Below are 54,680 nucleotides of genomic sequence, written 5' to 3' on the forward strand. Positions count from 1 at the left end.
ATGTGCGGGCCATGGTGGACATTCGCGGCATGTGTGAAGTGGCGCCGACCCCGGTCCATCTGCAGGACATCGAGCTTGAGCTGCAAGTCGAAGGCTGGCCGGCCGCTCAGCTGGCGACGCTGATGCAGCACTTGGCGGCGAGCATCGAGGCCTCGGTGGTGTGTGCGCTGATTCGCCATCGAGTGGGCTTCGAATTTCAGGTTGGAGCCCGGCCGCTGTCCGAGGAAACCCGCGAGTGCCAGCCATGCTGAGTCCGTCGAGCCTGTGTTTCGCCACCCTGGCGGTTCCCGACCTGGCGGCTGCCGAAGCCTTCTACGTGGAGGTCCTGGGGTTGCAGGTCAGCCGGCGCTTTGCCCCGACCTGCTGGATCAGCCTGGAGGTGGACGAGCAGGCCGGTGCCGGGTTCGGCCTGATCGAAGACCCGCTGATGGCGCGGCCATCGCCGGCCAGCATGCTGGACCTGATGGTGCCGGAGCTGGATGCGCTGGTTGCCCGGATGCCACCCCAGGTGATGCTCATCGAAGCGCCGGGATTGACCCCGTGGGGCAGCTACAAGGCGGTGATCGAGGACCCCTTCGGCAATCGCCTGGGCCTGGTCCAGTGCAGCCCGCAGGCCGCCGCCGAGGGCGCCGGGCAGCCGGGGAACAACGAGTGAGGAGCTGGGATGCTTAAGCAATTTGAATGCATGAATGTACAGGACTGCGTGGCCGGCGATGGCGGCTTCGTGTCCGTGGTTTCCGGGCTGCCGCGTTCCGGCACCTCGATGATGATGCGTGCCCTGGCCAGTGCCGGCCTGGCGCCGCTGACCGACAACCTGCGCCAGGGTGACGAGCGCAACCCCCATGGCTATTTCGAATGGGAAGCGGTCAAGTCGCGGGACGGTTACCTGGGCTGGATGGACCAGGCCCGCGGCCGCGCGGTCAAGCTGGTATCGCGCTTTCTCCAGCACCTGCCGGCAACCCACGGGTATCGGGTGCTGTTCATGCATCGCGATATCGACGCGGTGATCCGTTCCCAGCGAGACATGGCCGAGCACCATAGCGGCCAGGTCTGGGGAGGACAGGAAGCCGAGGACCTGGCGCGGCTGTATCGCGAGCATGTGACCCAGGTGCTGGCGTGGGTCCGCTCGCGGCCGAACATGCAGGTTCTGGAGCTGGATTATCAACGGGTATTGCAAGACCCGAACGGCGAATTCACCAGGGTCGCGGCGTTTCTCTCGCCCTTGCCCCTGCTGGTGCAGTCGATGGCGGCCACGGTGGACCGGGGGCTGAATCATCAAGCGGCGATGGAGGCTGCGACCCATGTCTGAATTGCCCATCAGTGCGGTCATCTTCGACCTCGACGGAACGCTGATCGACAGCAAGCAAGTGATTCGCGAGGCGTATCACGCAGCCCATGCCGAGGTGCTGGGGGCGGGCGTCGAGCCGCCGCCGTTCAGCGAGTACTGCAAGCACCTGGGGCGCAGCTTCGTGCAGATCATGAAGATCATGGGCCTGCCGGCGCAGATGCACCCGGTGTTCATGCGTGAAAGCAACGCGAGAATGCAGCGCATCCGCGTGTTCGAGGGCGTCGGGGCGCTGCTGGCGAGCCTGCAGGCCCGGGGCATCCCCATGGCGATCGCCACGGGCAAGGACCATGGACGAACCGTAGCCATTCTCGAGTACCTGGGGCTGCTGGGGCATTTCTCCTGCATCGTCGGCAGCGACGATGTGGCCAACCCCAAGCCGGCACCGGACATGGCACGGATGATCGTCGAACAACTGCACCTGGAACCGTCGAGCTGCCTGTTCGTGGGCGATGCACTGGCCGACCTGAAGTGCGGCCAGGCAGCGGGCATGCAGACCGCGCTGGCGCTCTGGGATCATCCTGGCGAGGAGATCCGGCGCTATCCCAGTACCTATCAACTGACTGCGCCAGGCCAGATCCTGGCCTTGCTGGAGGTGGCTCGCCATGCCGACATTACTCCTGCTTAACGGCCCCAACCTGGGCCGCCTGGGGCTGCGCGAACCGCAGGTCTATGGCACCAAGACCCTGGACCAGATCACCCGCGAGGTCACTGCGGTCGCCACCTCCCGTGGCTGGACGGTGCTGGCCCGGCAAAGCAACCACGAAGGCGAGCTGATCGATTTCATCGAAAGTCAGCACCAGGCCGAAGCGATGATCATCAACCCGGGGGCGCTGATGATGTCCGGCTGGGCCCTGCGCGATGCGTTGCAGGACTATCCGGGGCGCTGGATAGAGGTGCACATCTCCAACCTGTTTGCCCGCGAGAGCTTCCGTCACAGTTCGTTGCTGGCGCCCCTGTGCCACGGCTTCATTGCCGGCCTGGGCACCGACGGCTACGCCCTGGCTGCGGCGGCGCTGGTGGGAGCTGGCCATGAATAGTGCGACGAGGGTACCGCTGCGGGCCCAACTGATGAACGACGTGCTGGGCCTTTGCGCCGGCCTGCTGAAGGTGGCGCAGGACGAACTGAACGCCGGGCAGAACTTCTTTGCCATCGGCGGCAGCTCGCTCCAGGCCCTGCAACTGTGCGCTCTGCTCGAACAGCGGCATCCGCCATTGTGCGGCGAGGACGGCATCGACCTGACCCTGATTGTCGGCACCGCGACCCTGGGCGAGTTTGTCGACGCCTTGTTGCGCACGGCAACCAGCAGCCGTGCCGGCGCAGTCTCCGAGGGCGAGCTATGAGCCAGGCGGTGGCGACCCTGATCGAGGATTGGGAGCAACGCGGCGTGCACCTCTATGAGGACGGCGGGCGCCTGCGCTACTACTGCGGTGCAGCCGGGCTGCCGGACGACATCCGCCACTCGGTGGGCCATGAGAGGAGCCGCTTGCTGGCCTACCTGGCCCCCCCGGACCCACTGGCGTCTCACCTCGGCGGGCTGCGCCAGGCCTACTGGCTGGGGGAGCATTCGGCGTTCAGCCAGGGCAGTGCCGCCTATCTGCACCTGGTCTATGCCGGTGCGGTGCCCACGGCGGCGCAATTGCAGGCGGCACTGCCGCGCCTGCTGGCCTTGCATCCGATTCTGGCCTACACCCTGGATGCCCAGGCGCCGCGCTTCAAGCCCATGGCCGTGCCGCGGCTGGTTGTCGAGCAGCAGGCCGCCGCCAAGGGCGCGGATCCGCGGCGTTGCACGGCCCTGGCCGACAGCGCCATGCCCATTGCACCGTTGACCGCGGAGCAGCCGCTGTTTCGCCTGGTGCTGGTGGCAGGCGCCGAGGAGCGCTGCCTGCATGTGGTCTATCGGCTGGCATTGTTCGATGCTCCGGCGGTGCAGATTTTCATCGGCGACTTGCTGGCGCTGGTGGCCGGGAATGCCCCACTGGCAGCGGATGGCTATGCACCGGCCCAGGTGGCGGCGTGGAGCCGGGCGCGGCGCCTGGCAAGGTTCAAGGCCCGCGACTACTGGCAGGACAAGATTCCCCAGCTGGCAGCCGGCCCGCACCTGCCGCTGGCACGCCGCAGGCAAGCGCCCTCGGCGCCGGCGCGTTTCATCGAGCATCGGGCGCTCCTGGCGCCGGCGCTGCAGCAGGCTCTGGCGGCGGCTGCGCGGCATCACCGGGTATCGCTCAATGCCACCTTGCTGACGGTGTACCTGCAAACCCTGGCGCGCTGGTCGGGCAGGGCCACGGTGACCTGCAGCGTGATGTACAGCACCCGGACACTGCTGGGGCCGGAGTTCGCCCGCACCATCGGCAACTTTGCCGATACCCTGCTGCTCGACCTGCCATCCCAGCCCCTGGCATTCGCCGCCTGCGCCCAGCGGGTCCAGCAGGATCTGTATGCCGCCTTGCAGCACGCCGCCTACGATGGGGTGTCGGTGGTCCGAGAGTGGATCCGCGAACACGATCAGCGCCAGGACGGCACCGAGCCGCCGATGCCCTATGTGTTTTCCTCGTTGCTGGAGATGGACCTGCCGGCGCCGCCACTGCAGCAGACCGATCACGCGATGATGACGCCGCAGATCTGGATCGATGCCCAGGCCTTTGCGAGCGAGGCGGGCCTGTGCCTGTCCTGGGACGAGCGCGAGGGCCTGTTCGAGCCCGGGCTGATTGCCCAGGCCTTCGAGCATTTCCATGGGGCCCTGGAGCGTCTGGCCGGCCAGCCGGAGGCCTGGGAACTGAGCGAGCTGGCCTTGACCGCGCCGTTGCTGGCCCAGGTCGATGCCTTCAATCACACCTCGCAGCCGCTGCCGGGTCAGTCCCTGCATCAGGGTTTGTCCCGGCAGGCAGCGCTGCGTCCGGATGCGCCGGCGGTGTTGAGCGATGGCGCCAGCCTGAGCTTTGCCGAGCTGTTGCGCCTGGCCAGTCGCTTGGCCAGCCACCTGAATGAAAACGGCGTGGGCCCCAGCGACCATGTGGTGGTGCGCGGCAGTCGGGACAGCGCCAACGTCGTGGCGATCTACGCGGTGCTGATGGCCGGTGCGACCTATGTTCCGGTGAGCAAGAGCTCCCCGGTGCGCCGGGTGCACTCGATCATCAACCAGGCGGCGGCCACCACGGTGCTGGGCGACGATGCCGCGGACATCGCGGCGGTACTCGCATCACCGGTGAACTGGTCGCTCGACTACCGGCACTGGCTGGCATCGCCCGAGGCGCAGGGCCCCGGTATCGCGCCGGCCTATCCGGCGGTCGACAGCGCCCTGGCCTACCTGATGTTCACCTCCGGGACCACGGGCACGCCCAAGGGGGTGGCGATCAGTCATCGCGCGGCGTTCAATACCCTGCAGGACTGTCGCGAGCGCTTTGCCATCGACGCCCAGGACCGGCTGCTGGGGGTCAGTGAGTTCAGCTTCGACCTGTCGGTATTCGACCTGTTCATGCCGGCCCTGTGCGGCTGTGCGCTGATCCTGCCGGCCCATGGCGATCGGGCCGAGCCCCAGGCCTGGCTCGACGCGGCACGGACCCACGGTGCGAGTGTCTGGAACTCGGTCCCGGCGATCATGGAAATGGCCCTGGGCTATGCCAGGGCGGTGGGCCTGCCGACGCCGGCAGCGACCGTGCGCCTGTGGATGGCCAGCGGCGACTGGATCGCCCTGGGGTTACCCGGGCGCCTGCGGGAGCTGACGCCAGGCTCGCGTTTCGTGGCCCTGGGGGGCGCCACCGAGGCGGCCATCTGGTCCAACTGTTTCGAGGTGCAGCAAGTGGATCCGGAGTGGCCGAGCATTCCCTACGGCCGGCCCTTGAGCAACCAGCGGTTCTATATTCTCGACGCCCTGGGCCGACGCTGCCCGCCTGGGGTCAAGGGCATGCTGTACATCGCCGGCGACGGCCTGGCGGCGGGCTACATCCATGATCGCCAACGGACCGAACAGGCATTCTTCATCGAGCCCGGGCTGCAGCAGCGGGTCTACCGCACCGGTGACATGGGGCGCTTGCGGATGGACGGAGAGATCGAGTTCCTCGGCCGCGAGGACCTGCAGGTCAAGCTCAATGGCATGCGCGTGGAACTGGCGGAGATCGACGCGGTACTGGGGCGTGCGCCCGGGGTCGAGCAGGTGGCGGTGTGCGTGGATGCTGGCGGGGCCTTGTACGGATTCTTCGTCGCTGGCCAGCCGGCAGCCGATGCCGAGCAATTGCTGGCATTCGCGGCGCAGTACCTCAATCCCTACATGCTGCCGGTGCAGCTCTTCGCGCTGCCACAGATGCCGCTGACCGCCAACGGCAAGGTGGACCGGGGGGCACTGGTGGCATTGTTACCAGGCCTCTGCGAGCCCCGCGTGCCGGCGCACGACCCGGGGTTCTCAGCCCGGCAGGAGCTGCTGCTGGGTTGCGTCCAGCGGGTGCTGCCGGCCGTGCGCGGCCCGGCTGACTCATGGTTCGAGCGGGGCGCCTCGTCGCTGCACGCGGTGCATATCCTGCTGGGCTTGAACACTGAACTGGGGCTGGACCTGAGCCTGGCGGACATCTACTCCTATCCCTCGGTCAACGCCTTGCTCGGTCATGTGCAGGGCACGGGGCAGCGGCATCGCAACCGGGTGGATTTTTGCGCCGCTGCCCACGGCCAGCAACCCTTGCTGGTACTGGTGCACCCGGTGGGCGGGGCGCTGTCGTGCTACTGGCCGCTGATTCGTGCCACCCGCGAGGATTTCCAGGTGATGGGGCTGTGTGCCGACGCCGGCCAGCGTTTCGATACGCTTCAGGACCAGGCCCGGGAGTACCTGGAGCAGTTGCAGGACAGCCTGCAGGCGGCGCGTCCGGTGGTGCTCGCCGGCTGGTCGTTCGGTGGCGTGCTGGCAGTGGAGATGGCCCGCCTGCTCAGCGACCGTGGCCATCGGCAACTGGCGCTGGTGACCCTCGACGCGGGAGCGCCGCTGGACACGGTGCTGGATTTGCCACCGAGCCTGTTGCAGCAGTTGTTTCAGTACGACCTGGAGCATTGCGCCCAGATCCAGGCTGCAGGCCAGGCGGTGCCTGAGGTCTGCGAGAGTGCCACCCAGGAGCGCTTTGCCCTGTTCTGCCGGCATTATGCGGCCTTGCTCGATTATCGCTATCGACCGCTGGCTTGCCCGACCTGGCACCTGCAAGCCAGCGTCGAACGCGCGTCCAGCGGGCTGTGCCCCTTGGCCGAGCAGGCCCGGGACGCTCATTGCCTGACCCTGGCCGGTGATCACTACAGCATCCTTTCCGGGGCAGCCCTGGAGCAGATCGTGGACTGCCTGGCTGTCGCGGCGGGGCGTGATGCCTTCGCGGCGGATGGCCGGCAGGCAGGCCCATGAGCGGTCGTGACAAGAGCGGCGGGCTGCCACGGGCCGCCTCGGCAGAGGCCTCAATAATGGCTGCGGGCCATGACGGCAAGTGTCTGAAAATGCTGTTCCAGGCTGATTCTGCACTGGCGGATCGCGCCGCTTACCGGGAAAATTCGCCTTGGTTCCATGGGCGCCACCCAGGCGCCACGAACCTCATAAACAGGGTAATTAAAGGAGTGACACTGTGAAGTTTGGATACACGATTGTTTATGTCCCCGATGTCGAAGCCTCGATCCGTTTCTTCGAGGACGCCTTCGGTTTCTCCCGCCGCTTCCTCGACGAGTCCGGCGATTACGGTGAACTCGACAGTGGCGCCACGACCCTGGCCTTCGCCAGCCGTGGCCTGGCGGACTCCAATTGCGAAGGCGGCTATCAGTTCTGCAGCCCTCAGCACAAACCCCTGGGCATCGAGATTGCCCTGGTCACCGACGATGTGCCCAAGGCCCACGCCAAGGCGCTGGCCGCCGGGGCCACGGAGCATGCAGCCATACAGCAAAAGCCCTGGGGGCAGGTGGTTTCCTATGTACGGTGCCCGGCCGGAACCCTGGTCGAATTGTGCACCCCGGTGGGCCAGTGAACGCTGGGCCTGAATCCGCAGAGCGCCAGGGAGTGCCTGACCATGCGTAACACCGAGGATGCGGTCCTGGCGTTGCTCGAGGACATCGGCAGCACCCACGGCGCCTTGCTGGATATCGTCCAGCGAGTGCGTCAGGTGGTGGAGGAAACCAGCGGCACAGTCGCGGAGATGGTCAAGTACGGGGGCATCATGTTTTCCCGTGTGGCACCGTTCTGCGGGGTCTATGCCTACACCGACCATGTATCGGTGGAGTTTGGCCAGGGCTATTTGTTCGATGACCCGCACGGGGTGCTCGAAGGCACTGGGAAGTTCCGCCGGCATATAAAGTTGTTTGCTGTATCGGATGTTCAAAAGAAGCATCTTGCTGACTATGTAAGGCAAGCACTCAATCAATAGTCTTTTGAACTGAACACCTAACTAACGGTTGTTTCCTGCGGGGGATCATATCCCCCGCACGGGACTTTATTGCCCTGAAAAAACCACAGAGTGGAATGAGCACATGAGCGATGCCAGCACTTACGGCGAGACCCTGGCCGATATCTATGACGACCTGTATGGCGAGGCCCCGGCCAATGCCATCGAGGTCCTGGTGGCAATGGCGGGCACCCGCGAGCCGGTGCTGGAACTGGGCATCGGCACCGGGCGTTTTGCCCTGCCGATGCATGAGCGGGGGGTGCAGGTGCATGGCGTCGATGCCTCACCGTCGATGCTGGAGAAACTCCGGGCCAAGCCCGGTGCGGCCGGCATTCCCCTGACCGAGGCGGACTTCGCCACCCTTGAGGGGGTGGCGGGGGGGCCGTTCAGCCTGGCCTTCTGCACCTTCAGCTCATTGTTCCTGCTGCTGTCCCAGGCCGCCCAGGTCAGCTGTTTCAAGGCCACCAGCGCCTTGCTCAAGGACCATGGACGCCTGGTGATCGAGACGTTCTACCCGGACCTGTCGCGCTACGGCAAGGACCAGCCGGTCTATGTCGGCGGCCTGGAGCGCAATGAGGTGCTGCTGGAAGCCTCGCGCCTGGACGCTGTCGCGCAGCGGGTCAGCTGCCGCTTCATCCGCATGCAGGAACAGGGGATGAAAGTGATTCCGGTAGAGCTGCGCTATGCCTGGCCGGCAGAACTGGACCTGATGGCCGAACTGGCCGGCATGCGCCTGGTACAGCGCTGGTCGAACTGGGACCAGGCGCCCTTCGTCGAAGGTTCGTTCAAACATATATCGACCTATGAAAAGTTGCCCCAGGCCTGACTTTCCAGAACTTCGGAGTTGGACATGGACGTTTCCCAATCCCCACCCATTGTGATCGACGAAGGTCGTTCGGCCCATGAGTTGATGCTCGCGGGAGAGTGGTTCTGTACTCCAGACCTGGAACTTGCACGCATGCGTTTTCGCTCCCAGGCATTGCAACGGCGCTTTAACGACTGTTCCCCGCTGGCGTTCAAGGAACAGCAGGCCCTGCTGGCGAAGTTACTCAAGCGAGTGGGCAGGAACAGTTGGATAGAACCCAACTTTTATTGTGATTACGGGGTGCATATCGAGATCGGCGATGAGGTGTTCATCAACATGAACTGCACCTTCCTGGACGGCAACCGGATCCTCATCGGCGACCGCAGCTACCTCTCGCCCAACGTGCAATTGATGACCACTGCCCACCCCATGGACCCCCGGGCGCGCACGGTGCGCATCGACGGTCGCCTCAAGTGCGTGCAGCGGGCGGCGCCGATTGTGCTGGGCAACGATGTCTGGATCGGCGCCGCAGCGGTGCTGCTGGGTGGCGTGGAGGTCGGCGACGGCAGCGTCATCGGCGCCGGCAGCGTGGTGACACGCTCGATCCCGGCCGGAGTACTGGCGGCAGGCAATCCCTGCCGAATCATCCGCTCGGTGTACGAGTGAACCTACTGGATCTGTTTATGAGAGACGTGACAGTGAATATCGATGACATGGGCAATAGCGGCGCCATCGCGTCCCTCGACGAGGCGGCCGGTTGGCTTGCCCACGGACCGTTGTGTGTCTGGTTCACCGGCCTTTCGGGTGCCGGCAAGTCGACCCTGGCCAGGGCTCTGGAAGCACGGCTCGGGCAACTGGGCGCGCGCGTGCGGGTGCTGGACGGCGACGACCTGCGTGCAGGGTTGAACAGCGACCTGAAGTTCAGTGCAGCCGACCGCAAGGAAAATATCCGTCGCCTGGGGGAAGTGGCCCGGTTGTTCTACGACAGTGGCTATATCGTCCTGGTCAGTGCGATCTCGCCGTTTGTCGAGGACCGCGAGCGAGCACGGGCGTTGTTTGCCGCACCGTCGTTCATAGAAGTGCACGTCGCCACCGACCTGGCCTTGTGCGAGGCGCGCGATCCCAAGGGCTTGTACGCCAGGGCCCGCAGTGGCCAGTTGCCGGAGTTCACCGGGATTGACAGCGCCTACGAGCCACCGGTGGCCTGCGAGTGCCTGATCGAGACGGCAGGGTGCAGTGTCGACGATGGCGTCGGGCAGTTGCTGGCGGTCATTGGGCGCATCGGTGGAGGACAGCACTGATGGCCACTTCGACCTTCGAGCGCGTGCTCAAGCGTTACCGTTTCTGGTTGTTCGCCCTGGTAGTGGCGCTGGTCGCGGGGCTGTCCTGGGGGATGACCTCGATCCGCTTTGCCGCCGACTACCGGGCGTTCTTTCCCGAGGGCGAGAAAACCGTCGAGCAACTGGACGCCCTGCACCGGCAGTTCGGCAAGTCCGACACCTTGCTGTTCGTGATCAAGAACCCCAAGGGCACGGTGTTTACCCGGGAATACCTGGAGCAGTTGCATGAATTGACGCAACAGGCCTGGCACATTCCCCACGCCTACCGGGTGGACTCGGTGACCAACTTCCAGCATGTGTTCGCCGAAGGCGACACGGTGCACGTCGAAGCCCTGGTGCGCGAGCCCAGCGACCTGACGCCGGCGCACATCGAATTGATGGAGCGCCTGGGCCGCAACGACATCGAACTGGTCAAGCGCCTGGTTTCCAGCGATGGCCAGACGGTGGGCGTGCTGGTCACCCTGCAGTTTCCGCCGCAGACCCTGGACGCGGCGTTGGCGGCCACCGCCGAAGGCCAGCGCCTGCTGGATGAGTTTGCCCGCAACAACCCGCAACTGCAGGTGCACCTGACCGGCCTGGCAGCCGTGGAAGCGGCCTACCCGGCAGCGGCGCAGCAGGACATGGCGGTGCTCACCCCGCTGATGTACCTGATCATTCTCCTGGTGACCGTGCTGATGCTGCGCAGCCTCGGCGCCTTGCTGGTGGTGCTGATCGCCATCAGCATGGCCACCGCCGCGACCCTGGGTGCCAGCGGCTGGCTGGGCTTCGAGGCGACGGCGTTGACCGGGCTGCTGCCGACCATCGTCCTGGCCACCTCGGTGGCGGAGATCATGCATGTGCTGTCCGCCGCGCGGCAGATGAGCGGCGAGTACGGCAACCGCCGGGTGGACCTGGCTTGCGCGGCAATCAAGGACACCATCAAGCCCATCGCCATTGGCACGGCGACCAATGCCGTGGGCTTCTACAGCCTGGTGTTCGCTGCCTCGCCGCCCTACAAGGAGTTCGGGGTGCTGGCGGCCATCGGTGCCCTGATGGCATTGCTGGTGACCCTCTCGGTGGCCGCGGTGCTGATCCCGCTGCTGCGACTCAAGCCGCTGGAAGGGGCCGCCAGCCGGCGCTATTCGCTGTACATGGAGCCGTTGCTGCGCTACCCGAAACTGTGGCTGCTGGGGTTCGTGGTGCTGTTCGTGCTGGCCATCGAGCCGGCGCGCAACAACCTGATCAATGACCGCATCGTGGAGAACTTCGACACCAGCATCCCGGTGCGTAACGCCACCGAGTTCGCCATGGACAACCTGTCCGGGATCTATCGCCTGGAATATGTCGCCACCTCGGCCAAGGGCGATATATCCGACCCGGGCTTTCTCACCGAGTTGGATCGTTTCGCCCAGTGGCTCAGGGCCCAGCCGGAAGTCGATTCGGTCACGACCCTCGGCGATGCCTTGAAGAAGCTCAACCAGACCATGAACGGTGGGCAGGCTGACGAGTACCGCTTGCCCACTGACCCGGCGCTGGCTGCGCAGATGCTGCTGGTCTACGAGATGTCGCTGCCGTTCGGCCTCGACCTGGGCAGCCAGATCAACATCGACAAGTCTGCCACGCGCCTGGTGGTGACCCTGACCCGGCTCGACACCCAGCAGATCCGCGACATCAAGCAGCGCGCCGATGACTGGTGGCAGGCCCACGCCGATCGCTCGGCGCTGGTGCCGGGCCTGGGCACCGGCGAGGCGGTGGTGTTCGCCAACCTCACGCACATCAGCATCGAGTACATGGTCAATGGCCTGCTGTTCGAGCTGGTGACCATCACCCTGATGGTTGCGCTGTTCCTGCGCAATGCCGGCCTGGGGTTGATCAGCATCCTGCCCAACGTCTTTCCGTTCTTCATCATGTTCGGCCTCTGGGGCCTGTGGCGCGGCGAGATCAATACCGCGGCGATCAATGTCTGCGTAGTGGTCTACGGCCTGATCGTCGAGGCCACGATCCACATCATGAGCCACTACAAAGGGCTGCGCCTGGTGCAGGGCCATCCGCCACGGGAGGCGCTGCGCCTGACCTACCAGCATGTGTTGCCGTCGGTGTTCGCCAACGCAGTGATCCTGGCCTCGGGTTTCATGGTGATGACCTTGTCGCCGTTTTCGATGAACGCCGATTTCGGTTTGCTGGCGGTCATCGCGATCTTCCTCGGGCTGATCTTCGACGCGTTGTGCCTGCCCCTGGTGCTGCTGACCTTTGACCGCTTCCTGTGGGGCCGCGCCGCCACGCGACTGGCCACCCGCGAAGCCTGAACCCCGACCGAATCCAGAGAAGGAACCGACCATGAATTGCAAAGCCGTATCCAGCGCCTGCCTGTCACTCTGCGCGCTGCTGTACCAGGCCTCCTCGCTGGCCAGCCCGGAGCAGGAACTGGGGCAGCAATACGCCCATCGCTGGCGCGACAGTGACCTGGGCTACCAGGACACCAGTGCCAGGATCCGCCTGACCCTGGTGGAAAAGGAGGGCGCCAGTACCGACCGCTTCATGCGCATGAACAGCTTTGAAACCGCCAGTACGGCGGTGGGTGACAAGGTACTGCTGACTTTCGAGGCCCCGGAGAACATCAAGAATTCCCGGGTGCTGATCCATTCCAAGATCAAGGAGGGCGACCAGGTCTGGCTGTACCTGCCGGCCCTCAAGCGGGTCAAGCGGGTGGCGGCGGCCGACCGCTCCGGTTCGTTCTCGGGCAGCGAGTTTTCCTACGAGGACATCGGTTCGATGGAGGTCGGCAACTACGACTACCAGTGGTTGCGTGACGAACCCTGCGGCGAGTTCCAGTGCGCGGTGGTCAAGCAGGTGCCGCTGTATCCGTACTCGGGCTATTCGTCGATCTGGATCTGGTACAACAAGACCGACTACCGGCAGATGAAGACCGAGTACTACGACCGCAAGGGCAGCAAGTTCAAGACCCTGACCCTGGGTGACTATCAGTTGTTCCTCGGGCGCTACTGGCGCGCCCTGAACATGACCATGGTCAACCACATCACCGGTCGGCAAACCGTCCTGGTCAGTTCCGATGTGCAGTTTCGTACCGGCATCCGCGAGGACGCCTTTGAGCCGGCAAGGCTTGGAAACCTGACGCAATGATCCCAGGCACGGGCCACCGCAGGCTCCAGGCGTTGCTGCTGGGGCTGTGCTGGAGCGTCACCCAGGTGCACGCGGAGGCGGAGCAGGGGTTGTCGGCGAAGATCGCGCTCAAGCGCTACTTCTTCACCTCGTCGCCGGCCGAGGGCGTCGACGATGGGCATCTGTCCGGCACCGCGCAGTTGGGCCTGGACTACCAGTACCTGCAGAGCTGGGACAACCTGCGCCTGCGTCTGGTGGTCAACCCGCGTTATCTGGAGAGCGGGTCCAAGGACCCGCGGCCGAGTTTCTATTGGGATGAGCTGTTCGTGCTCCTGGAACAGGACAATCGCGAGCTGAAGGTGGGGCGGATCAAGGAGCACTGGGGCGTCATGGAGACCCGCCAGTTGGTGGACGTGATCAACACCTACGACAACCTCGACGGCCTGCAGCCGGAGGAAAAACTCTCGCAAAAGGCCATCAAGCTCGGCAGTACCCTGGGGCCCGGGCACCTGAGCCTGTACCTGCTCGACGGTTTCGAGCCGGTGCAGTTCTACAGTGAGCCGGCGCGGTTTGCCGCTTACCGGGTGCAGCCGCCGGCCGAGTACATCCACGGCGGCGATCCGGACTCCCTGGACCTGGCGGCGCGTTACTTCATCTCGGTGGCCGACCTGGACATCGGCCTCAGCTACTTCAAGGGCACCAATCGCTCACCGGCATTTCGCCGCGAGGGCGACAGCCTGGTGGCCCAGTACACCGAGGTCGCGCAATGGGGGCTGGATGCGATCTGGGTCAGGGAGCAGTGGCTGTACAAACTGGAGGCCCTGGACCAGCGGGTCTCGGACAGTGCCTACAACTCGCGCAAGCTGTCGGTGGGCCTGGAGTACGCCATTACCCGGGCCTGGCGCGATGCCGACCTGAGCCTGATCGGTGAATACCACCACGACCGTGACCAGCGGCTGGCGCCGGTAAGCATCTTCGATCGCAAGTTCCTGCTAGGCGCACGCCTGGAACTCAATGATGCCCATTTGTCTTCGGTGTTCCTGGGCTACACCGCGCAGGCCTCCGACCTGGGCAACAACATGCTCAGCGCCTCCCTCGACCTGGGGCTCAGCGATGCCGTGCGGGCCGGTGTCAGCGCGGTGCTGATCAACAGCTCCGCGAGCGATGTGGTCTGGGACGCGCTGGCCAGTGATTCCCACGTGGCGTTGGAGCTTTCCTATTCATTCTGATCGCGCCGGCAAACGCCGGCTCGATCCCATGCAGTCGCCTTAAGGGATAACGCCATGGATACCTTGCTACAGATCATCGGATTCGGGCCTGCGGCCCTGGGTCTGTTCATTACTGCAGACCGCAACGGCCGCTTGCGGCAAATGCTCGACTGTGGGGTGCAGGTGCATGAGCGCAGTGGCTCCCTGGAGCAGTGGGACTGCCTGAGCTACGAGATCGAAGCCAATTCGCCGATCGCCGATTTTCTTGCCGGCATCCGCCGCGACGGCGCTTTTGCCCAGTGCCTGCAGCAGCCCCAGGTACAGCGCTGGCTGCAGGCCCCGGACCAGGTGGTGCCACTGGTGCAGGTCTCGGCGTTTTTGCGCCAGTTGGCGCAGGTGATCATCGAGCTGTGTCTGGCCCACCCCAACGCGGCGGTGCATTTTGCCCACGGGGTCGAGGCAATCCGCTGCGAGGCTGGCGGTTTCACGGTCAGCGGCAGCTGGGGTAGCCGTTCCAGCCGTTACCTGGTGCTGGCCTGTGGTGCCCGGGTGCGTGACCTGCAGCACCAGCAGGGCGTGTCGACGGCCTCGACGCTGTGCTCCGACCGGGTATTGCGCGGGCAGGTCGATCCGGCGCTGCTGCAGGCCCTGGAGCAGGGCAGAGCCGTGGTCGTGCTGGGTGGCAGCCACAGCGCCTTTTCCGTGGTCGGCTATTTGCTCGAGCGCTTCGCCGGCTGGCTCGGCCCCGGCTCGATCCAGGTTCTGTGCCGCCGGCGCCCGGCGTTGTGGGCGGCCTCGACCCGAGTGGCCGCGCCATTGCGCGCCCAGGACCGGGTGGATGAGGACAGCGGCGAGGTCAACCGCTTCTGCGGCTTGCGCGGCGCGGCCCAGGACACCCTGCTGCAGATCGAGGCCGGAGCGTGGGCCAGTGTGGTGCTGCACATCGGCGCCACTGACCCGCAACCCTGGCTCGCCCGCGGCGCGCTGCTGATCAATGCCACCGGTTACCGACCCCGGGTGCCCGGGCTGCTGGATGGCCAGGGCCGCCAGCTGAGCCTCGACCAGCTCGACGGCAACCTGTGCAAGCACCCGCAGACCCACGAACTGACCGTCGGCGGCGCAGCGGTGCCCGGGCTGTTCGGCACCGGACTGGGGTTTTCCGACCGGCGCGGCGAGACCCTGGAAGTCGGAGTCAATTTCTTTCACGGCCGCTGTGCCGGGAACATTCTGCACGCCGTGCTCTGACGGCATCTCATTTCCACCAGGCCTACAGGAGGCTGCATGCCTACGCTCGTTGCAACTCGAACGGATCTACAGACAGGACTGGCGATGCTGTCCAGCGCTTTACCCGCGGATCCCGCGGCACTGGACGACCTGCTGTGCAAGCTCGCCAGCCCCCAGCGGGTCTATCAACTGTTGTCGTCGCGCCTGACGGTGCGCCAGGTGCTCTGGTGCCTGGCACAACTGCTGGCCGAGGGGCAGTTGCGCGTGGTGCCGGAGGGCTCGGCGCAGCGCTTTGTCCGCGAGGGGGCGGACGAGGTCCCGCTGCCGGGCAGCGGCCTGCATCTGGTGGGCGACGACAGCCTGCGCTTGAACCCGCACTTTCGCGAGATCCTCACCGATCTCATCAGCGACAAGCAGAGCCAGTACAGTCAATCCATCGAGACCTACGAGACCTTGATCCGCCGCTACAAGATCATGCAGAGCCTGGGTGACTTGAATCACGAGGCGCTGTTGCTGTTGGGGGACGACGCGTTGTTCTCGCTGTTTCTCGCGGTACACGGCTATCGTCGGCGGATCGTCGTGGCAGACATCGACCCGCAGTTGCTGGTGACCATTGCCCGGGTTGCGGCGCAGCAGGGTTTCAACAATATCGAAGTGGTCCATTACGATGTCTTCCAGCCCTTGCCGCAGAGCCTGGCTGGGCAATTCGACTGCTTTGCGGTCAATGGCTTCAAGGACCTGGGGGGGCTTTTGATGTTCGTCTGTCGCGCCCTGCAGTCACTCAAGGCACCGCCGGCCATGCGCAGCGGCTACCTCAATTTCGGCAGCCACGATGTGCTTTCAGTGGCACAGGTCAAGCAGGAGGCCGAGATGCATCAGGCGCTGCTGCGCTTTGGCCTGTACCTGGATTACTGCGTGCCCTGTCCCGAAACCCATGTTTGCAGTGCCTTCGAGGAGGCCTTCAGTGCCAGCGCTCGACGCCTGGCCGAGGTGCCGCTGGCGTTGCGAGTGCCGGCGTGCGAGGCCGAGCTACAGGCGTTGCACCAGGCCTTTGCGCACCTGTCCTGGGTCCAGATGCGCAACTTTCCGGACATCCAGCTCTCGCCCCTGAAGATGGGCCGCTGTCGGGTGGTGGAGCGCAATGACCGGGAGATTTCCCGGTTCCTGCGCCTGGGCCAGCTGTATGCCGGCAGCACCGCCAATGCTCGGTGAGCTGGGAAATGGACGGGTGGTGGTGCTGTCACCGCACCCGGACGATGGCGTCTGGTCCCTGGGTAGCGGCCTGGCGCGCTGGGCACCGCACCAGGACATCCAGCTGCTCAGCCTGTTTGCCGGCGACGCCGGAGCAGGGCTGATCCAGGCCCGTGCACCCGAGCAGCGCTGGCGCTGCTTTTCCACCCCTGGACAACGTCGTGCAGAGGATCGGCGCGCCGCCACGATCCTCGGCTACGGCTGCTCGAACCTGGAGGCGGCGGATGGTGCGTTGCGCCTGGACCAGGCCGGAGGCTTTGCGCACGCCAGCCTGGCGTCACTGTTTCTGGACTCCACCCCGGCATCCTGGCCGGAGCCGGAGCCGGCCCTGGTGGCTGCGCTGCAAGGGTTTCTCCGGCCGCAGGATGTGGTCTGCGCGCCGCTGGCCATCGGTGCTCACGTCGATCATTGCCTGACCCATTGCCTGGCGCGCGGGCTGACCAATCGGCTGTACTTCTACAGCGAGTTTCCCTATGCCGATCAGATGTCGCAGCAGGCGCTGGAGCGGCATGTGCAGGCCTTGGGCCTGCAGCTGCAGGCCGAGGATATCGCCTGTTCATGGCCGGCGTGGCGCGATGCTGCGTTGTGCTACCGCTCCCAGGTCGTGATGCTGTTTGCCGGCCAGAGGCGTTTTCTCCAGGCCCTGCAGCGTCACTGCCGGGTGCAGGGGGACACGGCGTTCTGCCGAATCTGGTCGACCCGGGCAATGTAGCGCTGCACCGAGCCGGTGGGCGAGAGCAGTTCATCCAGGGCCAGGGCCTCGGCAATCGGGGCCTGGGCCTGGAACAGTTGCAGGTTATGCCGGTGGTCCTCCCAGCGCTGGGGATTGTGATGGGACATGTGGTAGCCGCAGGCGCGGGGTTCCAGGCTCAGCCTGACCCCGGCCCGCCACAACCGGTAACCCAGGTCCAGGTCTTCCATGCCCCAGCGCCGGCCATAGGAGGCGTCGAACCCTCCGACCTGTCGCCAGGCGCTGCGGGACAGGGAAATATTTGCCCCGGCACAGGCCAGCCAGGGCCATTGGTTAGCCCGTGGATGTTCAGCGGCCTGCTCCAGGGGGTTGGCCAGGGTTCGCGCGCCTTGCGCTGTCCAGCGCCCGGCCAGCAGGTCTTCCACCAGGATCGGCGGGCAGCCGGCGGTGCCCAGGGCCGGATCGCTCACCGGGCCCAGGGCAATCAGCTCCCGTAGCCGGCCGTGTACCAGGCCTTCGCGTTCCTCCTGGGCCTGCAGGTGGGCCTCGAAGAAACCGTCCTGGACCAGGATGTCATCGTCAAGAAACAGCAGTACCTCGCCCCCGGCGACACTGGCCCCGAGATTTCGCGCTGCGGCGCGCCCCAGGCCCGGCGAACGGACGACCCGTGCGCCCGGCAAGGCGTCGATCAGGGCCAGTACAGCGGGTTGGGCGGCGTCGGCCACGATCACCGTCTCGAATCTGCAGCGCGTCTGCTGGCGTTGCAGGCTGGCCAGGGTCAGGCGCAGGCGTTCGGCCTTGGCATGCACCGGCATGATCACCGAAAGTTGCATCAGGCACCCTCGTCGCGCAGGCTGGCGGCGGGGCCGGCCTGGCCGGGCTGGTGATTGAGCTGGTGGTGACGCTGGGTCATCAGTACCGCGGCGACCAGGTTGCCAACCAGCATGGCTTCCACCAGGCCATTGAGGCCGCGTTGCCAGTGCAGGGTCAGCAGCCAGCCCAGGGGCACCATCAGCAGCAGGTAGGCAATGGCATGGATCAGGGTCGGCGCCAGGGCGTCTTCGCGGCCGCGCAGGGCATTGGACATGATCCCCTGCCAGGCATCCAGAGGCAGCGCCAGAGCCAACAGCAGGATGCTCGGCAGGGCCACGGCCAACAGCTGCGAGTCATGGCTGTATTGCCCCAGCAAAGGGCCCGGCAGGACCGCCAGGACCAGAGCACAGAGCGAGCTCAGGGACACCCCCAGCAGCAGGCCGGCGCGGGTTGACAGCCTGATGTCCGCCAGGTCGCGGTTGCCATGGGCCATGCCCACCTGGATCGAAGTGGCAAAGCCGATCCCCATGGGGATCATGAACAGGATCGAACGGATGTTGACCAGCACCGCGCAGGCGGCGGCGATCAGCGGCGAGGCCACGCCGGCCATGACCGCGATGAGCATGAAGGCCAGGGCCTCGATGCCGAAGCTCAAGCCACCGCCGTAACCGATGCGGCGTTGCATCTGCCATTGCGGCCAGGCCCAGGCAAAGCGCTGGTTGATCCCGAAGTCGGCCCGGTCAGCCATGATCCGGTGCACATACAGCACGATCGCCAGGGCCATCAACAGGCGGACAATGGTGGTGCACCAGGCCGAGCCCAGGGCCCCCATTTCCGGCAGGCCGAACTCGCCGTAGACCATGGCATAGCACAGCACCGCGTTGACCAGGTTGCCGCCCAGGATCACCAGGGTCGCGGGCATGGGCCGGGAGATGCCCTCGAGGAAAAACGAGTAGGCGATATAGATCAGGATCGCTGGCAACCCCAGCGCCACGATCACCATCAGTTCGGCAATGGCCGCGGCCAGTTCCGCCTGCACCCCGAACCGTGCGAGCAAGGGCAGGCTGGCGACACTGGCCAGGGCGCAGGCCAGCCCGAGGCCGATGGCCTGGACGATCCCGCGCTGGGCGGCCAGGCCGGCGGCGCGCGGGTCCTGCTGGCCGATGGCGATCGAGCCCATGACCAGGATGCCGAACAGCAACCCCGCGGCAATCAGCATGTAGGTGTCGGCAATGGCGTGGGTGATAGAGATGGCTGCCAGCGACTCGGTGGCGTAGCGCCCAACCATGATGGTGTCCACCAGGGACAGCAGCAGGAAGCCGATGCGCGACACGACAATCGGTCCTGACAGTTTGGAAAGCTGCAGCAACTTGTCTTTGAGCAATGTGGAACTGGCCATGGGAGCGGCTCCTGGCTGCGGCGTGGGGTCAGTCACCTGACCGCGCGCCGCAGGATGGCGTGAGATGGGGGTAGAGGGAGGACATCGCCGAGGCCAGCGAGCGCAGCTTGCGGTACTCGAGTTCGCGGCTCTGCGGACAAGTGCCCAGGCGGGCGATACGGCTGCCGAGGAAATCCCGGTAGGGCGCGAGGTTGTCCTCGGCGGTGAAGGCCAGTGGGGTCTGGGTGCCGTTCGCGGTCAGCATCAGGCTGGGCTGTTGAATGCGGTTCTGGCTGAAGCCGAAGGTGGTGCGCAGGCAGAGTTCGCCGGCACTGCCGTAGAGGGTGATGCGGGTTTCATCACGCTCCTGGTGGCAGGCCCAGGCGGTGCTCATGCGCACCAGCGTACCGCCCCGGGCCTGCAGGCAACTGAATGACTGCGACTCGACTTCGACGATGCCGATCTGCCCCGGGTCCTGGTCGGCGCGCCAACTGGCCTGGTGCCGACCTTCATCGGCCGTCGCCGGCACGTGGTTGCACAAGGCGGCCTCGATCAGCGGATAGTCCAGTGCGTGCAGGGCCACTTCCAGCAGGTGCCAGCCCAGGTCCGCACCCGAGCCGGCCAGTGCCTGGCGGGCCTGGGTGAACCAGGAACCCGGGCGCGGCACCCCGTGCCTGCGGCGCCAGCTGACATCGATGCAGTGCACGTTGCCCACGGCGCCCTCGGCGAGCGCCGCAACCATGGCCCGGACATCGCTGCGGTGAGCCGCCGCGGCGCTGACCAGGAGATCGGCACCGGTTTCACGGCTACGCTGGATCAGCTGCTCGGCCTCCTCGGAGGACAGGCAGGCGGGTTTTTCCAGGATCACGTGCAGGCCCTGGTCCATGGCTCTCAAGGCTTGCTGCACGTGATGCACGTTGGGCGAGCAGATCAGGGCCAGGTTGCAGCCCTGCAACGCCTGGTCGCTCATGCAGCGATGCCAGCGCGGGCCAGGCGACAGGGCTGGGAAAGCCTCGCCCGCATCGGCCTGGGGATCGATCACCGAGACAATCTGCGCGTGGTGCTGCACCAGCAGTGGTGCCCAGATGTTGCGCACCACCCAGCCAGCCCCGACGAGGGCGACGCGGGGCTTGATCATCGTTCGCCGGCCAGGTGCTGGTGGACCTTGGCGATGGCCGTGGCGATGTCCAGGGTGTCCTGTTCGTTGCCGAGCAGGGCGCGGTGGTGGATCCAGATGCCCCGCTGGGCAATGTGCTCGGTCACCGGGCAGGCGGCGATGCACTGGGCCAGGTCCTGGCGGGTGGGGGCGGGGGCCTGCCAGAAACTGGGAATGCGGTACAGCGCCTGATAGGCGCGGAACGCCGGGATGCCTTCGGCCACCAGGCAGTCCACCACCTGGTTGCGATCCAGCACGCGCTGGCCCGGGAGGTCGTTGAGGGTGAACAGGAACATGTAGTAGGGATGGGTGTGGGCGTCCCGGGTACGTACCTGCGCGCAGACCAGTCCCTGGCGGGCCAGTGTTTCGCTGAGGAGGTGGGCGTTGTGCTGGCGCACGCGAGTCTGTTGCTCCAGGCGCGAAAGCTGGGCCCCGAGCACCGCGGCGCTGAACTCGCTCAACCGGGCGTTGGTGCCCACCACGGTGTGCTGATAACTGCGATCACCCAGCGGGCGCCCGCAATTGCCGTACAGGAAGACCTTCTCGCGCAGCTCTTCATTGGGGCACAGGACCAGGCCGCCTTCACCGGCGGTCATCAGTTTGAAGTTCTGGAAGCTGAAGCAGGCCAGGGAGCCATATTCGCCAATCCCGGTGTCTGCGTGACCACGCGCGCCGTGGGCGTGGGCGGCGTCCTGGATGATCACCAATTGATGCTGGTCGGCGATTCTCGACAGGCTGAGCATGTCGCACATGTGCCCGGCCATGTGTACCGGGATGATCGCCCGGGTGCGGGGGCCGATATTGGCCAGCACGGCGGCCGGATCGATGCACAGAGTGTCGGGCAGTACATCCACGGCAATTGCCGTGGCGCCGATGCGCTGGCAAGCCATCGAGGTGGAGATGAAGGTGAAGGCCGGCACTATGACCTCGTCACCGGCACCGATGCCCGCAGCTTGCAGGGCGATTTCAATTGCTACCGTGCCGTTGCTCACGGCAAAGGCCGAATGGGCGCCGTGCAACTGCGCGAAGGCCTGCTCGAAGTCCAGGTTCTCGCGGCCTTGCATGCGCCACCACTGGCCCTGGTGCAGGCTGCGCAGCAGAGCGCTTTCTTCTTCGGCGCCAAACTGTGGCCAAGCGGGATAAGGGGTTTGTCGAACAGGGGTACCGCCATCAATAGCCAGGGTCATACATCCATTCCCTTGGAGAGGTTGCTGAATCAACAGGCAAGCAGAGTTTTACCGAGATGTTTCGGAAAGAACTCCGGTGTTTAAAGTGTTATGCCTGAAGTTGTATTTGGGTGTCGGATTTGTCGCACTGCAGGTTCTGTTGTTTCTGAGTGGTGGTTCTGTAGTTGTTACTTTCAGAACCGTCGTGAAGATAACACGGGATTAAAATCCGAATGCAAGGTTATTTTTAGCAATGCTTTGTAATATTGTGAAATACTCTCCGAGTTGCAGTTGTCGTGTTCGGGTTAATCCCTGTGTTAAAAATTCGCAAATAGCTGATTCGCTCTGAAGGCCCCGGTTTCAATGGGTTTGTGAGGGGTTGGCAGCGGGCGTGAGCGCGCTTTATAAAAATAGCTGACGTCAAGAAAGTGTCATTTCATATCTGGGATTCTCAATGTAACTCTCCTTTTTAATTAAAGGGGTTGTTTGTATCCGGCTGCCTTTTATTTGCTTTCTTGACGGGGTGGTATTCGCGACATTGCAAAGCGATTGTCACTTTGCGGTCATGTCTAAGTGTTGGTCCGGCATGCACTAAGTTTGCCGGAGTCAGGGATGATAAGAGGCTAATTGATATTATGAAGACATTAGTTGTCATTGCCGAAGGGATGGATCCGCTGGTACTGGAGTCCGAAGTTGCCAAAGGCCGGCTTCCATGGTTCTCGCAGCGCCTTGGCGCGCACTCTTATCGACATTTGAATTGTGGGCCGGTGCCGTACGAACCGAGCAATCTGGCCACCGCGTTCTCAGGGGTCAACCCGGGACGCCATGGCTGTTTTTCCTATTGGAGCGCCCACAGTTCGGGGGAAATTCCACGGATTCTCGAAACCACCGATGTCATGGCCACACGGCTGTGGGAGTGGCCGGAAATGGCCGGCCAGCGCTTTGCCGTGATCAATGTGCAGCTCACTCATCCGCCGCAGCCGCTCAATGGCACGCTGATCACCTACCCGATGCACAACTCGATGAATACCAGCCACCCGCGCAGCCTGCTGCGTGACCTGAATGCCCAGGGGGTGCGCTATGCCCATGACGTGTCGCTGTTCTACACCGGGCAGCCCTTCGACGAGTTTGCGGCCCAGGCCTTCCGGATTGCCGAGCATCAGCTCGACAGCGCCATGGCGCTTGCGCAAGAGGCGGACGTGATGATCGTCAACCTGACCCTGGCTGATCGCCTGTCCCATTTTCTGTGGTACGAAATGCTCGACCCCGAGCCCGCGCAGCGCCCGCAGATTCTGCAGGCCTATGACTTCATCGACCGTGCCTGTGAGCGTCTGCAGTCCCTGGCCCCGGAGTCGATGCTGGTGTTTTCCGAAATGGGCTTCGGCGAGCTGGCGGGGTTCTTTTCCATTGACCAGCACTTGCGGGCCGCGGGCCTGCAAGTGCTCGACGAGCAAGGGCAGGTTGATCTCCAGCGCAGCGTTGCCCTGGAGACGGTGCAAGGTTCCCATGGGGTCATGCTCTGCGCTGACCTGTGCAATGAAGGACGCGCCAGCGCCGCCCAGCGCCAGGCGGTGATGCAATGCCTGAGCGATATCCGCTTGGCCGACGGGCAACCGGCGCTGGCCAGCGTTCGCCATCGAGAGGAGGTGTACCAGGGGCCCCATACCCATCGTGCCCCGAGCCTGATCGTGACCCCGGCGGATCCCACGCGCCCGCCTTTGGGCGACCCACGCTGGGCCAATCACGTCCGACGCACCGCGCAGTCGGGATGGCATCGCGATTGCGGCTTCGTGCTGCTGGACGGGGCCAGGATCAAGGCCGCTCCGGGGCCTCTCGAGTTGCAGCAGATCGCCCCGACCATCGCCGGGCTGAGCGGTTGCCAGGCTGCTGCTCAATGTGAAATGACGAGCTTCGCATGACCCGCCCGGCGCTTGTTCGGCAGCCGTTGGCGCATGCCGTTCTCGATAACCTGGGCAAGGTCGAGGATCACCATCGCCGGTTCAGCGTGGCGGCGGGGGAGGCGGGACTCTACGGTTTTGTCGACAGTGATCTGGCGGCGCTGAAATCCATCGGCCTGGCCTCGCGTCTTCAGGAGCACGGGGAGTACTTCGACCCCGATGACCTGTACAGCCTGTCCTTGCACCTGCGCTTGCCATCGCTGCACAAATTGGCCATGCGCAGCTGGGCTGCCGCCTTTCGCCAATCCGATCGCCAGCGGCAGGTCGAACTGGTGTACGCGCTCAACGAGAAAGACCCGCCCCAGGGACCGATCCAGGTGCTGACTGCAGCAGAGCGCCTGTGTGTGCTGCAGGCACCGCAGGGCGGTGACTTCTACCGCCAAAACCTAGTCATACCGGGCCGAATATTGCTCCTGCCGAGCCCATTTCGGGAGTTGGTCGAAGAAGTCAGCGCCGACATGCAGTTCTACATGCTGCATGACGGAGTTCGTTGGGATCTTGAATTCATGAGCCGGCACAAGCTGGCCGAATGCGGTGGCTTCTCGAAATTGCTGGTCGAGCGGGCCAAGGCACTTGGCTTGCCTGCCAGGCAGGTCTTCGGCCTGCTGCTCAGTTCCCCCTATGCCACCGGCCATTACTGGGCCGAGCTGCAGATCTGTGGCGAGTGGATTGCCGTAGACCCCTTGATGATCCGCCTGCTGTCACAGCAGGCGGGGCTTTCCTGTGGTCAGTGGCCGCTGCACAGGTCGCCGCTGGGCGCTCTGTTGAGGCTATGCGTGGTCGAGACCTATGACCACAACGGAGCGCCCTGTTTGAGCTGCTTCGAAGACAAGTACTTTCGCCAGCTCCCTGTGGCGACGGCAGGAACCATGCAGTACCGGGTGTCATACAGGGTAGCGGTTCAGCTGCCTGATTAATTCGATCGCAGATAGGGAAAATCATGCTGGAACTGAATGGACGGGTGTGCCTTGTCACAGGGGCTTCAGGTGTGCTGGGCGCTGCGATATGTGAAGAGCTGGTTCGTGAAGGCGCTTGGGTCTTCGGGGTCTATCAGCACAACATCGAGCGTATGCAAGCTCTGGTCGCCGAGACCGCCGAGCTGCCTGGCACACTGACTCCGGTCGCTTGCGACCTGACTTGCGCAGAAGAAACCACAAGGATGCTGGCCACCCTGGCCGCCGATTCAAGACCGATTCACGCCCTGGTCTGTTGTGCCGCGAAGATGCTGCGCAAGTCCGCTTTGCTCAGCAATCAACTCGATGGCGATGGGCTGTTCGAGCTCAATGTCGAGTCGACGATCCGCCTGGTGCGCCAGGTGGTGCGCCCCATGCTCGGCCAGCGAGCCGGGCGCGTGGTGCTCCTGGGCTCGCTGGCTGGCGAAAGCGGGATGCCCGGGCAAAGCCTGTATGCCGCGTCCAAGGCGGCGCTGCATGGCTATGCCCGGTCGTTGGCGTTCGAGGTCGGCGGGTTCGGCATCACTGTCAATGTCGTGGCCCCGGGGGCGGTGGCCGGACCACCGACCCATTACAGTGCCGCCGAGGAGCAGCAGGTGTGCCAGCACATTGGCCTGCGACGTCTGGGGCGCCCCGAGGAAGTGGCGGCGGTGGTCGGCTTTCTTGCGTCAGCCCGGGCTTCCTATATCAACGGTGCGGTGATCGCGGTCGATGGCGGAGGGCGCTTCTGATGCATTGCGCAAGTATCGACCTGGGCGGCAGCAAAATGGCCCTTCACTTCAGCGTCGCCGGACGCGTTGTGCAGCGTGAACGCATCGAGATTCCGGCCGGCTGTGTTCCGCACAGCATCCTGGAACAGGCAGTGGTTCTGTTGGACCAGCAGATAGCGCTATACGGCCCGATCAATTGCCTGGTGATCGCCAGCGCGCCGACGATCAATGCCGACGGCACCATCATCCGCTGGCCCAATCGACCCGACTGGGAGGGCCTGGCCATCGGCCCGGCCTTTCGCATCGAAGGGGTCGAACGGGTGATCTGGTGCGATGACGGAACGGCTGCGACCTTCGGCGATGCCACGGTCATGCGGGCTTCGAACCTGGTGCATTTTTCCCTGGGGACCGGGGTTGGCGGCGGTGTGGTCTACCAAGGCCGGATGTTGCCCGATCGCGAGTTGGGACACCTGCTGGTGTGGCCCGGAGGGGCGCCCTGCAGTTGCGGGAGGGCGGGTTGCCTGCAGGCCTATGCCTCGTTCCGTTCACTGGACAAGTTTGTCGCCTCGATGGGCTTTTCCGACGAGGCCACGCTCAACCATTGGCGCCTGCGGGCGGTTCAGGCCCTGGCGCTGGCCACGGCCAACCTGGTGGAGCTGTTCCGGGTGGAAGTGATCTGCCTCGGGGGAGGCATGCTCGGGCGCTTTCCGGAAATCCCCCATCAGGTGGGCATGCTGCTGCGCGAGCCGGGCTACCTGAAACCCTCCTTGAACCCACCCCTGGTGATGCATTCCCCCCAGGGCACCGAAGCCTCGGTGCTGGGTGGGTTGTACCTGGCCCAGGCCAGCCATGAAGTGCAGAACGAGATTTGCGGAGGTGGCATCGACAATTCCAGGGTCACCATTCGCCATGTCAGCAACGGCATGAGTTTTATCTCCATGAGCCCTAAGTGAGCGGGCACATGGCAGGACACAACGGATGCATCCATCTTGAAAAAAGGGAAACGATATGATCAGGGAACCACTCCACCAGCCCAAGGGCATCAAGAACGTCCTGGCCGCTTCTGCTCGCGCCTGGCTGACGCCGAATCGCCTGGCGATGTACTTGATAGGCGTGATGATCTTTTCGCTGGGGGCGCTGTTCTTCATCGTCAGCCAATTGGGCACCGATCCATTGGATGTCTTTGTCATCGCCTTGAACAACCATCTGAAGGTAGGGCTGGGGGCCTGCTCCGCGTTGTTCTCCGTGGGCTTGTTGCTCTGGTGGGCCTTGTGGAACAAACAGTGGCCGCCGCTCAGCCCCTTTGTGACCACGACCTTGACGGGCCTGTTCATCGATCTCTGGCTGTTTCTGGAGTTTGACGGGGTGCTGGCGGCGGCCTTGGGGCCCTATGTGTTGCTCGCCATTGGCCTGGGGCTCTGTGCCTACTCTTCGGCGCTGATCATCATGAGCGGGATCGGCATCCGGGTCATCGACTTGCTGGTGATCAGCATGATGAACAAGCTCGGCTGGTCCTTTACCCTGGCGAAGATGGTGCTGGAGATTTCGGTGTTCGTCATTGGCTGGCTCATGGGCGGGCCATTCGGCATCGGCACCATCGCGTTTCTTCTGATCATTGCGCCGATGATCAAACCGTTCATGAACATGAACGAGCGTTACCTGCACATGGGCAACTATGGACTCAAGCGCCGCGATCCACACTTTGCCCCCCCGGCATCGCTGACTGGCAAGTAGGCTCAGCGCAGGTCCAAGGGTTTCATCGGCTGCTGAAGATATGTAGAGATGTTCCGATCAACTTGTCGCCAGCGGCTGGCAAGTTGAGAAGGGCGTGGATTTGGTATCGCTGGCTGCAACACGGGGAAGTCAGTCTTGCCCCGTGTTGCAGGATGAAGTGGGATCAACGGGGGGTTAACCCGTTGATCACGCGACTTTAATTAACAGAAGCGATCAATGACCCGAACTTCCGAGTTGCTGCGCAACGACTGCCATTCAGTCTTCAGGGTCTCCAGTACCCGGCCGATGAAGTCCTTGTCGGCGGCGGCTTTCTTGCCAACGTAGCCCTGGCCGCGGCGGTACATCTTCAGGCGGGCCGCCAGGTCCTGGTTGTTTTGGTCGAACTCTGTTTCATGGCTATGGGGCGACAGGCAGTCGATATGCACTTGGCCCGACTTGGCAATCCACAGGATGTGGCTGTCGTGGCTGTCTTTCTGTGCGGCGAACATACGTGCCAATTCATCAATAGTGGGTTGATTGTTAAGATTCATTTGTAGCCCCCTTGACCATTTATCGATCTGTCTAAGTTGATTCGCTAATTCATCTTGCTACTTCGGTAAGTTGAACCCTGATACCGGAAACAGGGCGACAGAGGGTGTCTGTCGGATACAGATAAGGCCCAGAGCCTGATGCGTGTAGTTGCCTTGATTAACTGCTACGCAATAGCGTCACAACGAAGAGAAGCAGCGCAAACCTGGATGAAGCTGCCGACATTCCCACCATCGGCCACAAGCATCTTGAAGAGTTTTCGCCAGCTTCCCGTCCTTTGTACTGGACGTTCATGCCAGGTCAGTTTCATCAATCTGCCTTGTGGGCAGTACACATCCGGGTCACAGCTCGGCGGTCAGACGAGCTTGCTCATAACACCTTTGCCTTGTCCCCCGATCGGGGAGACGTCTGCATCATGCAAGGCCGAAATCCTCTCGTCAACGGTTTTGTAGTGAAAATTTTCAGGCACTACATATTGTCTGACAAAAGCCGCAAAGCCATTATCCAGACACCCTTTCGCCCGCCAGGGCAGGTAGAATCGGCGCCTTGAAACAGCTCTGAGGTTGCAGTGGTGGATGTACAACAAGGCTTCGTCCTGACGCGGCACTGGCGCGACACGCCGGCGGGCACGGAAGTCGAATTCTGGCTGGCCACCGATCAGGGACCGCGCCGGATCCGCCTGCCACTGCAGACATCAGTGGCCTTTGTCCCGGCTGCCCAGCGGCCCCAGGCCGAGCGCCTGCTGGCCGATGATCCGGATGTGGAACTTCGCCCCCTGCAATTGCGCGACTTCCAGCAGCGCCCGGTGCTGGGCCTGTATTGCCCGCAGCACAACCAGTTGATACGCCTGGACAAGACCCTGCGCCGTGCCGGGGTCGAGGTGTTCGAGGCCGATATACGGCCGCCGGAACGCTACCTGATGGAGCGCTTCATCACTGCACCGGTGCGCTTCAGTGGGCAGCCTGGCGCGGACGGCCTGCTGCTGGATGCGCAGATGAAACCGGCGCCGGAATATCGACCACGCCTCAAACTGGTGTCCCTGGACATCGAGACCAGCGAGCGCGGCGAGCTGTACTCCATTGCCCTGGAAGGGTGCGGCCAGCGCCAGGTGTACATGCTGGGCAAGGCTCGGGCGCAGGACAGCGCGGTGGATTTCGACCTGGAGTTCTGCGCCAGCCGCGAGCAGTTGCTGGAGCGGCTCAACCAGTGGCTGGCGGTGCACGACCCCGACGCAATCATCGGCTGGAACCTGGTGCAGTTCGACCTGCGGGTGCTCCACGAGCATGCCCGGCGCCTGGCGGTGCCCCTGCGCCTGGGGCGCGGTGGCGCGGAGATGCAATGGCGCGAGCACGGCAGCCGCACCCATTACTTCGCATCGGCGGCGGGACGCTTGATCATCGACGGCATCGAGTCTCTGCGCTCGGCCACCTGGAGTTTTCCCTCGTTCAGCCTGGAAAACGTTGCCCAGACCCTGCTGGGGGAGGGCAAGTCGATCGACAATCCCTACCAGCGCATGGACGAGATCAACCGCATGTTCGCCGAGGACAAGCCAGCCCTGGCCCGCTACAACCTCAAGGACTGCGAGCTGGTGACGCGGATCTTCGCCAAGACCGAGCTGCTGACCTTCCTCCTGGAACGGGCCACGGTCACCGGCCTGCCCGCCGACCGCAGCGGTGGCTCGGTAGCGGCCTTCACCCATCTGTACATGCCGCTGATGCATCGCCAGGGGTTTGTCGCGCCCAACCTCGGCGAGCTGCCGCCCCAGGCCAGCCCGGGTGGCTTTGTCATGGACTCGCGGCCCGGCCTGTACGAGTCGGTGCTGGTGCTGGACTACAAGAGCCTGTACCCGTCGATCATCCGCAGTTTCCTGATCGATCCGGTGGGCCTGGTGGAGGGGCTGCGCCAGTCCGACGATGCACACTCGGTGCCGGGCTTTCGCGGCGCCCGGTTTTCCCGTACGCGGCATTGCCTGCCCTCGATCATCACCCGGGTCGCCGAAGGCCGCGAGCTGGCCAAGCGCGAACACAATGCGCCGCTGTCCCAGGCCTTGAAGATCATCATGAACGCCTTCTACGGGGTGCTCGGCTCCAGTGGCTGTCGCTTCTTCGACACGCGCCTGGCGTCGTCCATCACCCTGCGCGGCCACGAGATCATGGGCCGTACCCGACAGTTGATCGAGGCCCAGGGGCACCAAGTGATCTACGGCGACACCGACTCGACCTTCGTCTGGCTCGGCGGCGCCCATGGCGAGGAACAGGCCGCGCACATCGGCCGGGCCCTGGTGGAACAGGTCAATCAGTGGTGGAGCGAACACCTGCGGCAGGAGTACGGCCTGGAAAGCGCCCTGGAGTTGCAGTTCGAAACCCACTACAAGCGTTTCCTGATGCCCACCATCCGCGGTGCCGAGGAGGGCAGCAAGAAGCGTTACGCCGGGTTGGTGCAGCGCGCCGACGGCCGCCAGGAAATGGTCTACAAGGGCCTGGAGACGGTGCGCACCGACTGGTCGCCCCTGGCCCGGGAATTCCAGCAGGAGCTGTACCAGCGGATCTTTCATCGCCAGCCTTACCAGGACTATGTGCGTGACTACGTCGAGCGCACCCTGGCCGGGCAACTGGATGAGCTGCTGATCTACCGCAAGCGCCTGCGCCGGCCCCTGGACGACTACGAGCGCAACGTGCCGCCCCATGTGCGGGCGGCGCGCCTGGCGGACGAGTACAACCGCGAGCAGGGCCGGCCGTTGCAGTACCAGAACGGTGGCTGGATCAGCTACGTGATCACCCAGGCCGGCCCGGAGCCCCTGGAGAATCGCCGCGCGGCCATCGACTACGAACACTACTTGAGTCGGCAGCTGCAACCGGTGGCGGACGCCATCCTGCCGTTCGTGCAGGACGATTTCAGCACCCTGGTGGGTGGCCAGATGGGCTTGTTCTAAGGGCCTTCAATCCACCACGAACAGCTTGGCCCCCACGGCGCTGTAGGAGCGGTGTGGCTCGGCGTTGTCCGCTACCTGGTAGCTCATGCCCGGGGTCAGCACGAACACCCGGCCGTCTTCCAGTTCGGTGTGCAATTCGCCTTCCAGGCACAGCAGGATGTGCCCCTTGGAACACCAGTGATCGGCCAGGTAGCCGGGGGTGTACTGCACCATGCGCACGCGCATCGGGCCGAACTGGCGGGTGCGCCACAAGGCGCTGCCGCTCTCGCCGGGATGCTCGGTGGGTTCGATGCTCGACCAGTCGGTGGTGGCGAAGGGAATTTCACTGATGTGCATGGCAGGCTCTTGCAGGGGAGAGGGAGGTGTTGTGGGTCAGTCGTCCACGGCTTCACACAGGCCACTGGCACCGTGCGCGTCGGTGTACTTCACGGTCACCGATTCGTCGTCCTCGACGCTGATCAACAGGCTGATTTGCGGCGCCTTGACCTGGAAATGCCGGTCATCCACGGCGCTGTGCTTGATCTCCTTGCCGTTGATGTAGACCGGCCCGCCCTGGTCGGCGCTGACCGCCAGATTGCCCGGACAGGAAACGTTGAATAGCGGGATACCTTCGGCATGGGCCGCACCGGCGGCAATCAGCAAGGTGCCCAACAACAGGATTTTGCGCATCACCCACTCCTCTTGGAAAAGCGCCGGGCACGCTAGAGGCAGGCGCCGTCTTGTGCCCCGGATCAGTGGCTAGCCTAGCGTTTGCCGCGACCTTGCGCGAGCGGAATATTGACCCCGGGCCAGAGCGGTTTCAGGCTTTTGTAGGACAAAAAAAACCGTGGACGCACGCTTGACGAATATGTCAGGTTTCCTGGGCCTCAATGGGCGAGTGATAGGACGATCTCGCAAGCGGGGTCGTGTGTGTTCTATCAGGTTCTTTTTGTCTGGAACAAGGACGTAACAATGTCAAAGCTACTGTCAAAAGCATTCTTGGAAGCCACCGGGAACGAGATCAATCCGTTCGCTCAGGCCAGCAACGCCTACCAGCAGGTCCAGGCCTTCAGCCACTTGTACGACCGCGGCGGCAGCGAGCTGGTCAACGGCAAGCCATCCTTCACCGCTGACCAGGCGGCGGACTCGATCCTGCGCAAGGGCCTGTCCTGGCATGACCAGAACGGCGACGGCAAGATCGACCTGAGCTACAGCTTCCTCACTGCCAAACCGGCCAACTACAACCCGGCCCTGGGTAGCTTCAGCGAGTTCAGTGCACTGCAGAAGGCTCAGGCTCAACTATCGCTGCAGTCCTGGTCGGACGTGGCCAACATCACCTTCACCGAGTCCGCCAAGGGCGGTGATGGGCACCTGAGCTTCGGCAACTACAACGTCAGCACCGGCGGCGCGGCCTTTGCCTACCTGCCGTCCGGCAGCAGTTACGACGGCCAGTCCTGGTACCTGATCAACGACCAGTACCGGGTCAACGAAACCCCGGGCAACGGCAACTACGGTCGCCAGACCCTGACCCACGAGATCGGCCACAGCCTGGGCCTGTCCCACCCGGGCGTATACAACGCCGGCAGCGGCAGCCCCACCTACAACGACGTCACCTACGCCCAGGACACCCGTGGCTACAGCCTGATGAGCTACTGGAGCGAGAGCCACACCGGGCAGGACTTCAGCAAGGACGGCGGCGGCGCCTACGCCTCGGCGCCGTTGCTGGACGATATCGTCGCGGTGCAGAAGCTCTACGGCGCCAACCACGAGACTCGTGCCGACGACACCGTCTATGGCTTCAACTCCAACACCGAGCGGGATTTCTACAGCGCCCATAGCGCCTCCGACAAGCTGGTGTTCGCAGTCTGGGACGGCGGCGGCAACGATACCCTGGACTTCTCCGGCTTCACCCAGGACCAGAAGATCAACCTCAACGAGGGTGGTTTCTCTGATGTCGGCGGCCTGGTGGGCAACGTTTCCATCGCTCACGGGGTGACCGTGGAAAACGCCATCGGCGGCTCGGGCAATGACCTGCTGATCGGCAACGCGGTGGCCAACCTCCTCGAAGGCGGTGCCGGCAACGACATCATCTACGGCGGCGGTGGCGGCGACACCTTGTGGGGTGGGGCCGGGGCCGACACCTTCGTGTATGGTGCGGCGTCGGACTCGACCTTCGATGCACCGGACTGGATCATGGATTTCGTCAGTGGCGAAGACAAGATCGACCTCACCGGCATCCCGCAGTTCGCCACGGGTGGCGCGACCCTGAACTTCGTCAGCGGCTTCACCGGCCATGCGGGTGATGCGATCCTCACCTACTACGCCGAGACCAACCAGACCAGCCTGATGATCGACCTGACCGGTCATGGCGCGGTGGACTTTGCCGTGGGTACCGTTGGCCAGGCTGCGGTGACCGACATCATCGCCTGATCACCGGGCACTCCGGGAGCGGCGCGCAAGGCGTCGCTCCTCAGGCCGATCGCTTCAGTCACCGCCTCCGCCGCCGCACCCACCCCCGCCACAGCCACTGCTGTCGCCCCCGCCGCCATCACTGCCGCCGCTGCCCCCATCGCCGCCAAAGCGCGAACTGTCATTGCTGTCACTGCTACTGCTGCTGTCACTGGCGCTGGTGGAATCGCTGCCGTGCAAGTCGCTGCCGCAGTGAATCACGCTGCTGGTGCCGTTGTCCGCCACGCGGCGCAGGGACTGGCAGTCGGCGACATAGTGAAAACCCTTGGCGATCTTCAGCTTGCTGTCCAGGGCGAACAGCAGCGGCAGGCGGCTGGGACTGGCGGGGTTGATGTTTTCCTCCAGACAGGCCTGGCGCCAGACTCGGCGCAGGCCCAGGTCGCTCTGCTGCGCGGGGTTCTGGCGGAGGGACGCTGCCGGGGTGTGGTGGAGAAACTGGCCGAAGGCCTTGTCACAGAATGCCTGGTAGTCGCGGGTGTGCAGGATGAACTCGTGCCACAGATCATCCACCACCTGGGAGGGCATCGACACATAGCGCTGGCCGCTTTTCAGATAGGCCAGGAAGAACTGCCGCAACCCCTGGGCCACCAGTTGGCAGTCCTTGAGGCTCAGGTGCGGATGCTGGGTGCGCAGCGGCGCGAACAGCCGCGGCGGCAGGCTGAAATCGCGGATATGGGCTTCGCGGCGCAAGGCCACCAGGGCGGCCTGACGGCGCCAGAGCACCAGGATCAACGCCAGGGCAACCACTGCGGGAAAGATCAACAGCATGCTCGCACTCCGCCGGAAAAAGTGTCGAGACAGTGGCGCAAAGCCGGATTTTGTTCAAGCGGCGCCGGCTCTCGCCCCTTGACGGTCACCGGCAGGCCTGCAGGGCAGGGCTCCTGCGGCGGTCATCGGGGACAGGCAGGGCAAAGAGTCACGGATCGCTAGAAAGCGTTTCTATTCTGTGTGCATTGCCGGCCGGGCCAAGCGGCTGGCCAAGGATTTCACACCACACGGACGTCTTGTCATGAAACCAAGCAGCACCTCGATCGCCTGCGCTGTCAGCCTTGCCAGCCTGTGCCTGTTGTCCTCCGCCCACGCCGACCAGGGCAGTGACACGGTGGCCCGCCTGACCCAGTTGTACAACGACACCCGCCAGGATTGCGGCGGCCCGTCGAAGCCGGCCTTTCTCTGCTCCGGCGTACTGTTTCGCGCCACCTGGCCCTCCACCGACTACCAGTTCTACAGCATCAGCCCGAAAAGCCAGGCCAGCGGCGGGGTCTCGGCGTCCTACCTGCGCAAGGACTCCAAATACCGCAAGCTGGCCTACGGGCTGCAGAGCGGTTTCATCTTCGACACCATCTTCGGCAACCCCAAGGACCACCAGGATTATGCGGTGCTCTGTTCCTTTCCCATCGATGCCGCCACCGACGACCGCGGGCAGCAGGGCTGCACCGATTCGCGGCGCACCCCGGGCAATGTCGAGAAGTACTGCCACGAGATCGGCGTGACCAGTGCCGAGCAGTGGGGCGCCAACTACCGGCAGAACCGCGGCGATCACTCGCGCCAGTGCTCCTTCGATGTGCGTGACGAGCGCAACACCGCCGCCGGCCCGGCGTTCTACCAGAGCATTCGCTCCATGGCGCAAATCGCCGCGGAATCCTTCGGTACCCAGAATGAACTGCGCCTGGCCAAGTGGGAGGAAAAGCCGCCGCAGTCGCCGTCGATCCTGGCCCTGTTCTACACCGAGGATCCGGGCCTGGAGGGCGCCCGCCTGAACCAGATCCAGTGGTACAAGGCAGTGCAGCAATACCTGCCGGTGATCAACATGAAGCTGCCGCAGACCCCGGCGCAGGATGCAAGCTTCGTCTATGACAACAAGAAGCAGGTGATCTACCCCATCACCGAGAAGAACAGCTGCGAGCGCTATGTGCAGAGCGCGGTGTGGGTCGAGCGCGACGACCCGGGCTTCGGCAAGAAGGTCATGACCCTGGAAGTGACTCCTACCGATTGCGGGCGCAACGTCAAAGACAACCAGACCAACAACTTCTTCAACGAACTGGCCAGCGACCACTACCTTGATGCCCAGTGGAAGAACAACCCGGACAACCGCGACAGCAGCGTCGGCAGCATGCGCCGGCAACTGGTCTGCCACTTCAACATTGCCCGCAACAAGCCCGAGTGGAACCTCGAGCCGTCGCGGCCCTACACCTCCAACGAAGACTCCATCGCCAAGGGCTGCAACAACACCTGACCCCGCCCCTGTAGGAGCTGGCTTGCCAGCGAACAGACCCGCCAGCCTGGCGCCGCCTATGGGTACACCTTCGCCGGCAAGCCGGCTCCTACAGAACCGCGCTCGCCGGCAATCCCCTTGTAGGAGCTGGCTTGCCAGCGAACAGGCCCTCCAGCCTGGCGCCGCCTATGGGTACGCCTTCGCCGGCAAGCCGGCACCTACAAAACCGCGCCCGCCGGCAATTCCCGTGTAGGAGCTGGCTTGCCAGCGAACAGGCCCGCCAGCCTGGCGCCGCCTATGGATACGCCTTCGCCGGCAAGCCGGCTCCTACAAAACCGCGCCCGCCGGCAATCCCCCTGTAGGAGCTGGCTTGCCAGCGAACAGGCCCGCCAGCCTGGCGCCGCCTGTGGGTACGCCTTCGCCGGCAAGCCGGCTCCTACAAAACCGAGCCCGCCGGCAATCCCCCTGTAGGAGCTGGCTTGCCAGCGAACCCCCGTCAGACGTGGTCGATATCCACATCCCGCGTCTCATGCAGGCACAACAGGCCGACCACCAGGCTGACCCCGGTGATCAGCACCGGGTACCACAGGCCATAGAAGATATCGCCGGTATACACCACCAGGGCGAACGACACCGTCGGCAGGAAGCCGCCAAACCAGCCGTTGCCGATGTGGTAGGGCAGGGACATCGAGGTGTAGCGGATGCGGGTCGGGAACAGTTCCACCATCAGCGCGGCCAGCGGGCCGTAGCACATGGCGGCAATCAGGATCAGGGCAACGATCAGCGCCACCACCATGGCCTTGTTGACGTTCTGGCTGTCGGCCTGCTGCGGATAGCCGGCCAGGGTCACGGCGCCGCGCAGGGCCGCTTCATCGAAACCGTCGAGCTTCACCTCACCGACATTCACCTGCACCGGGCTGCCGGCGGGGGCGGCGACGCTGCTGTAGGGCAGGCCCTGTTTCACCAGGAAGGTCTTGACCTTGTCGCAGGGGCTGTCGAAGCGCGCCTTGCCCACCGGGTCGAACTGGAAGGTGCAGGTAGCCGGGTCGGCAATGACGCTGATGGGCGCCTGGCGGCTGGCCTGGTCGATGGCCGGGTTGGCGTAGTGGGCCAGGGCCTTGAAGATCGGGAAGTACAGCAGCGTGGCCAGCAGCAGGCCAAGCATCAGCACTGGTTTGCGCCCGATCTTGTCCGAGAGCCAGCCGAAGAAAATGAACATCGGCGCGCCAATCACCACCGCGATGATCAGCAGGCTGTTGGCCAGGGCCGGGTCCATCTTGAGGAACTGGGTGAGGAAGAACAGAACGTAGAACTGCGCGGCATAGAAGGTCACCGCCTGCCCGGCGTTGATGCTGAACAGGGCAATCAGCACCACCTTGAGGTTTTCCCATTTGCCGAAGGATTCGCTGATCGGTGCGGTGCTTGCCTTGCCTTCTTCCTTCATTTTCAGAAAGGCCGGCGACTCGTGCAGGCTCATGCGGATCCAGGTGGAAATGCCCAGCAGCACGATCGACAGCAGGAACGGCAGGCGCCAGCCCCAGACCTCGAACTGATCGCCGGTGAAGTAACGGCAGGCCAGCACCACCAGCAGCGACAGCAGCAGGCCGAGGGTCGCGGTGGACTGGATCCAGCTGGTGTGGAAACCGCGCTTGCCCTGGGGCGCATGTTCGGCGACATAGGTCGCGGCGCCGCCGTACTCACCACCCAGGGCCAGGCCCTGGAGCATGCGCAGGGCCACCAGGATGATCGGCGCGGCGATGCCGATGCTGGCGTAATTGGGCAACAGGCCCACGGCGAAAGTCGCCAGGCCCATGAGAATGATGGTGGCGAGGAAGGTGTACTTGCGCCCGATCATGTCTCCCAGGCGGCCGAACACCAGGGCGCCGAAGGGGCGCACCACAAAGCCTGCGGCAAAGGCCATCAAGGCGAAGATGAACGCGGTGGTGTCGTTGACCCCGGCGAAGAACTGCTTGCTGATCACCGCCGCCAGGGCGCCGTAGAGGAAGAAGTCGTACCACTCGAACACCGTGCCGAGGGACGAGGCGAAGATCACCTTCTGGCTGCCCTTGGCGGCGGACTCGTCCAGGGGCGCATTGAGAGGCTGAGCGTGTTCTGACATAGGGGGCTTCCTTACAGTGATTATTGTTGTTGTTCCACTGCCGGCGCCGTGACCGGTGCCGTTGTTGCAGATTCATCGCGCGCGCTGAATCTTGTTTTCCTCACCCGTAGGAGCTGGCTGGCCAGCGCAGAGGCCCTTGGGCCAGGTGCCGGCCTTGAGGACGCCTTCGCCGGCAAGCCGGCTCCTACATCAGGTGCATCTGTTGCTGTTGTCCCGTAGGAGCTGGCTTGCCAGCGAAGAGGCCCTTGGGCCAGTTGCCGGCCTTGGGGACGCCTTCGCCGGCAAGCCGGCTCCTACATCAGGTGCATCTGTTGCTGTTGTCCCGTAGGAGCTGGCTTGCCAGCGAAGAGGCCCGTGAGCCAGTTGCCGGCCTTGGGGACGCCTTCGCCGGCAAGCCGGCTCCTACATCAGGTGCATCTGTTGCTGTTGTCCCGTAGGAGCTGGCTTGCCAGCGAAGAGGCCCGTGAGCCAGGAGCCGGCCTTGGGGATGCCTTCGCCGGCAAGCGGGCTCCTACGGTCATGCCGGGGTGGCGGGTTCTCTGGTCTGGACGCTGCTCCTGGGAACGTTGGCAAGAATCAGTTCGGCGGCTTTCTCGGCGATCATCAGGGTCGGCGAGCAAGTGTTGCCGGAGGTGATGCGCGGCATGATCGAGGCGTCGGCGATGCGCAGGCCCGGAATGCCATGCACCCGCAGTTGCGCATCGACCACCGCATCGGCGTCGGCGCCCATGCGGCAGGTGCCCACCGGGTGGAAGATGGTGGTGCCGATGCGTGCGGCAGCCTCGTGCAATTGTGCATCGCTTTGCAGTTCGGGCCCGGGCAGGTACTCACTGGGCTTGAACGGCCGCAGGGCCGGGGCGTCGACGATGCGCCGGGTCAGGCGGATGGCCTCGGCGGCCACCCTCAGGTCCTCTGGATGGCTCAGGTAGTTGGGCTGGATCAGCGGCGCATCACCCGGTTCCAGCGAGCGGATTTGCACCCGGCCCCGGCTCTGCGGGCGCAGGTCGCAGACCGAGGCGGTAAAGGCCGGGAAGCTGTGCAGCGGCTCGCCGAAGCGCTCCAGGGACAGCGGCTGCACGTGGTATTCGAGGTTGGCCCGGGTCTGCTCCGGCCCCGAGCGAGCGAAGGCCCCCAACTGGCTGGGCGCCATCGACAGCGGGCCGCTGCGGTCATACAGGTAGCGCAGGCCCATGCCCATCTTGCCCCACAGGCTGCCGGCGATCTGGTTCAGCGTGCGGGCGTTTTCCAGCTTGTAGATCAGGCGCAGTTGCAGGTGATCCTGGAGGTTGCCGCCGACTCCGGGCAGGGCATGGCTGACACCAATGCCCAAGCGTTGCAGGAGTGGGGCAGGGCCGATACCGGAGCGCTGCAGGATGCTCGGCGTGCCAATCGAGCCGGCGCAGAGAATGATCTCCCGGCGCGCCTTGAAGTTCTCCAGGCGCCCCTGGCAGTGAGCGCGGACTGCCACCGCGCGGCCGTCCTCGAGGATCAGCCGCTGCACCTCGATGCCGGTCAGCACCACCAGGTTGGGGCGCTGGGCAATCGGCTTGAGAAAGGCCTTGGCGGCGTTCCAGCGCACCCCGGCCTTCTGGTTGACCTGGAAGTAGCCGCAGCCCTCGTTGTCGCCACCGTTGAAGTCATCGGTGTTGGCGATGCCGCTCTGTTCGGCGGCCGTGCGGAAGGCATCGAGGATCGGCCACGACAGGCGCTGGCGCTCCACTCGCCATTCGCCCTGGGCGCCGTGCAGTGCGCTGCCCCCGGCAAAATGGTTCTCGCTCTTCTTGAACAGCGGCAGCACATCGTTCCAGCCCCAGCCCGGGTTGCCCTCGGCGGCCCAGCCATCGTAGTCGGCGGCCTGGCCGCGCATGTAGATCATGCCGTTGATCGACGAGCAGCCCCCCAGTACCTTGCCCCGCGGGTAGCTCAGGCTGCGGCCTTGCAGGCCAGGCTCGGCCTCGGTCTTGAAGCACCAGTCGGTGCGCGGGTTGCCGATGCAGAACAGGTAGCCCACGGGAATGTGGATCCAGGGGTAGTTGTCGCGGCCGCCGGCTTCCAGCAACAGGACCCGGTGCTGGGGGTTGGCCGACAGGCGATTGGCCAGGAGGCAGCCGGCGGGGCCGGCGCCGACCACGATGTAGTCGTAGGCGTCAAAGGCAGGAAGCATCCGTAACCTCGTTTTTCGTTCTTATTGGGAGCCATCCTAGTTGTTAGCTTTCGTTAAAAGAATGTTAGTTTTTACCCACCCGCTGTGCGTTTTCTAACAGTGACGACCTGCGACATCGACAAGGAATTTGTATGTTCGACTGGAATGACCTGCGTTTTTTCCTCGAGCTGCAACGCAGCGGCCGCCTGCTCACCGCCGCGCGTCGGCTGAACACCACCCACGCCACGGTGGCCCGGCACATCGAGGCCGTGGAGAAGGCCCTGGGCACCGCGCTGTTCGTCCAGCATGCCCAGGGCTACGAGCTGACCCCGGCCGGCGAGGCGCTGCTCAAGCATGCCGAGGCCATGGAGAACGTCGCCTTGCTGGTGCAGGAGGAGATCACCCAGTCCAGCGCGCCCCTGGGCAAGATCCGCGTCGGCGTCACCGAGGGCCTGGGGGTCAAGTTCCTCGCCAGCCGCATGTATGGCCTGTTCGAACGCTATCCGGGGCTTGAAGTGGAACTGGTGGCGGTGCCGCGCTTTGTCAGCATTCTCAACCGCGAGGCAGAGATCAGCATCCACCTGGAGCGTCCCAGCGCCGACATGCTGGTGACCCGCAAGCTCACCGACTACTGCCTGGCGCTGTACGCCAGCCAGGCCTACCTGGACCGCGCGCCGCCCCTGCAGCACCGCGAAGACCTGGGCCGCCACGCCTGGATCGGCTACGTCGACGACCTGCTGTTCAGCCAGGAACTGATGTTCCTCAACAGCTTCTGTCGCAACCCCCAGGTGGTGTTCCACAGCACCAGCGTCATCGCCCAGCAGGAAGCGGCCCGCTCGGGCCTGGGGATTGCCGTGCTGCCGTGCTACATGGCCGCGGACGACCCGCAACTGGTGCCCTTGCTACCGGCCGAGCGCATCCAGCGTGCCTACTGGATCAGCACCCGCCGCGAGCTGCACAAGTCCGTGCGGCTGCGGGTGGTCTGGGATTACCTGGTGCAGTTGTGCATTCAGGAGCAGGGGCTGTTGTTGGGGCCACAGAGTGGGCTGGAGTGAGCGCACTGGTGAAGAGGCGGCAATCGCCGTAATCGTGGGCTGGCTAGCTGGCGCTGTAGCACCCGCGGCGCAAGGGCATAGAGAGGTGTGAGCCCACGGTTGCGGTTTGTTTTGAGTCGATGCGCCCGCTCGGCACGCAGATTACCTGGGCTCCAGGGTTACGCCCTTGGCAGTCAGTCACGACGGTTCAATAGGTCTCAATGAGTTTCACGCACCAACCCACTGCGCGGGTGAGTTTCTCCTGGGCATTACCTCCCAGATCTATCCATTCCAGGCCGGATTTGAGGTTGCCTAACGCCTGGCGGTTGAGGGTGCTGGTGCTGACCACGCGTGAGGCCCCGGCTTGCAGTCGGCTCAGGGCATCGAGCATCTGTGTGCGACTTTCGACGATGAGCTGTGCCTTGTCTGCGATGGACAAGGCGACCTGCCTGCATTGTTGATCATTTCTATGAATCTTGTTCCTGATCTCGCCGATCTGCGACATCAGTTTGCCCGCTCTCTTTACCTGCAGGTCATCCTGGAACGCGGCAACCGAGTTATAGGACAGTTGGCTGAATACCCTTTGGAGCTGCGCCGTGCCGGGATAACGGTCAGCGTGAAAGGTTGCCAGAGTCGTGTGGTCATCGGCAGTGCCGGCATAACGTGAGTGGATTTTTTCCAACACGCTTTCAAGCGTCAGAATGTGCTCGTCAATTTCCTTGGTGGCTTTTTTCAGTGCTGGTAGGAGATGTTCCGGACCCGCTGTCTTGACGCTTTGAAAGGCGCTGTGAAAGTCTGGCAGCTGATTGGCGATGACACGCAGTTTCTCTAACAGTGAGATCAGTTGCTCTGCACTCCAATCCCTCCCCAAGGGCAATACCACCGACTCATCGAGCCCTTTCACTAGCACACAGAGGCATGGCTGATCCTCGGGGGATATCTCGAAGAGTTCCAAGAATTCGGGGACGAATCGGGCGGTGGCCTTTGACGTGTCCCTGGCAATCCTTTGTTGTACTTTTTCCCAGTTTTGGCCCAGGTCTTGGAAAGCCTGCTCGTCTCGAAGAGCTCTTATGTCATCACCGGGGTGTTGCGCAGAGGAGAGTACTTGACCTGGAAAGGCAGCAACCTCTCCTCCAGACCGGTCGATCGCCAACGTGGTGGTGGCCTTTGGGTCTAGCAGGATAAAGCCAACTTTGCTCCCCATTGCCCTATCGACGTCATCCAGATCAGCGATCAGCTTGGTGAGCTTTTTCTGATCGGCGTTGCGCGGGGCAAGCAACACGCAGAGCAACGGTTGCTGAGTTAGGGGCTCTTGCCGGGTGTGAAACCAATCGACAAGTTCTTGTGGCGATGCGGAACTGATGAGCATTGCAATATCCCTATCAACAAAGCAGAGGTTAGCCGTGCAGCACTGACAAAGTGCCGGGCGGTGCAAGAATAGTGCATATCGACGCACGATACTGCTCTACTGAAGTCCTGTTGCTGCTTCGGATATTGTCGTCATCCCGTCACGCATCCTCTGTCTTGCGCTTGCTGATAGCCGTATTGCCCAGGCGATGTGGATGAGTTCCGACTGGGCATTCAGAGCATCGGCCCGCAATGGGCCGAGCTGCGGATTGGCGCTCCCGGCTTGATGTCGACAAAGCGCGAGCCATAGGACTGTGCATTCAGCGGTCCGCCGGCGCGGCCCATGCCCAGCCCGCCGGCGCTGCGGGTCTCGCCGTCCTGCAAGAGCGGGTCGAGGCAGGCGCGCCAGTCCACCAGGCGCAGGCTTATCGCCTGGCGCCGTTGCAGCTCACCGTCCAGCAGAGGGCTGGAGCGGTGCCACAGGTACTTGCTGAACAGCAGGGCATCGCCGGGCTCGAAGGCCTGTTCGATGCGCTGCTCCTCGAAGCAGTCGGTGAGCACCCCGGGAGTGGCGTAGGTCTGGTGCAGCAGGGCGCAGAACTCGTCGACCGATTCGCCCCGCGCCAGTTTCTGCGCCAGCAGCCGCGAGAACTGGAAATTCTCCTGGGCCGAGAACAGCGACAGCGGCACCCAGGCCATGCCACCGCCCTGGCCTTCGGGGTGGATCGGCTGCAACGGCAACCACAGGCTGAAGGCCGGGTCCTGGGGGCGGATGTAGCGAAAGTTCAGCGAGTCGTAGTGCCAGGCAAACCCCGTGCGGCCCACCCCCAGCTCGAAGCTCTGGGCCTCGCACATGATCAGCCGGCTGCCGCAGAGGAAGGTCAGCGCCTGGGCGAATGCCGGTTGCTGATAGAGGCGCTCAAGGATGCCGACCTGTCCCAGGCGGTGGGTCAGCCGAGTGAAACCGTCGCTGTGGGCCGGGGGGGGCGGGGGCGCGGCACGCAGCTGACTGTCGGCCAGCTCCCGCAACTGGTGGATGGCGCTGGGGGTCAGCAACTGGCGCAGCTTGATGTAACCGCGCGTCTTGAAATGCTCCAGGTCGTCCTGGCCCAGGCGGAGCGGATTGACCAGGGCAGGGGCGCTTTCAGGCAGGGCCGAGGGCAGGTTCACGGGCGTATTCCATTACCGGAGAAGTGAGCCTTGAGTATGGGCGACAGCGGTGGGGGTGGCAGGCTGGATTCGACCTTGGACTGTGTGTTTGCGACACCGTGAAAGCCGCGGCCTCAGTCCGGCGGCCGGGCAGACGGGCTGGCTGCGGCGCTTGGCTGCAGGGTCTCAGGCGCCAGCACCTGCTCACGTCGCTGAGGCTGTGCGGTGTGCCTGTGGCCAGCCAGCAACACGCCCATGGCCAACAGGCAGGCGCCCCCCGCGAGGGCCATGGCCAGGCGAAAACCGCTGGTCATGGCGGCGTCATAGAGTTCGCCCAGCAGTGGGCTGTCCAGGGGCAGGCGGTGTTCGGTCACCGCCTGCCGGGCCAGGTCGCTGGCACCCTGGATGCCCGCCAGGGTCGCCGATGCGCTGAGGGCCCGCACCGCCTGGGCGCTCATCAGGCTGCCGAGCAGGGCAATGCCGACACTCATGCCAGTCTGACGCAGGGCGTTCATGCTGGCCGAGGCGATCCCGGCGCGTTCCGGTGGGGCGCAGGCCATGACGGTCAGGCCAGTGGCCGGCACCGCTAGGCCCATGCCCAGGCCCAGCAGGGCGAACAGGCTGCCCACCTGCCAGTACGGCGTGTGGGCTGCGAAGCCGGCCATGGCAGCCATCGCCAGGCCCACCAGCCCATAGCCGCCGACCATCAGCCAGCGCAGTGGCAGGCGGGCGTTGAGGCGGCCGAAGAGGAGGGACACAGTCGCCATGACGATGAACTGCGGGAGCAGGCGCAAGCCGGTGTCGGCCGCAGACCAGCCCTGGATCTGCTGCAGGAAGATCGAGAAAAAGAACAGACTGCTGTAGCAGGAAAACCCGAGGATGAACGAGGCCAGGTTGGCCACCGCGAACGGCCGCTGGCGAAACAGTTCCAGGGGCACCAGCGGTCGTGACACCCGGCGTTCCACCAGGCCGAAAGCCAGCAGCCCGGCGCCGGCCAGCAGCAGCGCGAGCAGGGCCCCCGGGCTGTCGAAACCGTCCTCGCCGGCAAGGATCAGGCCATAGGTCAGGGCCGCCAGCCAGAACACGCTGAGGGCCTGGCCCAGGGGATCGAGGGCGGCGTGTTGCGGGTGCTTGCGTTCGCTGATGCCCCACAGGCCCAGGACCAGGGCCAGCAGGCCAATGGGCAGGTTGATCAGGAAGATGCTCTGCCAACCCATGGACTCCAGCAGCAGGCCGCCCAGCAGCGGGCCGAGGATCAGCGCCAGGGCGCTGAAGGCCGACCAGCCGCCGATCACGTGGGCCCGTTGCCGGGGATCGGGGAAGGCGTGGCTGAGGATCGGCATCGCTCCGGGGATCAGCAAGGCCCCGGCCAGGCCCTGCACCGCGCGCCCGGCCAGCAGCAGCGACAGGTCCTGGGCCAGGGCGCAGAGCAGCGAGCCCAGGGTGAACAGCAGCACCCCGGCCAGCCAGCCGCGCTTGTGGCCGAAGCGGTCGCCCAGGGGGCCGGCGGAGAGCATGAAGGCAGAAAGGCAGATGGCGTAGGCGTTGACCACCCATTGCAGGCCGGCCAGGTCGGTGGCCAGCGCCTGCTGCAGGGTCGGCAGGGCGACGTTGACGATGCTGATGTCCAGTGACGCGAGGAAGGTCCCCAGGTAAGCGGCGGCCACCAGGGCCGGGCGACGATAGCGTTGCATGACACGACTCCCTCGCTGGGCAGGAAAGGCAGCGGGCGGCATCAGATTAGTATTCGACTGACCGTCGGTCAATGGAAAATGATATGCTTTCTCAACTCTCTTTTCCCGGGCAATTCCCCTAGACTGTCGGCCTTTGTGCATCAGCCGGATTGCTTCATGAACGTGAAACCCTCTTCGCCCCACGAGCGCACGGCCGATCAGCCACGGCCGCGGACCAAGCCCGCCGAGGTGCGCCTGGAAGAGTTGATGGCCGCCGCCGAGGCGCTGTTCCTCAGCCAGGGCGTGGAGGCCACCACCATCAGTGAAATCGTCTCCCGGGCCGAGGTGGCCAAGGGCACCTTCTATCACTACTTCGAATCGAAGAACGACATGCTGGTGGCCCTCGGGCAGCGCTATACCCGGCACTTTCTCGAACGCCTGGAACTGGCGGTGAATGCCTGCCCCGAGGACGACTGGGAGGCGCGGATCTGCAGTTGGATCCGCGCCAGTGTCCAGGTTTACCTGGAGACCTACCGGCTGCACGACATCGTCTACCCCAGCCACCATCACCATGACCGTGGCAACCCGGAAAAAAGCGCGATCCTCCAGCAATTGCTGGGCATTCTCGAAGGTGGCCAGCAGGCGGGCACCTGGTCTCTGGCCCAGCCGGAGGTCGTGGCTTCGCTGATCTACGCCGGGGTGCATGGCGCTACCGACGATGTGATCGCCGCCGGCGAGGACGATGGCCGGGCCTTGGCCGAGGCCATTGTCCAGGCCTGCCTGCGCATGTTGGGCCTGCAGCCTTCTTGATGTTTCCACGGGTAAAAGGAACGACCCTGCGTTGAAAAAGATCAACCTCATTCTCGGCGCCGCCCTGGCGCTGTACCTGGCGTACCAGGCCTATGGCTCGTTCTACTACGGCACGCCGTATCAGGGCCGCGACTACAGCCCCGACCAAGCCTTCTACTACCAGAAGTACCGCTTGTTCAGCTGGCGCACCTGGATTCCCACCATGACCATGCCCGGCGATGGCGACAGCTCGCGCTACAGCGTTGGTGGCTACCTGCGGGTGTTCAAGGCCGACGGCACGCTGCAGGGGCAGTCCTATGACGACTGCATCGCGGTGGTGGAAGTGTTCTGGTACGACGATGCGGTGGGCGGTTTCGGCTGCAGCGAGCACTTGATAAGTCTCTCGCCGACTGCCGGCAAAAGCTGAGCCCCGTGGCGGCCGGCAAGGCGCTCAGCGCCAGATTCCCTGGGACTTGGCGAAATCCAGTTTCGGGTCCGCCACCTTGATGAAGTTCACCGCTGCCCCCGACCAGCCGCCTTCCATTTCAGCGCTGAGGTGATAGTTCAGCAGGTTGTACTGGATGCCGGTGTTCCCCAGTTGCGGGTAGCCGATGCGAGTGGTGATGGTCTGTAGCAGGCTGGAAATCAGGTACTGCAAGGGTGAGTCGCAGGCCTTGATGGCGATTCCATAGTCGAAGCCCTGATCATCCCGCTCGCGGAAGTACCCGAGAAAATCGCGCTTGCCTAGGTCGCTGTGCAGTTCCTCGTTGAAGGCCTGCCGGCTGGCTTCCAGGTCCTGGGCATTGGCCCGTGGCAGCTTCAGGGCGTTGTTGAGGTTTTTCTGGGTCACGCAGCCCTGGGTGACAATCACTTCGGGCATCAGGGTGACATCCATTTCGCCGTGGCTGTGCAGATGGTTGTGCCAACTGTTCAGGCTTGTGCGCAGGGCCTCCACGCTGTTGCCCGTATAGCCGTGGTAGCCGTAGATGTAGGTCGGTGGCAGGAGCTGGTCCCTGACGGAGAACGACTGCGTCGGCGTCAGTTCTGCGAATGATGCGCCATACACCAGGCTGCTGTAGTGATCGACAGATTCCCCCAGCAGCGAGACCTGGAGGTTGCGCACCGACTTGCCGTTTTCCAGGGCTTCGAACAGCCTCGCTTCGTTGAGCTGTGACTTGATTTCAATGGTGGCGACCACCCCTTCGATCAGGTACACGTCGGCGGATCCGAAGGTGCGCAGGATGGGGAAATCGCTGCGGTAGATGATCAGGTCGATCTGCTTGGAGATGCCGTCATAGGCATCGATGATCTGCCCCGAGCCGACGCTGACGTTGCTGGGCAGGAAGCGCTGCAGCACGTCGCGGATGAAACTCTCCCGGGCATCGCCGAGCACCGTCCTGTGGTTGGCGATGGTGCTGCTGACTTCATAGCTGCTTTCCAGGAGCTTGGCGATGGACTTGGCCCATTGGCTGATGATTGCCATGTGTTCTTCCTTGAGGGGTGAGAGAGCAGGTGGGCGCCAGAGTATCAGGGCATCAACAATTGGAAATAGCCGCTGGCCAGAGCTTCGCCGTTGACCAGCAATCGCACGCCGTGGCGCCCGGGATAGTGGCGGCGGGTGGTCAATTCGCGGATCTGCTGGCTGCGGCCAAGCTCCACCTGGGCCAGGCCTTGCAGGGTGAAGGTCTTGAGCTTGAACACCTTGCTCGCGGTGGCGCCGGAGGCCTTGACGTAGTCGATGGCGTAGTCCACCACCAGGCGCTGGGGCTCGGCGCAGGTGGAGAGCAACTGCAGCGACAGGTTCAGGCTCTGGCCCAGGTGCAGCGCCGTCGGCGTTACTTCGAAGCCCTGGACCTCGACTTCGGCCCGGCGGTCGGCGCCGATCAGCGCCAGGGCCCGGCGGTCGCCCTGCTTGATCAGGCTGCGCAGGGCATGACGGGCGATCCAGGCGCTGTGGGGCTGCTCCAGGGGCCAGCCTTCAAGACGTTCCAGGACCCACTGCGGGTGCTCTTTGGTGATGTCGTTGAGGTGGTTGGCCACCGACTTGCGCACGTACAGGCTGGGATCATTACGCAGGCGTTCGAGGATCGGCGCCGCCAGTTCCGGGTTGGCCTGCAGCCGTTCCAGGCGGAACGACCAGGGCAGGCGCGGACGGCTGCCTTCGCTGGCCAGGCGGCGTACGTGTTCATCGCTGTCCGTGGCCCACTCGTGCATCACGGCCAGCGTGCGCTGGCAGTCCTGGCGCAAGAAGTGGCGCACGGCGAATTCCGATGAACCGAAGCCGGTGAAATACTTCAGCGCCGCCATGGACAGCTCGAAGTCATGCAGGCCGTAGCTGGCCACGTAGTGGGGCAGGAAGATGCACACGAAGCGGCTGTTCAGGCGCGGCGCCAGGGCTTGCAGCAGCTCCAGGCTGGTGGGGTAGTCCAGGTCCAGCACCTGGTGCAGGCTCTCGCTGACTCGGGCCAGGCGCTGCATCAGCGACAGCTTGTCGAGGTCGTGGCCGGCCCGTTGCAGGAACTCCTGACGGTCGAAGGCCGGGTGCACCGCGTGCATGGCGTCGGCGATATGCAGCAGGCGCTGCTGGTTGAAGATTTCCTTGAGGGCGGGGGCCTGCTCTTGGGTAGAACTCATGGGGCGTATCCATTCAAAGCCGGGGGCGGCGTCCACTCTACACGCCCTCTACTGACAGAATTTGTCGGTAGCCGCTGGAGGACGTGCTGCGTCATGCAGATCGTTTTCCGGTGTTCCTGAGAGCGCCTTCGCCGGCAAGCCGGCTCCTACAGGGGACCGCACGGTCTACCTGTCTGCTGTAGGAGCTGGCTTGCCAGCGAAGGCGGCTTCAAGAGCGCTGCAATACTCGCGGTCCTCTTCGCCGGCAAGCCGGCTCCTACAGGGAACTGCAGGGTCTACCTGCCTGCTGTAGGAGCTGGCTTGCCAGCGAACGGCGTGCATCCTCAGCGCATCGGCGGCAACGGGCTCTCGACCTGTTCGTCCTGTTCGTCGGCCTCGAACAGCCGGGCCAGTTCGCTGCGGGCTTCCTGGGCGGTCTGCAGGACCTTGGCCTCATCGTCGTAGACCTTGTGCTGGGCCGCCAGCAACTGTTCGTCATGCTGGGTGAAGCGCTGGATCCGCGAATCGGCCTGGGCCTGGCTCAGACCCAGGCCGACCAGGGTGCGGCGGCTCATCTCCAGGCTCGAGTAGTAGGTTTCCCGTACCGCCTGGGCGTCCAGGTCCACCAGCCGGTGCACGTGCTGGCGGTTGCGCGCGCGGGCAATGATCTTCAGGTGCGGGTAGAGCTTGCGTACCTGCTCGGCGGTCTTGATGTTGGTCTCCGGATCGTCGGTGGCGATCACGAAGTACTCGGCCTCGCCGACCTTGGCCGCCTTGAGGATTTCCGGGCGCATCGGGTCGCCGTAGAACACCGGCATGCCGCCGAAGCTGCGGATCAGCTCGATGGTGTCCACCGAGGTGTCCAGGGCCACGAAGGGGACTTTCTGCGCCCGCAGGATCCGCGCCACGATCTGGCCCATGCGGCCCATCCCGGCAATCACCACCCGTGGGCTGTCGCTGTCGATCTTGCGGTATTCCTCGGGCATCTCCAGGGGTTTTGGCTTGGGCTTGAGCAGCCGCGAGCAAGCCAGCAACAGCAGCGGCGTCAGGGCCATGGACAGGGTGATGGTGAGCACCAGCAAGTCATGCAGGTCGGCGGCGAACAGGCCCTGGTCGCGACCGATCTTGAACACCACGAAGGCAAACTCGCCGCCCGCCGCCAGTACCACCCCCAGGCGCAGCGCGCTCTCGCGATTCAAGCTGCCGACCAGGCGCCCGACCACATACAGCAGCGGCAGCTTGAGGCCGATCAGCAACAGGGTCAGCCCCAGCACCGCCACCGGCGTGCTGAACAGCAGGCTGATATTGGCGCCCATGCCCACGCTGATGAAAAACAGCCCCAGCAACAGGCCCTTGAACGGCTCGATCTGCGCTTCCAGTTCATGGCGGTATTCGGAATCCGCCAGCAGCAGCCCGGCGAGGAACGCGCCCAGGGCCATGGACACCCCGGCCAGGTCCATCAGCCAGGCGGTGCCGATCACTACCAGCAGGGCGGTGGCGGTGGACACCTCAGGCAGCCGGGTCTTGGCGACGATGCGAAACACCGGGCGCAACAGGTAGCGGCCACCGACCACCACCACGGCGATGCTGCCCAGCACCTGCAGGCCGTGCCCCAGGTCCTGGGTGGTGCTGGTGTCGTGGTTGCCGCCGGCGAGCACCGGCACCATGGCAATCAGCGGAATGGCCGCGATGTCCTGGAACAGCAGGATGGCGAACGCCAGGCGCCCGTGGGGGCTGTTCAGTTCCTTGCGCTCGGCCAGGCTCTGCAGGCCGAAGGCGGTGGACGACAGTGCCAGCCCCAGGCCCAGGACGATGGCGCTGTTGAGGCGCTGGCCGAACAGGAACAGGGCCACGCTGCCAATCACCACACCGGTCAGCAGCACCTGGGCCAGGCCGACCCCGAACACCGCCTTGCGCATCACCCACAGCCGTCGCGGCGAAAGCTCCAGGCCGATGATGAACAGCAGCAGCACCACCCCCAGCTCGGAGATATGGCTGACGCTTTGCGGGTTGCCGATCAGCCCCAGCACCGACGGGCCGATCAGCACCCCGGCCAGCAGGTAGCCGAGCACGGCCCCCAGTTGCAGGCGCTTGGCCAGGGGCACGATCAGCACCGCGGCGCAGAGGAACACGACGGCGGCTTGTAGCAGGTTGCCTTCATGGGGCATGGGCAGGACTCCAGGTAAAACGCTGCGCGGATGGCTCGATGGCTGATGATAGTCAGCCATCGGTGACGCTTTCACCGGCGGTTGGTCGCCGCGATGATCAGCGCAAAAATGAATGCAGGATAAAGGGTGGGGCCGGGTTTGCGATCCTTCAGGACAGGTCACGCCAAAGGCTCTGGGCCCCCTGGGTGCCCGCTGGCAACTGGTTGAGCAGGGCAGTGGCTTCATCGCCCTGGTTGTAGAACACCACAAAGTCGCCGCTGTCGAAGTCGATCCGAAATCCGCAGAGAAAGGTGCGGCCCAGCTCTGGCCAATGGTCGAACAGCCCCTGTACCCGGACGATCAAGGCGCCCTGCAGGTGGCTGGCTGCCAGTCTGCGCAAGAGGTCGCGGGCCTCCCATGCGCAGTGCACGCCGGCCTCGAGTTCGAAGCTTGCGGGCAGGCGCATGGGCCTTTGTGCGGCGCCGACGCTTTCGCCGTCAGCGAGCAGGAACAGGCTGACCTGGCGGCCGTCCTGGCCATCCAGTTGCAGGTCGCCGCAGTCATCGGTCAGTACCTGTCCGTTGTACAGGTACTGGGCGTGGGTCAATCCCCGCAGGCGCTGGCCCAGCAGGCTGGCGGCGGCCTGCAGGTGTTCGGCTTGTGCGGCCGGATTCAGGCGCGGATCGTCGGGCATGTGCTGCTCCTACAGGGTGGCAAAGCGTCCATCCCACTGCGGGTCCAGGCGCTGAATGCGCTCGGCCAGCGGCGGGTGGGTGGCGAGCAGGCGGCCCAAGCGCAGTTTCACCCCCTGGTGGAAGTACATGTGGCTGTATTGCCCGGCGCTGAAGGCGCTGATGCGCGAGCCCGCGCTGCAGCCGCCGATCTTTTTCAAGGCGCCGCAGATGCCTTGGGGGTTGCGGGTGAACTGCACGGCCGAGGCATCGGCGAGAAACTCGCGCTGGCGGCAGATAGCGGCCTTGATCAGGTTGCCCAGCAGGCTGCCCAGGGACCCGAGGATCAGCAAGGCCAGGCCCAGCACGGCAAAGACGATCTGCCAGATGAAGCGGTTGCGGTCGCTGGACAGGTGCTGCCGCTCGGCCTGGCGCAACAGCGCCAGGCCCGCCAGGCTGAACACCAGCAGCCCGTGGATCACCGACAGCAGCCGGGTGTTGAGGCCCATGTCGCCGTTGTGAATGTGGCTGAACTCATGGGCGATCATGCCTTGCAACTCGTCGCGGTCCAGGCGGCTGATGGCGCCCCGGGTGACCCCGAGCACCGCCTGTTCGGGGTCGAGGCCGGCGGCAAAGGCGTTGATCGAGTCCTCCGGCAGCACGTACACCCCGGGCAGGGTGGAACCCGAAGCCAGGGCCATTTCCTCGACGATGTTCAATAGCCGCTGTTCATGGATCCCCCGGGGGGCGTGGTTGATCAGGCGCCCGCCGAGCAGTTCGGCGATCACCTTGCCACCGGCCCTGAGGCGCCAGGTCTTGTAGCCGCTGCCCAGCAGCACCACCAGCAGCATGATCAGCGCCACCACCGCGACTATGGTCCAACTCAGCACCTTGGGCTGGCTGGACTCCTGCAGCAGCTCGCGCAACAGCAGGCCGATGCCCAGGCTGCTGATGCCGATCAGGCAGCTCACGGCCAGGGCCATCAACAGCAGGAGCTTGAGGGTGCGATGCTTGGCGCGGGCCTGGTGCTGGAAAAACTTCATGCTTGTTTCCGCGGGACGAACGATGGGCCGCAAGGCCCGTGGAGTTACTGCCAGGAAACCTTGGGAGCGTCCTGAATCAGCAGTGTGTCGGCGAACTGCAGCAGCGCAGCGTCGTTGCGATGGCCGAGCAGGGCGGCGAAGAACAGCGCCGGCACACTGTGCTTGTAGAGGTTGTAGTGGGTCACCGCGTCGTTGAACGCCTGGCGGGCGAAGGCGACCTTGTTCTCGGTGCTGGTGAGCTCCTCGCTCAGTTGCGCCATGTTCTGCGAACCCATCAGTTGGGGGTAGGCCTCCAGGCTCAGGTGCAGGCGGCCAAGGGCGCTGTCCAGGGCGCCTTCGTCCTGGCCCAGGCGGGCGATCTTCTGCCTGTCGCCGGGGTGCGCCGCTGCCGATTGCAGGCTTTGCAGGGCATTGCTGCGGGCGTTGGCCACGCCGGTCAAGGTGTCGCGTTCGTGCTGCAGGTAACCCTTGGCGGTTTCCAGCAGGTTGGGAATCAGGTCATAGCGGCGCTTGAGCTGCACTTCGATCTGGGCAAAGGCGTTCTGCAAGCGATGGCGGCGGGTGGTCAGGGTGTTGTAGACGCTGGCGATGTACAGCATCAGCAAGGCGAGCAGCGCCACGGCGGCGATGTCGGCGGGGGCCATGGGATGTCCTTATCTGGGGCAGGCGTGGGGGCGCCATGGTAACGGAATAACCCCTTTGAGTGACACTGTGCCGTGCGCCTTTATGGGCGGCTGGCATGAGCGGCGAGGGCGCATGCGCCGCGCCCCGGTTGCGCCAATGCCTTGTGGGCAATGCACGGATTTCTCTCAGCGGCCCGCGACGAGTGTTGCCAAGGCGTGGCAATTCTGCGAAAAAGCGCTCCGCGTTCCGCGCCCCGACGGGTGGCAGGCAGCGTTCTTCTCAAAGCTCCAGGGACAGGTAATGGACAAGATCATGCTCAGGTTGTCGGTCGTCGACGACTATCCGCCGGCCACCACTGAAGGGGTCTGGGCCGAGCGCCAGGCTTCGGGGTTCTACCGGATCGCCAATATCCCGTTCTACTCCCAGGAGGTGTGCCTGGACGATGAGGTCGAGGTGCGGGTCGGCGACGATGGCCTCAAGTGGTTTCACCAGGTCGCCACCAGCAGTGGCAACAGCACCTTGCGCCTGGTGTTCATGAGCGCGGGCAGCGAGCGGATCACCGAGGTGCTGGAGCGGATCAACGCCCTGGGATGCACCTGGGAAGGGTTCAGCAAGCGCTTCTACTCAGTGAATGTGCCCGCCACGGTGCTGTTCGACGCCGTGCTTGAGTACTTGCTGGAGCCTTTCGAGCAGGAGTGGCTGGACTACGAATACGGCTTGGTGCGCCAGTGACCAAGTGCCAGCGCGGGCGAGCGGCCGGGATGCACAGTGCGAGAAGAGGAGCAGGTCTTGATGAAGCTGATGTTTGATGCCGTGACCTACAGCGCCTACACCGAGGACGAGGTGTCCATCCTCGGCCTGGCCGATGACCCGGCCGAGCCCGGGCAGTACCTGCTGTTGCAGCGCGCGCAGGAGTGCGACGAGCAGGACCGGGCGCTGGGCATGGACACCTACTACGTCGAGCTGGGCGGGCAGGGCCTGGCCGGCTACGGCGGGATTGACCGGGTGCAGTTGGCGCCGGGCCATCTGACCCTGCAGTTCTCGCAGGCGCTGGCCTGGTGCCAGGGGCTGTCCAGCCTGGAGGTGCGGTGGCGCTCCGGGCTGGCGAGCCTCGAGCAACTGGAGGCGGCGCTGCAGGGAATCTTCGACGCCACGGGCACCTTGATCGCGACGCGCCATGAGTGATTGCCAAGGCGCGGCATTTCTGCGAAAAAGCCTCCCGCAGTCCCCGGACGGGGCAATGCTTTGCACGAGAGCGAATGATGAGTGACGAGTTGCAGGTGATCGATATCCAGCCGGGCGATGGCAAGGCGGTGGTCAAGGGGGCCCTGATCACGACCCAGTACCGCGGGTTCCTGGAGGATGGCACCAGCTTCGATTCCTCCTACGATCGCGGCAAGCCGTTCCAGTGCGTGATCGGCACCGGGCGGGTGATCAAGGGCTGGGACCAGGGGCTGATGGGCATGCGGGTCGGCGGCCGGCGCAAGCTGCTGGTGCCGGCGCACCTGGGCTATGGCGAGCGTTGCGTGGGCGCGATTCCCGCCAACGCCAACCTGATCTTCGAGATCGAGTTGCTGGAAGTGCTGACCCGGGACGACTGATACCGCGTCCGCGCCTTGAAAGGAAAAACCCATGCTGGCCAATAAAGCCTGTCCGGTGGTACTGCGGCGCCAGGGGGCGCTGGAGATCCTGGCGTTCCGCCATCCCCTGGCCGGGCTGCAACTGGTCAAGGGCACACGGGAGCCAGGCGAGTCGACGAGCGCTGCGGCCCTGCGTGAGCTGGCCGAGGAGGCGGGTCTCGAGGGCTTGGCACTGCGCCCGTTGGGGCTCTGGCAGTGTGCCCTGACCGGCCAGACCTGGGCCTTCCATGAATGCCAGGTGGCGGATGGATTGCCCGAGGCCTGGAGTCATTTCTGCACGGATGACTCCGGGCACCTGTTCAGGTTTTTCTGGCATCCCCTGGCCAGTGAACCGTCGG

General features: G+C 64.4%; 52 protein-coding genes (2 of these 52 only partly in view). 33 read left to right on the forward strand and 19 right to left on the reverse strand.

Annotated features, from left to right (window positions below; all coding sequences use genetic code 11):
• The 18 genes from ACZ5BO_RS14625 to ACZ5BO_RS14710 form a co-directional block, all read left to right on the forward strand.
• Positions 1 to 251, forward strand: the end of a protein-coding gene (locus ACZ5BO_RS14625; protein ID WP_081818627.1) for an OsmC family protein. Its footprint begins 814 nt before the window's first position; only the last 251 of its 1,065 coding nucleotides appear in the window; its start codon lies beyond the left edge, outside the window; the stop codon is at positions 249 to 251.
• Positions 245 to 655, forward strand: a complete 411-nt coding sequence (locus ACZ5BO_RS14630; protein WP_025128022.1) for a VOC family protein — start codon at positions 245 to 247, stop codon at positions 653 to 655. The genes ACZ5BO_RS14625 and ACZ5BO_RS14630 overlap by 7 nt, the downstream gene beginning before the upstream one ends.
• Before the next feature lie 9 nt (positions 656 to 664).
• Positions 665 to 1,309, forward strand: coding sequence for a sulfotransferase (locus tag ACZ5BO_RS14635; protein ID WP_025128023.1), 645 nt, complete (start codon positions 665 to 667; stop codon positions 1,307 to 1,309).
• On the forward strand, positions 1,302 to 1,973 hold the full coding sequence (locus ACZ5BO_RS14640; RefSeq protein ID WP_464700642.1) for an HAD-IA family hydrolase: 672 nt from the start codon (positions 1,302 to 1,304) through the stop codon (positions 1,971 to 1,973). The genes ACZ5BO_RS14635 and ACZ5BO_RS14640 overlap by 8 nt, the downstream gene beginning before the upstream one ends.
• Positions 1,951 to 2,385: a type II 3-dehydroquinate dehydratase gene (locus ACZ5BO_RS14645; RefSeq protein WP_025128025.1), complete on the forward strand. Its 435-nt coding sequence runs from the start codon at positions 1,951 to 1,953 to the stop codon at positions 2,383 to 2,385. The genes ACZ5BO_RS14640 and ACZ5BO_RS14645 overlap by 23 nt, the downstream gene beginning before the upstream one ends.
• The gene (locus ACZ5BO_RS14650; RefSeq protein ID WP_081818628.1) at positions 2,378 to 2,689 is read left to right on the forward strand and encodes a phosphopantetheine-binding protein; all 312 of its coding nucleotides are present in this window, start codon (positions 2,378 to 2,380) and stop codon (positions 2,687 to 2,689) included. The genes ACZ5BO_RS14645 and ACZ5BO_RS14650 overlap by 8 nt, the downstream gene beginning before the upstream one ends.
• Positions 2,686 to 6,720, forward strand: coding sequence for a non-ribosomal peptide synthetase (locus ACZ5BO_RS14655; protein ID WP_464700644.1), 4,035 nt, complete (start codon positions 2,686 to 2,688; stop codon positions 6,718 to 6,720). Before ACZ5BO_RS14650 ends, ACZ5BO_RS14655 begins: the two co-directional genes overlap by 4 nt.
• A gap of 214 nt (positions 6,721 to 6,934) precedes the next feature.
• On the forward strand, positions 6,935 to 7,327 hold the full coding sequence (locus ACZ5BO_RS14660; RefSeq protein ID WP_025128029.1) for a VOC family protein: 393 nt from the start codon (positions 6,935 to 6,937) through the stop codon (positions 7,325 to 7,327).
• Between the two features lie 42 nt (positions 7,328 to 7,369).
• Entirely contained in the window at positions 7,370 to 7,723 is a 354-nt protein-coding gene (locus tag ACZ5BO_RS14665; protein ID WP_025128030.1) for a DUF1801 domain-containing protein, read from the forward strand.
• Between the two features lie 103 nt (positions 7,724 to 7,826).
• Complete coding sequence (locus tag ACZ5BO_RS14670) at positions 7,827 to 8,567, forward strand: class I SAM-dependent DNA methyltransferase (RefSeq protein ID WP_025128031.1); 741 nt, start codon at positions 7,827 to 7,829, stop codon at positions 8,565 to 8,567.
• 24 nt (positions 8,568 to 8,591) lie between these two features.
• Positions 8,592 to 9,212: a sugar O-acetyltransferase gene (locus ACZ5BO_RS14675; protein ID WP_051586068.1), complete on the forward strand. Its 621-nt coding sequence runs from the start codon at positions 8,592 to 8,594 to the stop codon at positions 9,210 to 9,212.
• Positions 9,213 to 9,229: 17 nt separating this feature from the next.
• Complete coding sequence (cysC, locus tag ACZ5BO_RS14680) at positions 9,230 to 9,847, forward strand: adenylyl-sulfate kinase (RefSeq protein WP_464700647.1); 618 nt, start codon at positions 9,230 to 9,232, stop codon at positions 9,845 to 9,847.
• The gene (locus ACZ5BO_RS14685) at positions 9,847 to 12,171 is read left to right on the forward strand and encodes an efflux RND transporter permease subunit (protein ID WP_025128034.1); all 2,325 of its coding nucleotides are present in this window, start codon (positions 9,847 to 9,849) and stop codon (positions 12,169 to 12,171) included. The genes cysC and ACZ5BO_RS14685 overlap by 1 nt, the downstream gene beginning before the upstream one ends.
• Before the next feature lie 31 nt (positions 12,172 to 12,202).
• Entirely contained in the window at positions 12,203 to 13,006 is an 804-nt protein-coding gene (locus ACZ5BO_RS14690; RefSeq protein ID WP_025128035.1) for an outer membrane lipoprotein-sorting protein, read from the forward strand.
• On the forward strand, positions 13,003 to 14,214 hold the full coding sequence (locus ACZ5BO_RS14695; protein ID WP_464700649.1) for a hypothetical protein: 1,212 nt from the start codon (positions 13,003 to 13,005) through the stop codon (positions 14,212 to 14,214). Before ACZ5BO_RS14690 ends, ACZ5BO_RS14695 begins: the two co-directional genes overlap by 4 nt.
• Before the next feature lie 54 nt (positions 14,215 to 14,268).
• Entirely contained in the window at positions 14,269 to 15,438 is a 1,170-nt protein-coding gene (locus ACZ5BO_RS14700) for a hypothetical protein (RefSeq protein WP_464700651.1), read from the forward strand.
• Between the two features lie 84 nt (positions 15,439 to 15,522).
• The gene (locus ACZ5BO_RS14705; RefSeq protein WP_464700653.1) at positions 15,523 to 16,629 is read left to right on the forward strand and encodes a bis-aminopropyl spermidine synthase family protein; all 1,107 of its coding nucleotides are present in this window, start codon (positions 15,523 to 15,525) and stop codon (positions 16,627 to 16,629) included.
• The gene (locus ACZ5BO_RS14710) at positions 16,619 to 17,380 is read left to right on the forward strand and encodes a PIG-L deacetylase family protein (protein WP_464700655.1); all 762 of its coding nucleotides are present in this window, start codon (positions 16,619 to 16,621) and stop codon (positions 17,378 to 17,380) included. The genes ACZ5BO_RS14705 and ACZ5BO_RS14710 overlap by 11 nt, the downstream gene beginning before the upstream one ends.
• Here ACZ5BO_RS14710 and ACZ5BO_RS14715 read toward each other — a convergent pair.
• The 4 genes from ACZ5BO_RS14715 to ACZ5BO_RS14730 are packed head-to-tail and all read right to left on the reverse strand — an operon-like array spanning position 17,320 to position 21,893.
• Positions 17,320 to 18,192, reverse strand: coding sequence for a glycosyltransferase family 2 protein (locus ACZ5BO_RS14715; protein WP_025128040.1), 873 nt, complete (start codon positions 18,190 to 18,192; stop codon positions 17,320 to 17,322). The genes ACZ5BO_RS14710 and ACZ5BO_RS14715 overlap by 61 nt on opposite strands.
• Entirely contained in the window at positions 18,192 to 19,571 is a 1,380-nt protein-coding gene (locus ACZ5BO_RS14720; protein ID WP_464700657.1) for an MATE family efflux transporter, read from the reverse strand. Before ACZ5BO_RS14720 ends, ACZ5BO_RS14715 begins: the two co-directional genes overlap by 1 nt.
• 28 nt (positions 19,572 to 19,599) lie before the next feature.
• The gene (locus ACZ5BO_RS14725) at positions 19,600 to 20,688 is read right to left on the reverse strand and encodes a Gfo/Idh/MocA family protein (RefSeq protein ID WP_025128042.1); all 1,089 of its coding nucleotides are present in this window, start codon (positions 20,686 to 20,688) and stop codon (positions 19,600 to 19,602) included.
• On the reverse strand, positions 20,685 to 21,893 hold the full coding sequence (locus tag ACZ5BO_RS14730) for a DegT/DnrJ/EryC1/StrS family aminotransferase (protein ID WP_025128043.1): 1,209 nt from the start codon (positions 21,891 to 21,893) through the stop codon (positions 20,685 to 20,687). Before ACZ5BO_RS14730 ends, ACZ5BO_RS14725 begins: the two co-directional genes overlap by 4 nt.
• A 614-nt stretch (positions 21,894 to 22,507) precedes the next feature.
• Between ACZ5BO_RS14730 and ACZ5BO_RS14735 the strand changes: the two genes are divergently transcribed.
• Genes ACZ5BO_RS14735 through ACZ5BO_RS14755 form a run of 5 tightly spaced genes read left to right on the forward strand, consistent with a single transcriptional unit; the run spans position 22,508 to position 27,227 of the window.
• Positions 22,508 to 23,791, forward strand: coding sequence for an alkaline phosphatase family protein (locus ACZ5BO_RS14735; protein WP_464700659.1), 1,284 nt, complete (start codon positions 22,508 to 22,510; stop codon positions 23,789 to 23,791).
• Positions 23,788 to 24,747, forward strand: coding sequence for a transglutaminase-like domain-containing protein (locus ACZ5BO_RS14740; RefSeq protein ID WP_025128045.1), 960 nt, complete (start codon positions 23,788 to 23,790; stop codon positions 24,745 to 24,747). Before ACZ5BO_RS14735 ends, ACZ5BO_RS14740 begins: the two co-directional genes overlap by 4 nt.
• 23 nt (positions 24,748 to 24,770) lie before the next feature.
• Positions 24,771 to 25,514: an SDR family NAD(P)-dependent oxidoreductase gene (locus tag ACZ5BO_RS14745; RefSeq protein WP_029978289.1), complete on the forward strand. Its 744-nt coding sequence runs from the start codon at positions 24,771 to 24,773 to the stop codon at positions 25,512 to 25,514.
• Positions 25,514 to 26,446: an ROK family protein gene (locus ACZ5BO_RS14750; RefSeq protein ID WP_025128047.1), complete on the forward strand. Its 933-nt coding sequence runs from the start codon at positions 25,514 to 25,516 to the stop codon at positions 26,444 to 26,446. The genes ACZ5BO_RS14745 and ACZ5BO_RS14750 overlap by 1 nt, the downstream gene beginning before the upstream one ends.
• A gap of 55 nt (positions 26,447 to 26,501) precedes the next feature.
• Positions 26,502 to 27,227 carry a YczE/YyaS/YitT family protein gene (locus ACZ5BO_RS14755; protein WP_464700661.1) on the forward strand — a complete coding sequence of 242 codons (726 nt, stop codon included), beginning with the start codon at positions 26,502 to 26,504 and terminating at the stop codon, positions 27,225 to 27,227.
• Between the two features lie 200 nt (positions 27,228 to 27,427).
• Here ACZ5BO_RS14755 and ACZ5BO_RS14760 read toward each other — a convergent pair whose 3' ends face one another.
• Entirely contained in the window at positions 27,428 to 27,757 is a 330-nt protein-coding gene (locus ACZ5BO_RS14760; protein ID WP_464700663.1) for a hypothetical protein, read from the reverse strand.
• Positions 27,758 to 28,326: 569 nt separating this feature from the next.
• Here ACZ5BO_RS14760 and ACZ5BO_RS14765 point away from each other — a divergent pair.
• Positions 28,327 to 30,687, forward strand: a complete 2,361-nt coding sequence (locus ACZ5BO_RS14765) for a DNA polymerase II (RefSeq protein WP_464700665.1) — start codon at positions 28,327 to 28,329, stop codon at positions 30,685 to 30,687.
• A gap of 6 nt (positions 30,688 to 30,693) precedes the next feature.
• Here ACZ5BO_RS14765 and ACZ5BO_RS14770 read toward each other — a convergent pair whose 3' ends face one another.
• Together ACZ5BO_RS14770 and ACZ5BO_RS14775 are read right to left on the reverse strand one after the other, a co-directional pair.
• Positions 30,694 to 31,023, reverse strand: coding sequence for a DHCW motif cupin fold protein (locus ACZ5BO_RS14770; protein ID WP_025128051.1), 330 nt, complete (start codon positions 31,021 to 31,023; stop codon positions 30,694 to 30,696).
• 36 nt (positions 31,024 to 31,059) lie between these two features.
• Positions 31,060 to 31,356: a hypothetical protein gene (locus tag ACZ5BO_RS14775; protein ID WP_025128052.1), complete on the reverse strand. Its 297-nt coding sequence runs from the start codon at positions 31,354 to 31,356 to the stop codon at positions 31,060 to 31,062.
• 282 nt (positions 31,357 to 31,638) lie between these two features.
• Between ACZ5BO_RS14775 and ACZ5BO_RS14780 the strand changes: the two genes are divergently transcribed.
• The gene (locus ACZ5BO_RS14780; RefSeq protein WP_464700667.1) at positions 31,639 to 33,096 is read left to right on the forward strand and encodes a serralysin family metalloprotease; all 1,458 of its coding nucleotides are present in this window, start codon (positions 31,639 to 31,641) and stop codon (positions 33,094 to 33,096) included.
• Between the two features lie 54 nt (positions 33,097 to 33,150).
• Here ACZ5BO_RS14780 and ACZ5BO_RS14785 read toward each other — a convergent pair whose 3' ends face one another.
• Complete coding sequence (locus ACZ5BO_RS14785) at positions 33,151 to 33,903, reverse strand: glycine-rich domain-containing protein (RefSeq protein ID WP_464700669.1); 753 nt, start codon at positions 33,901 to 33,903, stop codon at positions 33,151 to 33,153.
• 241 nt (positions 33,904 to 34,144) lie between these two features.
• On the opposite strand from ACZ5BO_RS14785, the gene ACZ5BO_RS14790 reads away from it, so the two are divergent.
• Entirely contained in the window at positions 34,145 to 35,371 is a 1,227-nt protein-coding gene (locus ACZ5BO_RS14790) for a DUF2599 domain-containing protein (protein ID WP_025128055.1), read from the forward strand.
• A gap of 475 nt (positions 35,372 to 35,846) precedes the next feature.
• Here ACZ5BO_RS14790 and ACZ5BO_RS14795 read toward each other — a convergent pair whose 3' ends face one another.
• Together ACZ5BO_RS14795 and ACZ5BO_RS14800 are read right to left on the reverse strand one after the other, a co-directional pair.
• Positions 35,847 to 37,469, reverse strand: a complete 1,623-nt coding sequence (locus tag ACZ5BO_RS14795) for an MFS transporter (protein WP_025128056.1) — start codon at positions 37,467 to 37,469, stop codon at positions 35,847 to 35,849.
• A 517-nt stretch (positions 37,470 to 37,986) separates the two neighbouring features.
• The gene (locus tag ACZ5BO_RS14800; protein ID WP_025128057.1) at positions 37,987 to 39,633 is read right to left on the reverse strand and encodes a GMC family oxidoreductase; all 1,647 of its coding nucleotides are present in this window, start codon (positions 39,631 to 39,633) and stop codon (positions 37,987 to 37,989) included.
• 131 nt (positions 39,634 to 39,764) lie between these two features.
• Between ACZ5BO_RS14800 and ACZ5BO_RS14805 the strand changes: the two genes are divergently transcribed.
• Positions 39,765 to 40,667 (forward strand): LysR family transcriptional regulator, encoded by a 903-nt coding sequence (locus tag ACZ5BO_RS14805; protein WP_025128058.1) that lies wholly within the window; start codon positions 39,765 to 39,767, stop codon positions 40,665 to 40,667.
• Positions 40,668 to 40,854: 187 nt separating this feature from the next.
• Here the strand turns inward: ACZ5BO_RS14805 and ACZ5BO_RS14810 are convergent, their stop codons facing one another.
• The 3 genes from ACZ5BO_RS14810 to ACZ5BO_RS14820 all read right to left on the reverse strand — a co-directional run bounded on the left by ACZ5BO_RS14810 (position 40,855) and on the right by ACZ5BO_RS14820 (position 44,836).
• Complete coding sequence (locus ACZ5BO_RS14810) at positions 40,855 to 42,015, reverse strand: hypothetical protein (protein WP_464700673.1); 1,161 nt, start codon at positions 42,013 to 42,015, stop codon at positions 40,855 to 40,857.
• 212 nt (positions 42,016 to 42,227) lie between these two features.
• The gene (locus ACZ5BO_RS14815) at positions 42,228 to 43,163 is read right to left on the reverse strand and encodes a phytanoyl-CoA dioxygenase family protein (protein WP_464700674.1); all 936 of its coding nucleotides are present in this window, start codon (positions 43,161 to 43,163) and stop codon (positions 42,228 to 42,230) included.
• Positions 43,164 to 43,276: 113 nt separating this feature from the next.
• Positions 43,277 to 44,836 (reverse strand): MFS transporter, encoded by a 1,560-nt coding sequence (locus tag ACZ5BO_RS14820; RefSeq protein ID WP_464700676.1) that lies wholly within the window; start codon positions 44,834 to 44,836, stop codon positions 43,277 to 43,279.
• Positions 44,837 to 44,992: 156 nt separating this feature from the next.
• Between ACZ5BO_RS14820 and ACZ5BO_RS14825 the strand changes: the two genes are divergently transcribed.
• Together ACZ5BO_RS14825 and ACZ5BO_RS14830 are read left to right on the forward strand one after the other, a co-directional pair.
• On the forward strand, positions 44,993 to 45,625 hold the full coding sequence (locus ACZ5BO_RS14825) for a TetR/AcrR family transcriptional regulator (RefSeq protein ID WP_464700678.1): 633 nt from the start codon (positions 44,993 to 44,995) through the stop codon (positions 45,623 to 45,625).
• Positions 45,626 to 45,656: 31 nt separating this feature from the next.
• Positions 45,657 to 46,031: a hypothetical protein gene (locus ACZ5BO_RS14830; RefSeq protein ID WP_025128063.1), complete on the forward strand. Its 375-nt coding sequence runs from the start codon at positions 45,657 to 45,659 to the stop codon at positions 46,029 to 46,031.
• A 24-nt stretch (positions 46,032 to 46,055) separates the two neighbouring features.
• Here ACZ5BO_RS14830 and ACZ5BO_RS14835 read toward each other — a convergent pair whose 3' ends face one another.
• From ACZ5BO_RS14835 to ACZ5BO_RS14860, 6 genes are all read right to left on the reverse strand, one after another.
• Positions 46,056 to 47,087: a DUF6602 domain-containing protein gene (locus ACZ5BO_RS14835; RefSeq protein ID WP_464700680.1), complete on the reverse strand. Its 1,032-nt coding sequence runs from the start codon at positions 47,085 to 47,087 to the stop codon at positions 46,056 to 46,058.
• A 44-nt stretch (positions 47,088 to 47,131) separates the two neighbouring features.
• Positions 47,132 to 48,238: a DNA alkylation repair protein gene (locus tag ACZ5BO_RS14840; RefSeq protein WP_464700682.1), complete on the reverse strand. Its 1,107-nt coding sequence runs from the start codon at positions 48,236 to 48,238 to the stop codon at positions 47,132 to 47,134.
• Positions 48,239 to 48,561: 323 nt separating this feature from the next.
• The gene (locus tag ACZ5BO_RS14845; RefSeq protein WP_025128066.1) at positions 48,562 to 50,385 is read right to left on the reverse strand and encodes a monovalent cation:proton antiporter-2 (CPA2) family protein; all 1,824 of its coding nucleotides are present in this window, start codon (positions 50,383 to 50,385) and stop codon (positions 48,562 to 48,564) included.
• Positions 50,386 to 50,533: 148 nt separating this feature from the next.
• Positions 50,534 to 51,058 carry a hypothetical protein gene (locus ACZ5BO_RS14850; RefSeq protein WP_025128067.1) on the reverse strand — a complete coding sequence of 175 codons (525 nt, stop codon included), beginning with the start codon at positions 51,056 to 51,058 and terminating at the stop codon, positions 50,534 to 50,536.
• A gap of 9 nt (positions 51,059 to 51,067) precedes the next feature.
• A complete protein-coding gene (locus tag ACZ5BO_RS14855) occupies positions 51,068 to 52,078 on the reverse strand; it encodes a M48 family metallopeptidase (RefSeq protein WP_025128068.1) in 1,011 nt (336 codons plus the stop codon).
• Positions 52,079 to 52,122: 44 nt separating this feature from the next.
• Positions 52,123 to 52,722, reverse strand: coding sequence for a LemA family protein (locus ACZ5BO_RS14860; protein WP_025128069.1), 600 nt, complete (start codon positions 52,720 to 52,722; stop codon positions 52,123 to 52,125).
• A 280-nt stretch (positions 52,723 to 53,002) separates the two neighbouring features.
• Here ACZ5BO_RS14860 and ACZ5BO_RS14865 point away from each other — a divergent pair, with 280 nt between their 5' ends.
• The 4 genes from ACZ5BO_RS14865 to ACZ5BO_RS14880 form a co-directional block, all read left to right on the forward strand.
• On the forward strand, positions 53,003 to 53,434 hold the full coding sequence (locus tag ACZ5BO_RS14865; protein ID WP_025128070.1) for a DUF4265 domain-containing protein: 432 nt from the start codon (positions 53,003 to 53,005) through the stop codon (positions 53,432 to 53,434).
• Positions 53,435 to 53,494: 60 nt separating this feature from the next.
• Positions 53,495 to 53,887 carry an Imm10 family immunity protein gene (locus ACZ5BO_RS14870; RefSeq protein WP_464700685.1) on the forward strand — a complete coding sequence of 131 codons (393 nt, stop codon included), beginning with the start codon at positions 53,495 to 53,497 and terminating at the stop codon, positions 53,885 to 53,887.
• Between the two features lie 77 nt (positions 53,888 to 53,964).
• Positions 53,965 to 54,303 (forward strand): FKBP-type peptidyl-prolyl cis-trans isomerase, encoded by a 339-nt coding sequence (locus ACZ5BO_RS14875; protein WP_025128072.1) that lies wholly within the window; start codon positions 53,965 to 53,967, stop codon positions 54,301 to 54,303.
• A 31-nt stretch (positions 54,304 to 54,334) separates the two neighbouring features.
• Positions 54,335 to 54,680: the 5' portion of an NUDIX hydrolase gene (locus ACZ5BO_RS14880; RefSeq protein WP_464700687.1), read on the forward strand. The gene runs 77 nt beyond the window's last position; only the first 346 of its 423 coding nucleotides appear in the window; the start codon lies at positions 54,335 to 54,337; its stop codon lies off the right edge, out of view.

This window comes from Pseudomonas sp. FFPRI_1, from assembly GCF_055384485.1.

What these genes read in the sequence shown, in the direction of transcription:
- ACZ5BO_RS14665 (WP_025128030.1), top strand. Translation starts at nt 7,370, where the DNA reads ATGCGTAACACCGAGGATGCGGTCCTGGCGTTGCTCGAGGACATCGGC.
- ACZ5BO_RS14795 (WP_025128056.1), bottom strand. Translation starts at nt 37,469, where the DNA reads ATGTCAGAACACGCTCAGCCTCTCAATGCGCCCCTGGACGAGTCCGCC.
- ACZ5BO_RS14645 (WP_025128025.1), top strand. Translation starts at nt 1,951, where the DNA reads ATGCCGACATTACTCCTGCTTAACGGCCCCAACCTGGGCCGCCTGGGG.
- ACZ5BO_RS14650 (WP_081818628.1), top strand. Translation starts at nt 2,378, where the DNA reads ATGAATAGTGCGACGAGGGTACCGCTGCGGGCCCAACTGATGAACGAC.
- ACZ5BO_RS14775 (WP_025128052.1), bottom strand. Translation starts at nt 31,356, where the DNA reads ATGCGCAAAATCCTGTTGTTGGGCACCTTGCTGATTGCCGCCGGTGCG.
- ACZ5BO_RS14780 (WP_464700667.1), top strand. Translation starts at nt 31,639, where the DNA reads ATGTCAAAGCTACTGTCAAAAGCATTCTTGGAAGCCACCGGGAACGAG.
- ACZ5BO_RS14720 (WP_464700657.1), bottom strand. Translation starts at nt 19,571, where the DNA reads ATGGCCAGTTCCACATTGCTCAAAGACAAGTTGCTGCAGCTTTCCAAA.
- ACZ5BO_RS14700 (WP_464700651.1), top strand. Translation starts at nt 14,269, where the DNA reads ATGGATACCTTGCTACAGATCATCGGATTCGGGCCTGCGGCCCTGGGT.
- ACZ5BO_RS14670 (WP_025128031.1), top strand. Translation starts at nt 7,827, where the DNA reads ATGAGCGATGCCAGCACTTACGGCGAGACCCTGGCCGATATCTATGAC.
- ACZ5BO_RS14705 (WP_464700653.1), top strand. Translation starts at nt 15,523, where the DNA reads ATGCTGTCCAGCGCTTTACCCGCGGATCCCGCGGCACTGGACGACCTG.
- ACZ5BO_RS14740 (WP_025128045.1), top strand. Translation starts at nt 23,788, where the DNA reads ATGACCCGCCCGGCGCTTGTTCGGCAGCCGTTGGCGCATGCCGTTCTC.
- ACZ5BO_RS14635 (WP_025128023.1), top strand. Translation starts at nt 665, where the DNA reads ATGCTTAAGCAATTTGAATGCATGAATGTACAGGACTGCGTGGCCGGC.
- ACZ5BO_RS14730 (WP_025128043.1), bottom strand. Translation starts at nt 21,893, where the DNA reads ATGACCCTGGCTATTGATGGCGGTACCCCTGTTCGACAAACCCCTTAT.
- ACZ5BO_RS14710 (WP_464700655.1), top strand. Translation starts at nt 16,619, where the DNA reads ATGCTCGGTGAGCTGGGAAATGGACGGGTGGTGGTGCTGTCACCGCAC.
- ACZ5BO_RS14850 (WP_025128067.1), bottom strand. Translation starts at nt 51,058, where the DNA reads ATGCCCGACGATCCGCGCCTGAATCCGGCCGCACAAGCCGAACACCTG.
- ACZ5BO_RS14715 (WP_025128040.1), bottom strand. Translation starts at nt 18,192, where the DNA reads ATGCAACTTTCGGTGATCATGCCGGTGCATGCCAAGGCCGAACGCCTG.
- ACZ5BO_RS14805 (WP_025128058.1), top strand. Translation starts at nt 39,765, where the DNA reads ATGTTCGACTGGAATGACCTGCGTTTTTTCCTCGAGCTGCAACGCAGC.
- ACZ5BO_RS14820 (WP_464700676.1), bottom strand. Translation starts at nt 44,836, where the DNA reads ATGCAACGCTATCGTCGCCCGGCCCTGGTGGCCGCCGCTTACCTGGGG.
- ACZ5BO_RS14685 (WP_025128034.1), top strand. Translation starts at nt 9,847, where the DNA reads ATGGCCACTTCGACCTTCGAGCGCGTGCTCAAGCGTTACCGTTTCTGG.
- ACZ5BO_RS14870 (WP_464700685.1), top strand. Translation starts at nt 53,495, where the DNA reads ATGAAGCTGATGTTTGATGCCGTGACCTACAGCGCCTACACCGAGGAC.
- ACZ5BO_RS14735 (WP_464700659.1), top strand. Translation starts at nt 22,508, where the DNA reads ATGAAGACATTAGTTGTCATTGCCGAAGGGATGGATCCGCTGGTACTG.
- ACZ5BO_RS14800 (WP_025128057.1), bottom strand. Translation starts at nt 39,633, where the DNA reads ATGCTTCCTGCCTTTGACGCCTACGACTACATCGTGGTCGGCGCCGGC.
- ACZ5BO_RS14640 (WP_464700642.1), top strand. Translation starts at nt 1,302, where the DNA reads ATGTCTGAATTGCCCATCAGTGCGGTCATCTTCGACCTCGACGGAACG.
- ACZ5BO_RS14835 (WP_464700680.1), bottom strand. Translation starts at nt 47,087, where the DNA reads ATGGCAATCATCAGCCAATGGGCCAAGTCCATCGCCAAGCTCCTGGAA.
- ACZ5BO_RS14755 (WP_464700661.1), top strand. Translation starts at nt 26,502, where the DNA reads ATGATCAGGGAACCACTCCACCAGCCCAAGGGCATCAAGAACGTCCTG.
- ACZ5BO_RS14675 (WP_051586068.1), top strand. Translation starts at nt 8,592, where the DNA reads ATGGACGTTTCCCAATCCCCACCCATTGTGATCGACGAAGGTCGTTCG.
- ACZ5BO_RS14810 (WP_464700673.1), bottom strand. Translation starts at nt 42,015, where the DNA reads ATGCTCATCAGTTCCGCATCGCCACAAGAACTTGTCGATTGGTTTCAC.
- ACZ5BO_RS14865 (WP_025128070.1), top strand. Translation starts at nt 53,003, where the DNA reads ATGGACAAGATCATGCTCAGGTTGTCGGTCGTCGACGACTATCCGCCG.
- ACZ5BO_RS14770 (WP_025128051.1), bottom strand. Translation starts at nt 31,023, where the DNA reads ATGCACATCAGTGAAATTCCCTTCGCCACCACCGACTGGTCGAGCATC.
- ACZ5BO_RS14825 (WP_464700678.1), top strand. Translation starts at nt 44,993, where the DNA reads ATGAACGTGAAACCCTCTTCGCCCCACGAGCGCACGGCCGATCAGCCA.
- ACZ5BO_RS14750 (WP_025128047.1), top strand. Translation starts at nt 25,514, where the DNA reads ATGCATTGCGCAAGTATCGACCTGGGCGGCAGCAAAATGGCCCTTCAC.
- ACZ5BO_RS14845 (WP_025128066.1), bottom strand. Translation starts at nt 50,385, where the DNA reads ATGCCCCATGAAGGCAACCTGCTACAAGCCGCCGTCGTGTTCCTCTGC.
- ACZ5BO_RS14655 (WP_464700644.1), top strand. Translation starts at nt 2,686, where the DNA reads ATGAGCCAGGCGGTGGCGACCCTGATCGAGGATTGGGAGCAACGCGGC.
- ACZ5BO_RS14790 (WP_025128055.1), top strand. Translation starts at nt 34,145, where the DNA reads ATGAAACCAAGCAGCACCTCGATCGCCTGCGCTGTCAGCCTTGCCAGC.
- cysC (WP_464700647.1), top strand. Translation starts at nt 9,230, where the DNA reads ATGAGAGACGTGACAGTGAATATCGATGACATGGGCAATAGCGGCGCC.
- ACZ5BO_RS14695 (WP_464700649.1), top strand. Translation starts at nt 13,003, where the DNA reads ATGATCCCAGGCACGGGCCACCGCAGGCTCCAGGCGTTGCTGCTGGGG.
- ACZ5BO_RS14875 (WP_025128072.1), top strand. Translation starts at nt 53,965, where the DNA reads ATGAGTGACGAGTTGCAGGTGATCGATATCCAGCCGGGCGATGGCAAG.
- ACZ5BO_RS14745 (WP_029978289.1), top strand. Translation starts at nt 24,771, where the DNA reads ATGCTGGAACTGAATGGACGGGTGTGCCTTGTCACAGGGGCTTCAGGT.
- ACZ5BO_RS14630 (WP_025128022.1), top strand. Translation starts at nt 245, where the DNA reads ATGCTGAGTCCGTCGAGCCTGTGTTTCGCCACCCTGGCGGTTCCCGAC.
- ACZ5BO_RS14725 (WP_025128042.1), bottom strand. Translation starts at nt 20,688, where the DNA reads ATGATCAAGCCCCGCGTCGCCCTCGTCGGGGCTGGCTGGGTGGTGCGC.
- ACZ5BO_RS14840 (WP_464700682.1), bottom strand. Translation starts at nt 48,238, where the DNA reads ATGAGTTCTACCCAAGAGCAGGCCCCCGCCCTCAAGGAAATCTTCAAC.
- ACZ5BO_RS14785 (WP_464700669.1), bottom strand. Translation starts at nt 33,903, where the DNA reads ATGCTGTTGATCTTTCCCGCAGTGGTTGCCCTGGCGTTGATCCTGGTG.
- ACZ5BO_RS14860 (WP_025128069.1), bottom strand. Translation starts at nt 52,722, where the DNA reads ATGGCCCCCGCCGACATCGCCGCCGTGGCGCTGCTCGCCTTGCTGATG.
- ACZ5BO_RS14855 (WP_025128068.1), bottom strand. Translation starts at nt 52,078, where the DNA reads ATGAAGTTTTTCCAGCACCAGGCCCGCGCCAAGCATCGCACCCTCAAG.
- ACZ5BO_RS14690 (WP_025128035.1), top strand. Translation starts at nt 12,203, where the DNA reads ATGAATTGCAAAGCCGTATCCAGCGCCTGCCTGTCACTCTGCGCGCTG.
- ACZ5BO_RS14760 (WP_464700663.1), bottom strand. Translation starts at nt 27,757, where the DNA reads ATGAATCTTAACAATCAACCCACTATTGATGAATTGGCACGTATGTTC.